The sequence below is a fragment of the Acinetobacter sp. YH12039 genome (assembly GCF_013420015.1).
In the GTDB taxonomy this organism is placed as follows: Bacteria; Pseudomonadota; Gammaproteobacteria; order Pseudomonadales; family Moraxellaceae; genus Acinetobacter; species Acinetobacter amyesii.
The window spans coordinates 1-48,875 of sequence record NZ_VOZA01000026.1 but is presented as its reverse complement, the minus strand read 5'-3'; the positions used below and the strand labels follow the sequence as shown (position 1 = coordinate 48,875).

The 48,875-nt window shown below is 41.3% G+C and carries 47 protein-coding genes; 16 read left to right on the top strand and 31 right to left on the bottom strand.

The features are described 5' to 3' along the window. Positions 1 to 189 precede the first annotated feature (189 nt). Positions 190 to 540 (top strand): hypothetical protein, encoded by a 351-nt coding sequence (locus FTT98_RS11570; RefSeq protein ID WP_180040887.1) that lies wholly within the window; start codon positions 190 to 192, stop codon positions 538 to 540. A 56-nt stretch (positions 541 to 596) separates the two neighbouring features. Here the strand turns inward: FTT98_RS11570 and gspE are convergent, their stop codons facing one another. Next, on the bottom strand, positions 597 to 2,084 hold the full coding sequence (gene gspE, locus FTT98_RS11565; protein WP_180040889.1) for a type II secretion system ATPase GspE: 1,488 nt from the start codon (positions 2,082 to 2,084) through the stop codon (positions 597 to 599). A gap of 100 nt (positions 2,085 to 2,184) precedes the next feature. On the opposite strand from gspE, the gene FTT98_RS11560 reads away from it, so the two are divergent. Continuing rightward, positions 2,185 to 3,006, top strand: a complete 822-nt coding sequence (locus tag FTT98_RS11560; protein ID WP_180005043.1) for a hypothetical protein — start codon at positions 2,185 to 2,187, stop codon at positions 3,004 to 3,006. Positions 3,007 to 3,015: 9 nt separating this feature from the next. Further along, on the top strand, positions 3,016 to 3,939 hold the full coding sequence (locus FTT98_RS11555) for a mechanosensitive ion channel family protein (RefSeq protein WP_180007243.1): 924 nt from the start codon (positions 3,016 to 3,018) through the stop codon (positions 3,937 to 3,939). Between the two features lie 121 nt (positions 3,940 to 4,060). Here FTT98_RS11555 and FTT98_RS11550 read toward each other — a convergent pair whose 3' ends face one another. After that, a complete protein-coding gene (locus tag FTT98_RS11550) occupies positions 4,061 to 6,847 on the bottom strand; it encodes a DUF2339 domain-containing protein (protein WP_180040926.1) in 2,787 nt (928 codons plus the stop codon). 163 nt (positions 6,848 to 7,010) lie between these two features. Between FTT98_RS11550 and polA the strand changes: the two genes are divergently transcribed. Beyond that, the gene (gene polA / locus FTT98_RS11545) at positions 7,011 to 9,776 is read left to right on the top strand and encodes a DNA polymerase I (RefSeq protein ID WP_180040891.1); all 2,766 of its coding nucleotides are present in this window, start codon (positions 7,011 to 7,013) and stop codon (positions 9,774 to 9,776) included. Between the two features lie 160 nt (positions 9,777 to 9,936). Here polA and FTT98_RS11540 read toward each other — a convergent pair whose 3' ends face one another. The 5 genes from FTT98_RS11540 to ppx are packed head-to-tail and all read right to left on the bottom strand — an operon-like array spanning position 9,937 to position 15,046. Further along, positions 9,937 to 10,500, bottom strand: a complete 564-nt coding sequence (locus FTT98_RS11540; RefSeq protein ID WP_078189567.1) for a YggT family protein — start codon at positions 10,498 to 10,500, stop codon at positions 9,937 to 9,939. Between the two features lie 27 nt (positions 10,501 to 10,527). Further along, the gene (gene proC, locus FTT98_RS11535; RefSeq protein ID WP_180040893.1) at positions 10,528 to 11,358 is read right to left on the bottom strand and encodes a pyrroline-5-carboxylate reductase; all 831 of its coding nucleotides are present in this window, start codon (positions 11,356 to 11,358) and stop codon (positions 10,528 to 10,530) included. After that, positions 11,355 to 12,731, bottom strand: coding sequence for a tRNA lysidine(34) synthetase TilS (tilS, locus tag FTT98_RS11530; protein ID WP_180040895.1), 1,377 nt, complete (start codon positions 12,729 to 12,731; stop codon positions 11,355 to 11,357). The genes proC and tilS overlap by 4 nt, the downstream gene beginning before the upstream one ends. After that, positions 12,668 to 13,492, bottom strand: coding sequence for an acetyl-CoA carboxylase carboxyltransferase subunit alpha (locus FTT98_RS11525; RefSeq protein ID WP_078189570.1), 825 nt, complete (start codon positions 13,490 to 13,492; stop codon positions 12,668 to 12,670). The genes tilS and FTT98_RS11525 overlap by 64 nt, the downstream gene beginning before the upstream one ends. 33 nt (positions 13,493 to 13,525) lie before the next feature. Then, positions 13,526 to 15,046: an exopolyphosphatase gene (gene ppx, locus FTT98_RS11520; protein ID WP_168378483.1), complete on the bottom strand. Its 1,521-nt coding sequence runs from the start codon at positions 15,044 to 15,046 to the stop codon at positions 13,526 to 13,528. Between the two features lie 266 nt (positions 15,047 to 15,312). On the opposite strand from ppx, the gene trxA reads away from it, so the two are divergent. The 3 genes from trxA (at position 15,313) to FTT98_RS11505 (ending at position 17,883) form a co-directional block, all read left to right on the top strand. Continuing rightward, positions 15,313 to 15,639 carry a thioredoxin gene (gene trxA / locus FTT98_RS11515; protein ID WP_078192629.1) on the top strand — a complete coding sequence of 109 codons (327 nt, stop codon included), beginning with the start codon at positions 15,313 to 15,315 and terminating at the stop codon, positions 15,637 to 15,639. A gap of 323 nt (positions 15,640 to 15,962) precedes the next feature. Then, positions 15,963 to 17,231: a transcription termination factor Rho gene (gene rho / locus FTT98_RS11510; protein WP_067731074.1), complete on the top strand. Its 1,269-nt coding sequence runs from the start codon at positions 15,963 to 15,965 to the stop codon at positions 17,229 to 17,231. Positions 17,232 to 17,643: 412 nt separating this feature from the next. Next, on the top strand, positions 17,644 to 17,883 hold the full coding sequence (locus FTT98_RS11505) for a hypothetical protein (protein ID WP_168378482.1): 240 nt from the start codon (positions 17,644 to 17,646) through the stop codon (positions 17,881 to 17,883). A gap of 334 nt (positions 17,884 to 18,217) precedes the next feature. Here FTT98_RS11505 and FTT98_RS11500 read toward each other — a convergent pair whose 3' ends face one another. The 3 genes from FTT98_RS11500 to pheS all read right to left on the bottom strand — a co-directional run bounded on the left by FTT98_RS11500 (position 18,218) and on the right by pheS (position 22,003). After that, positions 18,218 to 18,514, bottom strand: a complete 297-nt coding sequence (locus FTT98_RS11500; RefSeq protein WP_004649746.1) for an integration host factor subunit alpha — start codon at positions 18,512 to 18,514, stop codon at positions 18,218 to 18,220. Continuing rightward, the gene (gene pheT / locus FTT98_RS11495) at positions 18,511 to 20,892 is read right to left on the bottom strand and encodes a phenylalanine--tRNA ligase subunit beta (protein WP_180040897.1); all 2,382 of its coding nucleotides are present in this window, start codon (positions 20,890 to 20,892) and stop codon (positions 18,511 to 18,513) included. Before pheT ends, FTT98_RS11500 begins: the two co-directional genes overlap by 4 nt. A gap of 130 nt (positions 20,893 to 21,022) precedes the next feature. Then, positions 21,023 to 22,003, bottom strand: coding sequence for a phenylalanine--tRNA ligase subunit alpha (gene pheS / locus FTT98_RS11490; protein ID WP_078189575.1), 981 nt, complete (start codon positions 22,001 to 22,003; stop codon positions 21,023 to 21,025). Positions 22,004 to 22,162: 159 nt separating this feature from the next. Between pheS and FTT98_RS11485 the strand changes: the two genes are divergently transcribed. Further along, the gene (locus FTT98_RS11485) at positions 22,163 to 23,191 is read left to right on the top strand and encodes a hypothetical protein (RefSeq protein ID WP_180040899.1); all 1,029 of its coding nucleotides are present in this window, start codon (positions 22,163 to 22,165) and stop codon (positions 23,189 to 23,191) included. Between the two features lie 84 nt (positions 23,192 to 23,275). Here the strand turns inward: FTT98_RS11485 and FTT98_RS11480 are convergent, their stop codons facing one another. From FTT98_RS11480 to FTT98_RS11470, 3 genes are all read right to left on the bottom strand, one after another. Next, positions 23,276 to 23,488: a hypothetical protein gene (locus tag FTT98_RS11480; protein ID WP_111884721.1), complete on the bottom strand. Its 213-nt coding sequence runs from the start codon at positions 23,486 to 23,488 to the stop codon at positions 23,276 to 23,278. A 110-nt stretch (positions 23,489 to 23,598) separates the two neighbouring features. Then, on the bottom strand, positions 23,599 to 24,150 hold the full coding sequence (locus tag FTT98_RS11475) for an adenylate kinase (protein WP_180177388.1): 552 nt from the start codon (positions 24,148 to 24,150) through the stop codon (positions 23,599 to 23,601). Between the two features lie 70 nt (positions 24,151 to 24,220). Beyond that, positions 24,221 to 24,601, bottom strand: a complete 381-nt coding sequence (locus FTT98_RS11470) for a hypothetical protein (protein WP_180020967.1) — start codon at positions 24,599 to 24,601, stop codon at positions 24,221 to 24,223. 251 nt (positions 24,602 to 24,852) lie between these two features. Between FTT98_RS11470 and FTT98_RS11465 the strand changes: the two genes are divergently transcribed. Next, positions 24,853 to 25,824, top strand: a complete 972-nt coding sequence (locus FTT98_RS11465) for a hypothetical protein (RefSeq protein WP_180040901.1) — start codon at positions 24,853 to 24,855, stop codon at positions 25,822 to 25,824. 67 nt (positions 25,825 to 25,891) lie between these two features. Here FTT98_RS11465 and rplT read toward each other — a convergent pair whose 3' ends face one another. Both rplT and rpmI read right to left on the bottom strand, forming a co-directional pair. Then, positions 25,892 to 26,251 carry a 50S ribosomal protein L20 gene (rplT, locus tag FTT98_RS11460; RefSeq protein WP_004647525.1) on the bottom strand — a complete coding sequence of 120 codons (360 nt, stop codon included), beginning with the start codon at positions 26,249 to 26,251 and terminating at the stop codon, positions 25,892 to 25,894. Between the two features lie 11 nt (positions 26,252 to 26,262). Next, positions 26,263 to 26,457 carry a 50S ribosomal protein L35 gene (gene rpmI, locus FTT98_RS11455; protein ID WP_065994397.1) on the bottom strand — a complete coding sequence of 65 codons (195 nt, stop codon included), beginning with the start codon at positions 26,455 to 26,457 and terminating at the stop codon, positions 26,263 to 26,265. A gap of 223 nt (positions 26,458 to 26,680) precedes the next feature. On the opposite strand from rpmI, the gene FTT98_RS11450 reads away from it, so the two are divergent. From FTT98_RS11450 to FTT98_RS11440, 3 genes are all read left to right on the top strand, one after another. Then, positions 26,681 to 27,943, top strand: a complete 1,263-nt coding sequence (locus FTT98_RS11450) for an MFS transporter (RefSeq protein WP_180040928.1) — start codon at positions 26,681 to 26,683, stop codon at positions 27,941 to 27,943. 102 nt (positions 27,944 to 28,045) lie between these two features. Then, positions 28,046 to 28,786 carry an energy transducer TonB gene (locus tag FTT98_RS11445; protein WP_180040902.1) on the top strand — a complete coding sequence of 247 codons (741 nt, stop codon included), beginning with the start codon at positions 28,046 to 28,048 and terminating at the stop codon, positions 28,784 to 28,786. Between the two features lie 371 nt (positions 28,787 to 29,157). Next, positions 29,158 to 29,892 carry an energy transducer TonB gene (locus FTT98_RS11440; RefSeq protein WP_180040904.1) on the top strand — a complete coding sequence of 245 codons (735 nt, stop codon included), beginning with the start codon at positions 29,158 to 29,160 and terminating at the stop codon, positions 29,890 to 29,892. 55 nt (positions 29,893 to 29,947) lie between these two features. Here the strand turns inward: FTT98_RS11440 and FTT98_RS11435 are convergent, their stop codons facing one another. Next, on the bottom strand, positions 29,948 to 30,376 hold the full coding sequence (locus FTT98_RS11435) for a YqaA family protein (protein ID WP_078192638.1): 429 nt from the start codon (positions 30,374 to 30,376) through the stop codon (positions 29,948 to 29,950). A 12-nt stretch (positions 30,377 to 30,388) separates the two neighbouring features. Continuing rightward, positions 30,389 to 30,673 (bottom strand): hypothetical protein, encoded by a 285-nt coding sequence (locus FTT98_RS11430; RefSeq protein WP_180040906.1) that lies wholly within the window; start codon positions 30,671 to 30,673, stop codon positions 30,389 to 30,391. 211 nt (positions 30,674 to 30,884) lie between these two features. On the opposite strand from FTT98_RS11430, the gene FTT98_RS11425 reads away from it, so the two are divergent. Next, the gene (locus FTT98_RS11425; protein WP_180124064.1) at positions 30,885 to 31,220 is read left to right on the top strand and encodes an energy transducer TonB; all 336 of its coding nucleotides are present in this window, start codon (positions 30,885 to 30,887) and stop codon (positions 31,218 to 31,220) included. 75 nt (positions 31,221 to 31,295) lie between these two features. On the opposite strand, the gene FTT98_RS11420 is transcribed toward FTT98_RS11425, so the two are convergent. Continuing rightward, on the bottom strand, positions 31,296 to 31,913 hold the full coding sequence (locus FTT98_RS11420; RefSeq protein ID WP_168378472.1) for a glutathione S-transferase N-terminal domain-containing protein: 618 nt from the start codon (positions 31,911 to 31,913) through the stop codon (positions 31,296 to 31,298). Positions 31,914 to 32,228: 315 nt separating this feature from the next. On the opposite strand from FTT98_RS11420, the gene FTT98_RS11415 reads away from it, so the two are divergent. Beyond that, the gene (locus FTT98_RS11415) at positions 32,229 to 32,690 is read left to right on the top strand and encodes an Hsp20 family protein (protein ID WP_168378471.1); all 462 of its coding nucleotides are present in this window, start codon (positions 32,229 to 32,231) and stop codon (positions 32,688 to 32,690) included. A 706-nt stretch (positions 32,691 to 33,396) separates the two neighbouring features. Here the strand turns inward: FTT98_RS11415 and infC are convergent. The 4 genes from infC to FTT98_RS11395 form a co-directional block, all read right to left on the bottom strand. After that, positions 33,397 to 33,945 carry a translation initiation factor IF-3 gene (infC, locus tag FTT98_RS11410; protein ID WP_078192643.1) on the bottom strand — a complete coding sequence of 183 codons (549 nt, stop codon included), beginning with the start codon at positions 33,943 to 33,945 and terminating at the stop codon, positions 33,397 to 33,399. Between the two features lie 5 nt (positions 33,946 to 33,950). Then, positions 33,951 to 35,873, bottom strand: coding sequence for a threonine--tRNA ligase (thrS, locus tag FTT98_RS11405; RefSeq protein WP_180040910.1), 1,923 nt, complete (start codon positions 35,871 to 35,873; stop codon positions 33,951 to 33,953). A gap of 326 nt (positions 35,874 to 36,199) precedes the next feature. Continuing rightward, positions 36,200 to 37,351 carry an alanine racemase gene (locus FTT98_RS11400; protein ID WP_180040912.1) on the bottom strand — a complete coding sequence of 384 codons (1,152 nt, stop codon included), beginning with the start codon at positions 37,349 to 37,351 and terminating at the stop codon, positions 36,200 to 36,202. Positions 37,352 to 37,408: 57 nt separating this feature from the next. Continuing rightward, positions 37,409 to 38,689, bottom strand: a complete 1,281-nt coding sequence (locus FTT98_RS11395; RefSeq protein ID WP_180040930.1) for a D-arabinono-1,4-lactone oxidase — start codon at positions 38,687 to 38,689, stop codon at positions 37,409 to 37,411. Between the two features lie 535 nt (positions 38,690 to 39,224). On the opposite strand from FTT98_RS11395, the gene FTT98_RS11390 reads away from it, so the two are divergent. Then, positions 39,225 to 40,865 (top strand): acyl-CoA synthetase, encoded by a 1,641-nt coding sequence (locus tag FTT98_RS11390; protein ID WP_180040914.1) that lies wholly within the window; start codon positions 39,225 to 39,227, stop codon positions 40,863 to 40,865. Positions 40,866 to 41,040: 175 nt separating this feature from the next. On the opposite strand, the gene yjgA is transcribed toward FTT98_RS11390, so the two are convergent. From yjgA to mazG, 9 genes are all read right to left on the bottom strand, one after another. Continuing rightward, the gene (yjgA, locus tag FTT98_RS11385; RefSeq protein ID WP_078189593.1) at positions 41,041 to 41,574 is read right to left on the bottom strand and encodes a ribosome biogenesis factor YjgA; all 534 of its coding nucleotides are present in this window, start codon (positions 41,572 to 41,574) and stop codon (positions 41,041 to 41,043) included. A 2-nt stretch (positions 41,575 to 41,576) separates the two neighbouring features. Beyond that, positions 41,577 to 41,846 carry an HPr family phosphocarrier protein gene (locus FTT98_RS11380; RefSeq protein WP_067763492.1) on the bottom strand — a complete coding sequence of 90 codons (270 nt, stop codon included), beginning with the start codon at positions 41,844 to 41,846 and terminating at the stop codon, positions 41,577 to 41,579. Next, complete coding sequence (gene rapZ, locus FTT98_RS11375) at positions 41,843 to 42,694, bottom strand: RNase adapter RapZ (RefSeq protein WP_180011688.1); 852 nt, start codon at positions 42,692 to 42,694, stop codon at positions 41,843 to 41,845. Before rapZ ends, FTT98_RS11380 begins: the two co-directional genes overlap by 4 nt. A 22-nt stretch (positions 42,695 to 42,716) precedes the next feature. Further along, positions 42,717 to 43,565 (bottom strand): pantoate--beta-alanine ligase, encoded by an 849-nt coding sequence (gene panC / locus FTT98_RS11370; protein WP_180040916.1) that lies wholly within the window; start codon positions 43,563 to 43,565, stop codon positions 42,717 to 42,719. Between the two features lie 3 nt (positions 43,566 to 43,568). Beyond that, entirely contained in the window at positions 43,569 to 44,378 is an 810-nt protein-coding gene (gene panB / locus FTT98_RS11365) for a 3-methyl-2-oxobutanoate hydroxymethyltransferase (RefSeq protein WP_180040918.1), read from the bottom strand. A gap of 46 nt (positions 44,379 to 44,424) precedes the next feature. Next, entirely contained in the window at positions 44,425 to 44,910 is a 486-nt protein-coding gene (gene folK, locus FTT98_RS11360) for a 2-amino-4-hydroxy-6-hydroxymethyldihydropteridine diphosphokinase (RefSeq protein ID WP_180040920.1), read from the bottom strand. Beyond that, positions 44,907 to 46,376, bottom strand: coding sequence for a polynucleotide adenylyltransferase PcnB (pcnB, locus tag FTT98_RS11355; protein WP_180040922.1), 1,470 nt, complete (start codon positions 46,374 to 46,376; stop codon positions 44,907 to 44,909). The genes folK and pcnB overlap by 4 nt, the downstream gene beginning before the upstream one ends. 134 nt (positions 46,377 to 46,510) lie before the next feature. Then, a complete protein-coding gene (locus tag FTT98_RS11350; protein WP_180034878.1) occupies positions 46,511 to 46,942 on the bottom strand; it encodes a ComEA family DNA-binding protein in 432 nt (143 codons plus the stop codon). Then, complete coding sequence (gene mazG / locus FTT98_RS11345; RefSeq protein WP_180040924.1) at positions 46,920 to 47,714, bottom strand: nucleoside triphosphate pyrophosphohydrolase; 795 nt, start codon at positions 47,712 to 47,714, stop codon at positions 46,920 to 46,922. Before mazG ends, FTT98_RS11350 begins: the two co-directional genes overlap by 23 nt. Before the next feature lie 104 nt (positions 47,715 to 47,818). Between mazG and FTT98_RS11340 the strand changes: the two genes are divergently transcribed. Continuing rightward, the gene (locus FTT98_RS11340) at positions 47,819 to 48,595 is read left to right on the top strand and encodes an SDR family oxidoreductase (RefSeq protein WP_180005383.1); all 777 of its coding nucleotides are present in this window, start codon (positions 47,819 to 47,821) and stop codon (positions 48,593 to 48,595) included. The last annotated feature ends 280 nt before the right edge of the window (positions 48,596 to 48,875 follow it).

The window sequence follows — 48,875 nt, the reverse complement described above, 5'->3', positions numbered from 1 at the left end:
ACTGAGGATCAGAAAGCTTGTTTGAATCGATGTATTTCATCCGCAGATTATGCACGAATGCTAAGAAATCCGGAGTGCAAATATTAACCAAAAAGAAGATCGTTTTTTGATTTATGAAAGAGATCTAATATTCAAACTATAATTAACTATACATCCATAAAAAATTAAAATCATTTTCAGGACTTTACAATGAAAACATACTTTTCGATGCTTTTTCTAAGCTTGGCCTTAGCCGCATGTAGCCAAACACCTGCGCCTGATTTTTCAGGGGAATGGAAACAAACACCTGACACGGAGAGCCTACGCAAACTTTCCATTAGCAAACAAGGCGATGACTACCAAATTAAAGACGAATTTTGGCTCGATAAAAATAATACTGAGCGCACTTCTAGTGCTTCATCCAGTATGGCCGAAGTGAATAATGATGTTTTGAAATATAAAGAGAGCAATAGCATTGAAATGAAACTCAGTGATGCAACTCACCTCACTCTGACAGATAAAGCATACGATGCTGTTATTCATTTTGAAAAGATTAACTAAAGCAAAGCCCCGAGTCCTTGCACAGGCTTCGGGGCTTTTTTTATAATTCACACCGACTATTCAGACGCTTCATTGGTTACACGTAAAACCTCTTCTATCGTGGTTTTACCTGCCAAAACTTTACGCAATCCATCATCACGAATTGAACCCGCATTTGCACGTACATGATTTTCTAACTCAAACTCAGCAGCATTTCCATGAATCAGACGACGTGTTTGCTCATCAATTGGAACGATTTCATAAATTGCGGTACGCCCTGTAAATCCAGTATGCGAGCATTGTTCACAGCCTTTAGGTTGTGGCAATTTTAATTCGGTCGATGTATCGAGATGCTTAAATAAGTCTTTTTCAAAATCATCGGCATCATGCCAAGTCGCACAGTGACGGCACAAGGTTCGAACCAAACGCTGTGCCACCACACCGATCAGTGAGCTTGAAAGTAGAAAAGGTTCAATCCCCATGTCTTTAAGACGGGTCACTGCACCGATTGCTGTATTGGTATGCAGCGTTGAAAGTACTAAATGGCCTGTTAATGATGCCTGTACTGCAATTTCAGCAGTTTCTAAATCACGAATCTCACCGACCATCACCACATCTGGGTCTTGGCGAAGCATAGCTTTTAATGCACGAGCAAAGGTCATATCCACTTTGGTATTGACCTGCGTCTGCCCGATCCCTTCAAGTTGATACTCAATTGGATCTTCCGCAGTCAAAATATTTTTTGAACCATCATTTAGATCAGACAATGCCGCATATAAGGTTGTGGTTTTACCCGAACCCGTTGGTCCCGTAACTAAAATAATGCCATGCGGACGATGTACCAGTTGTTTCAATCGATCATAGTCATGCTGCATCAAGCCCAAATGGGTCATGTTTAAACGCCCAGCTTGTTTATCGAGTAAACGCATCACCACACGTTCACCATAGGAAGATGGTAAGGTTGATACACGAACATCAACTTCTCGGCCCGCCAAACGTAGTGAAATACGACCATCTTGTGGAATTCGCTTTTCTGCAATATCGAGTTTGGCCATGACTTTGATACGTGACACCAACAGTGGTGCTAGTTCACGACGTGGCTGCACAATTTCACGTAACTGACCATCGACACGTAAGCGGACAGACAGCTTTTTTTCAAAAGATTCGATATGAATATCTGAAGCCCCGACACGGATCGCTTCAGACAATAAGGCATTGATTAACCGTACAATCGGCGCATCATCCTCCTGATCCATCAAATCTTCAGCTTCTGGTACAGAGTCCGCAAGGCTAAGTAAATCAGGATGATCTTCCAGACCCGCTGCCACTTGTTGAGACTCACCGGTGTCTCCGGCAAAGCTTGCACTGAGTAATTGATTAAATTCTTGCTCGCTACATAATTGATATTGTGCAGGATGCCCTAAATAGCGACGTGCTTCCTGTAAAGCCAACAGTGGCGTGCTGTCACGACGTACAATAAAAGCTTGATCACCCTCATATCGAAGCAATACGCCATGACGTTTGGCAAAACTATATGGTATTTGTAATTGTTTAAGTACTTGCATCACGCATTATAATGATGAAAAAAGTTGTTTTGAGTGTACTCTAAGCATCTGACAGCGTGAAGTCTGTTTTTAGGATTTATCAGGACAAGGGATATACGCATTGCCATTAGAAAATGATTTAACTGAAAAGGAATCCCCAAAACGTAAATGGTGGGGGGAATATCAATTTGAACTGAATCACCCGCGCAGTTGGCAGTTTGGGTCTTTATTGTTTCGTGTGACGCGCGGCATGCAAGAGTGGCGTATGGAATATCATCGCCCGACCTTTCAGTTTGACTATGAGCAACAATGGCATCCGATACAAGACCCTGAATTTGGTTTTCCACAACCCATTAAAATGGAACGTTATATGTTCCGCCAAACGCATGACAAAATTCAAATCATGCCACGTTTGGCCGATCGTTCTGTGGTGATTAAACCGGTCGATCCGATTTATATTCCTGCGGGACAGCGCGGAACACTGTATATAAGCACACCGCTGTGGATTGCTGGCTTTGTCGAAGGTCTTAGAGAACCCTTGTTTGATATACCTGTTATTCTACCAAAAGATACCTGGTTTGGTCCGAATCATCGAATGGGTGAAATTTGCTATGCCACAGCAGTTGATGGTCGTACAGAACTTAAACAACTCAAACCTCGTGCTTTTCGTGCTGTAACCCCTATTGAGTTTCATAACGTGAGTAATCAACAGATTCGCTTTGACCGTATGAATGTCCCTGTACCGGCTTTGCCATTATTTTATAGTGAAAGTACAGGACGTTTATGGACTTCACAAATTCGGGTCGTGCATGAGGGTCATGACAAACCGCCGCGGGTCAAAATTGAAAACCGTACACCGCCACAAGCCGGTGACGTGACTTATCTGCATCCGCCACGCGAGTCAGCCAATGTACTATTCAATATGTTTGATTCATTTTTCTAACGGTGAGCCATGGCAGATTTAAATATTTCGACAGAAATTACCAGCAGCCTAAAAGGAATGGTCGCCAATCTCAATACCGATCGGCTGACAGAATTATTGGTGGCTGTTTTACTGGCAGTCATCGGCTTTCTGATTGCACGTTTTATCTCAAACACCTTTATCCGCACTGTAGGTATGCGTTTCAATGCCCATCAGCAGTTGGTTTGGCGTCGCGGGATTTTCTATTTCATCTTTTTAATCTTTGTGATGGCAAGTTTAAAAGAAGCCGGCTTTAAACTCAGCGTCTTCTTGGGTGCAGCAGGTATTTTAACGGTCGCACTGGGTTTTGCCTCGCAAACGTCCGCATCTAACCTGATCAGCGGGATGTTCTTGATCGGTGAAGGGTCTTTTGAGGTTGGTGATACCATTCAATTGACACTGATTCGCGGGCATACCATTGAAGGTGAAGTGATCTCGATTGATTTACTGTCGGTCAAATTACTCACGCAAGACAATGTCTATGTCCGTTTGCCGAATGAACAACTGATTCGGGCACCTGTACATAACCTGTCTAAGTTTCCAATACGGCGTATTCCAATTACCCTTGCAATTAACTTTCATGAAGACATCATCAAAGTCCGTGAAGTTCTATTAGATGCCGTTAGTAAATATCCATTGGTCTTGGCCGATCCTAAACCTGCCGTGACCGTCACTGCCTTTCGTGAATCTTCCATTGAGCTGCTTTTTGCTATTTGGTGTCAAAGAGAGAATTTCCTGAAAGTCCGTGATGAAATGCAGGAACGGATTCGTAATGCCTTTGTCGAAAATAAAATTGAAATCCCAGTCCCGAAAATGGGTTTTGTTGACCACCCGCTTTCTACACAAGCAAGCGATGCTAACGTCGATCAATATGCCAATGCGCAAGAGATTCAACGAGAGCCTCAACTCAAATAATGGTCTATCGACTTGATATGAAAGGCTCTGCATATCTTCAAATGTGCAGGGTTTTTTTATCATGTACTTTTATAGCCATCGACCTGTACAGCTTAGTGATCTCGTACCTTTAAGAATTTCATCATGGTTCAACCTTGTCATTCGGCATGGGTGCAATATAGGCAATCAAAAGCATGGCAAAACCTGCCGCCATAAATGAAATCACTCGCATGAGAGTGCCGACATGAGATAAATCCAGCAAGACCAATTTCAAAGTAACCAAGACCAAAATACTGCCACCAAGTAGCCAAACTGAACGTAATTGGCGCTGAGTGGCAAAGCGCATACTCACCAAAGCCAATAACACCCACAGCACGGTAAAACTTAGTTGAATGGTCTCATCGCTCCAAATGTCTAAACTGTTATAAGGCGTATCCAGATACCTATGTAAGGCACGAAGCACGACATAGCTACTTAACCAAAGTAGCCCAAGGACACTCAACACGGCAGCCAAGCTACGATCTAAACCAGCTTTTAACTGTTGATTCAACATCCATAAAAAAGCCGCTAACAACAGCAAACTCACAGCATCAAAAGGATTTAATATGGGCAAGATATATCCCACAAAGGCCTGCTGACTAAATAATTGCGAACTAATGATCCAACTCAAAGCCAAAAACAAACTGCTACGCGCTTGCCAAAACATTTTCCAGACCGGTTGCTGCGCTTGCCAATAACACCATGCACAAAATATCAGCGGCAAAATTACCACACTGATATACGGCATACTGGGTATCAGCGTCAGACTGGTCCACGCCAAGCTACTCAAAATTCCGAGACTGACCCATTCTTTTTCTTCACGCACACCGAGTAATGGTCGTAGCCAAAGCAGCGTCAAGCTCAGCCCAGCGAATGCAAAATAAATCTGCTCCATCGCTGAATGCCAAAGTAACTGACCGTTCTCACTCACTGAAATAACTTGGTACAGCCCCATCACATAAACAGGCACTAGACCCGTCCACTTAATGATGGACCAACTCCACGAAGCTTTTCGTTTTAACAAGCCTTCATTCACCAACAGATAGGCCACACTGACAATCAATAGACTCAAAGCCAATTGATGACTACTCTGCAGCCGATCTAAGAGCAACATGATGAACATAGTAGTTGCTGAGAGCATTTGCACACATTGAAAGGCAATACTCGAACTTGAAAGCTGTTTATGAAATGCAGGAACAGCGTGCGTCACGATAATGGCCGCCAAATAGCTCAAACACACGCCCCAATACATCTGTGCAGGGAAATGTGGCAGTTGAACCAAATAATACAGACTTGAACAACCCGCCATCACCAAGAGCGCCATGCCTAAATAACGGCTGATATTGGACTGCTTGTATAAAGCATATATAAATATCAATGCACCTTCAACTGCCCAACCGACCACACTCCACTGCTCTTTCAATACTATTGGTGGAATCAATGCCAAGAAAATTAAGGTCAAACTCAAATAACTTTGTGCAATCAGTGGGATCACAGCACTACGTTTACTGATGCTATACAGCGCGGCAAATAGCGCCGCAAATAGCAAGCTATACCCCGCCTGCCATACCGTTTCCTCAAAATACATCAAATACAATGCCAGATAAGCAAGCACTGGTGCAGCAAAAATCAGTGCAATATCCAAGGCAGGTTTAAGCTGAAAATGCGCAAGATCCTGTTTCGCCAATAACTGGCTAAAACGAAAACCTAGCCAGATAAAAATCGCAGCGTGGGCTAAAACCAGCACGCTCATCATCTGACGTTCGGTGGTGTATCCGTGGTAAAAAGCATATCCACCACCCATGATTACCGTCATCAAAAATGCTATTTGATTTAGATATTTCCACGGTCTTAAAGTACTCATGACTGCAACAGCCAGATTAATTACAAGATAATAGGCAATAAATTCCGTTGCAGTTGCATCACGAACAGGCAAGGTAAATGGCGCAAGATAGGCGATCAGCATTGCCATAATTGCCAGTTCTACCGACTGTTGTTTCAGACTGAGCCAAATCGTCAATGCCATAAGTGCAGCATATAATAGACAAGCTATGCCAAAGCCCGGAATGACGGCATTGTAATAGGCAAAAAATAAAGTCAAAAACAGCGCTGCAAGACCTAGACCTTCTAGAGCCAAGGCAAAACTGCGATTTTTGGTTTGCAGCCAAAAACCCAGTCCGACAACACCTGCACTGCTCAAACTCACGATCAGCAGTTTCATGGCCAAGCTTAGTTGCCAATGCTCTGTGGCAAATCTAAGTAAGAGCACCACGCCGATCACCAAGACCAATACCGCCACTTTTAACACGGGATTGCCTTGGAAAAGCCATTGCTGAATTTGACTAGATAGATTTGGCGCAGACTTGGATGGTGTATTAGAAGGCATTGAATTGAATGATGCCTGATGTCTAGCTTTACCAACTGCCGTCGCGGGATGTACAGATGGTGTATCGTTAGAATCAAAATTTTCAGGACGGTCTATTGTCGACGCTGATATTGAAGTAGCCGTTTGGCTGGATTGCGAATGAAGCACCTGTCCTTGCAATAGATGCAGTTGACGTTCTAATCGTTTCAGCCAACGCAGAAAAAAATAGACCCACAGGCTAATCCCAATCGCAACCAAGTATCCCAGTTCTGTTAACACTCCAACGACCGTTAATAACGATGCAATATATAACGGAACCTTTGATGCCACTTGAAATGATTGTTTTGATGAGCTCAGTGCATCAGCGCCGTGCTGTAAATCATCGACATAATTCATCACACTGAGCATAAAACCAATGCCGCTGATATAACTCAGGATACGGAGGTCTAAGTACCATGCCCCGATCCCCACCATAATCAGCGACATCAACCAAATCATCTTGATTTCATTATTCTGTTTCAGCATACCTGCTTCGTCATTTTCCTGAATGTTTTGATGATACATGAGCCCGACGGATGGATTAAAACTATTCATCAGTGATTCGGTAAGTTACATATACAATCTAGACTCAGCGTACGGGCAAAAAATCACGTACAATAAAACCGTTTTTAGGATTAGGAAATTATCAATGCCACCATTTGTCTTGGTCGATGGCTCATACTTTTTATTTCGTGCCTACCATGCACTGCCACCATTAACCACTTCAACCGGTTTGCATACCAATGCAATCCGAGGTGCCATTTCTGCCATCCAAAAATTAATGCGTCGTATTCAACCGACGCATATGGCCGTTATTTTCGACACACCTGAACCAACCTTCCGTCATGAATTATCCCCGATTTATAAGGGTGACCGTCCAAGTATGCCTGAAGAATTATCACAACAAATTCCATATCTTCATGCATTAATTCGTGCTCTTGGAATTCCGCTGCATATGTTGCCGGGCGCTGAAGCCGATGACATTATCGGAACTTTGGCCAAACGCGCTGAAGCAGCCGGCCATCAAGTTTTGATCTCCACCGGTGACAAAGACATGGCGCAGCTCGTTACTGAGCGTGTCACTTTAGAAGACAGCTTCAAAGACAAACCGATGGACGTTCAAGGCGTTTTTGAAAAATTTGGGGTGTGGCCGAATCAAATCATTGACTACCTCACGCTGATGGGCGATGCCTCTGACGGCATCCGTGGTGTACCCGGTGTTGGCGCAAAAACAGCAGCGAAACTTTTAACCGAGTACGGCTCGATTGGCGGCATTTTAGAAAATGTCGACAGCATTAAAGGTAAAGTCGGTCAAAACATTAAAGACAATGTTGAAGGAATTGCTCTTGACCATCAACTGGCGAGCATCGTTTGTGACCTCGACATGGGCCTTAAATACGAAGATTTGAAACTTGCCGACCCAAATATTCCAGCACTGCGTGATTTATATACGGAACTAGAATTCCGTAACCAACTGCAGTCTTTAGATCATCCGAACAACCCCAATGGCGCAACCTACAAACAAGCAGCCAAAGCCATCAACACCACGGCGACTGTAGCCAATGCACCTGAAGTTGAAGATCAAGCGAACAAAACCAGTGTTGATGACTTACTTGGTGAAGCACGTTATCACACGGTATTGACTCAAGAAGATTGGGATGTGTTATTTAAACGTCTAAGTACTGAAAAGCGTTTTGCCTTTGATACTGAAACCACCAGCCTCGACTACCGCGTGGCGCAGATTGTAGGTTTCTCGGTGGCTTTAGATGCACATGATGCCTATTACGTGCCGCTTGCGCATGATTATGAAGGTGCGCCGAAACAACTTGATCGCGACACGATCCTGAATCAACTCAAACCTTTACTTGAAGATTATGACGTACAAAAAATTGGTCATCATCTCAAATATGATGCACATGTCTTAGAAAATCATGGCATTCATTTGGCAGGTTGGTATTTCGATACCATGTTGGCCTCTTATGTCCTTAACTCTGTGGCTACACGTCATGGGATGGATGACGTCGCACGTTTGTATTTAAGTCATCTCACTACGACGTTCGAACAAGTGGCGGGCAAAGGTGCAAAACAAAAGACCTTTAACCAAATTGAGCTTGAAACGGCAGCCCATTATGCCGCAGAAGATGCCCATGTGACCTATCGTCTGTATGAAGTACTCGATAAAAAGTTACAAGCCCATCCGGAACTGATCAATATTTTGCACAATATTGAAATGCCTGTTGCCCGTGTTCTAACCTCTATGGAAGAAAACGGCATTGAGCTAGATATGGACTTCCTCGACCAACTCGGTGTGGAATTTGCCAATACCATTCAAAATTTAGAAACAGAAATTACCGATCTTGCGGGTCAAAGCTTCAATGTCAGCTCACCAAAACAAGTCGGCGAGATTCTGTTTGATAAATTAGGTTTAAAAGGCGGTAAGAAAACTTCTACAGGTCAGTACAGTACCAGTGAAAGTGTGTTAGAAAAAATCGATCATCCGATTACTGATTTAATTTTGGAATATCGTGGTCTCTCTAAACTGAAAAGCACCTATACCGATGGTCTGTTAAAGCAAGTGAATAATGACACACATCGTGTGCATACCAGTTACCACCAAGCTTTAACGGCTACAGGTCGTTTGTCATCTACCGATCCAAACTTACAAAACATTCCTGTCCGTGAAGATATTGGACGTCAAATCCGTAAAGCCTTTATTGCACCTGAAGGTCGCATTTTATTGGCAGCCGATTACTCGCAAATCGAATTACGTTTAATGGCGCATTTCTCGCAAGATCATGCCTTGGTCGATGCCTTCAATCATGGGCAAGACGTACATAAACGTACTGCGGCAGAAGTTTTGGGCATTCCACTCGATGAAGTGACCAGCAACCAACGTCGTCAAGCCAAAGCGGTGAACTTCGGTCTGCTCTATGGTATGTCAGAATTCGGTTTGACCCGTCAACTGGGTTTCACTCGAGAAGAGTCGCGTAACTATATTGGTAAATACTTCCAACGCTACCCTGGTGTTTTGGAATATATGGAACGTACTCGCCAAGTCGCACGTGAACAAGGTTTTGTGGAAACCATTTTAGGTCGTCGTCTGTATACACCGGACATTATGGCGAGCAACAAAATGGTGAAACAAGGCGCTGAACGTGCAGCGATCAATGCACCACTACAAGGTTCTGCAGCGGATATTATTAAATTGGCCATGATCGCCGTCGATAAAATCTTACCGAAAGATCAAGCCAAAATGTTACTGCAAGTACACGATGAATTGGTGTTTGAAGTTGATGCTGCAATTGCCGATGAACTCTCTGCCCAACTGGCTGAAGTCATGCAGTCTGTGTTGAAAATTTCCGTTCCACTGATTGTGGAAGTCGGTCAAGGTAATAACTGGGACGAAGCACACTAATTCATTCACGTTCATTCACGCCTTTCTCCCTCTAGGAGGAAGGTTGGATGGAGGTGAGATATTGCTACTAAATAAGAAATTTCTTGTTTTAGACCTCAATTTAAATCCACAAAAAAGGACGCCTCGGCGTCCTTTTTTATTCAACTCGTCTTAGCTCAGATTAAAGACCAGTCAATAATGCAATTGCGACTTGCTTCATAATGGTTTCCGCAACCAACAATGCCAAAATCGCAAAAATTGGCGACAAGTCAATCATCCCCATATTTGGAAGAATACGACGGAATGGCGCAAGTAGCGGTTCTGCCAATTCTTGAACCACTTCAATATAAGGCGAACGTGACTGACTAAACATCACGACCCAACTCAAAATAATCGATGCAAAAATTAAGTAACGACAGAAACGGATTAAATCCTGAATCATGGTCACAAAGGTCATAATGATCAGATGGAATGGACTATTCACCGCCACGCCTGACAAATACATCAAACCAAACATTTTTAACAAATACAGAATCACCACCAACACCAATGCTGCGGTATTCACTCGACCTTTGGCCAAAGTTGGGAAAATTCGGCTAAAGATGTCGACAATTTTTGTTGCTTTTGCTGTTGCCAAAACCACAGGGTTATATGGACTCACGGCAGCAAGCTGCATTAAAAAACGGAAAAATACGAGCAAAATTGCAACGTTAATAATGATTCCAAAAATTTGAGCAGAGCCCATACTTGAACTTTCCTAAATCAAATCGAATTATTTGGTGCTTTCGCTTAACTCTTGTGCCAACTCTTGGCTACGCTTTTGCGCTGCGGCTAAAGCAGCCTGAATATTTTGTGAAATCTGAGCACGATCAAATACTTCAATCGCGGCTTGTGTTGTACCGTTTGGAGAAGTGACATTTTTACGTAACTCCGCAGGACTGTTGGCACTGGTAATCGCCATTTGTGCGGCACCTAATGCAGTTTGCAAGGTTAATGCTGTAGCCACTTTTTCATCCAAGCCCATGTTTTTACCTGCACGGATCATACTTTCCATCATATAGAAAAAGTATGCAGGGCCTGAGCCAGAAACAGCTGTTACTGCGTCAATCTGCGCTTCTGAGTTTACCCAAAGTGTTAAACCCGTTGAAGCCAAAACTTGACTTGCAAGATCACGATCTTCAGCTGAAACCGCTTCACCTGCATACAAACCATGCGCACCGGTTTGAACTAAAGCCGGTGTATTTGGCATGACACGAACAATACGCTCTGTGCCTAATAATTTTGAAATCGTTGTAATTTCTGCACCTGCAACAATTGAAATCACCAACTTCCCTTCTAGCAAACCTTGTAATGGTGCCAAAACTTTTGCCAACACCTGAGGTTTAACTGCAAAAAGAACAATGTCAGCATCTCGAATTGCTGCAACATTATCATCCGTCACATGCAAATCTTTTTCTGCCAAAAGCTCACGTACTTTTTCTACGGGATCTGAAACTGTAATACGTGTAGTCGGGACACCACGTGCAATCAGGCCACCAATTAAAGCCTGTGCCATGTTGCCGCCACCAATGAAACTGATATTACAATTTAGAATTGCGCTCATGATTGAAGATCCGATATTGCAGATTTAGCGTTAAGAGATAATGTTGGTTGCCAGCCAGCTTGAGTACAAAATTCAGACTGCGCCAACCAAAAGCCCTGAGGCGTAAAGACGCCTAGCATAACATTATCTCGGCTTAATATTTGAATAGTATGACGCTGCCATGGAAAAATTTGCGCCTGCTGAATGGCTTTTTTCAACGGCCAACTTCCGACTCGTCCATATAAATGAATTTTTTCACCGCCAAGGCGTGGGCGAATCTGCAGTTGCTGCCCCAATAATTCTGGTGATAAGCCAACCTCTGAGGGTTGAATCACAAAATGTCCTGCAGGCAACTTGAGGGACTGACCTGCAACACAAGTTACAACCTCAACCTCTTGAATGGGTTCAGTTGGCAGATATTCCGCTTTGGCAATCCGATGAAGTTGCTGTTGAAAGCGCAAATAATAAAACCCATTCCAGTGTAATGCCGCTTGCGAGTCTTCGCGTGAGCCAATCACTTCTGAAAATAAACGCTGTACCATTTCAAAACTTGGACGATATTGCCCCTCACCTTTCATCCAGTGCGATAACAACTGACGCTGACGTGCCTGACTGAGCTGTTGTAAAGCCGCCAAAGATAACGCTTGCGATGAACCACAGGCCGCTAAATCTTGTTGCAACACCTCAAGTAAAATTTCATCAGCATCTTGCATCAAGCAACTGGTTCTACTCAAGGCTTGCTGCATTTTAGGAAAACGCTCACTGAGTAGTGGCCACAAAATTTCACGACTCCACGCACGGTCATAGTCGGTATCAAAATTGGTGAGGTCTTGAATATTTTGCACATGCAGCTTTGCTGCCCATTGGCAAATTTGCTCACGTGAAAGATTTAATAGCGGACGCCATAATGTAAAATCTTCACGTACATCGAATTTTTTCATCGCAGCAAGGCCATGGACACCCGCACCTGAAAGTAGTCGCAACATCAGTGTCTCGGCTTGATCTTGCTGATGATGCGCGAGTACCAATATTTCATCTGCTTGTAAATGTTGGGCAAAGGCTTGATAGCGGGCTGAGCGGGCTTGGTTTTCAAGATTACCTTGCGCAACCTGGACTTTCTGTATGATGAAAGGAAGATTCAGCGCTGCACACTGAGCACGTACAAACTCGCCCCAAGCATGGCTACACGCTTGTAGTTGGTGATCAATATAAATCACCCGTATTTTTTCAGGGCACAAAAACGACATAAGATGCAGCAGCAACATGGAATCCATGCCACCACTACATCCTATTAAAAATCGGCTTTGTTCAGGCAGCGCCTGAATTTGACTTAAGCAGTCAGCCCTAAATTGTCGCTGCCAAACTTCATTAAACGCTGATAACGCGCTTCGCATCGTTCGTTTGCATCCATTGGTTGCAGTTCTTCTAAAGCTTGCTTCAAGACCACTTTCAAATCCTGCATGACTTTTTCAGGGTTTAAATGTGCGCCTTCCGCTTCGTCCACCACGTATTCCACAATGCCCATCTTCTGCAATTTATCTGCCGTCAATGCCAATGCTTCACTTGCTTGTTCTGCTTTCTCTGCAGTTTTCCACAAAATAGATGCACAGCCTTCAGGTGAAATCACTGAATAAATACTGTGAGATAGCATAATCACACGGTCAGCCACGCCAATACCGAGCGCACCACCCGAACCACCTTCACCCAATACCGTTGCCACTACAGGCACTTTGAGTGAAGAAAGCTGAGCTAAGCTGGTTGCAATCGCTTCGGCCTGACCACGTTCTTCTGCACCCACACCTGGGTACGCACCCATGGTATCAATAAAGGTAAAGACTGGCAGATTAAAACGCTCGGCCATATCCAATAAACGCTGTGCTTTACGGTAACCTTCGGGGTTACTCATACCAAAATTATGTTGTAATTTTTCACGTGTACTACGACCACGGTGCTGACCTACAATCATCACAGGCTGACCATCTAAACGAGCCAAACCACCAATCATCGCGCCGTCATCACCAAATAGGCGGTCACCATGCAAAGCATCGAACTCTGTAAAAATTTCGCCAACATAATCCAAAAACTGCGGACGTTCAGGATGACGTGCGATCTGAACCGTAGTCCAGGCTTTAGATTGAGCTGCTTTATTTTTCATAGGTCGATCATTATCCCTAACTTAACTGGTCTGTTAATTGATAAATTGTTCCGACTGGATATTCAGTTCAATATCCCAATGCTTAAATTGCACCTGCTCATCATGCAAGTCTGCAACCAACAAAGGCCACTGTTTGGCATCACCAGAAACACTAAGTTGCCATTGTTGCGCATTGTCCACGCTTAATTCAATGGCAGGAAGCATCTCATCGCTGCGACTATGATTTAATAAAACTGCTAAACGAAGCAATAGACATAAGTAAACAAGTTTGTTACCACCGACTTTCATCACATCGACACGTGCATCACTGCGTAACTTACGACGATGATGCGCCACTAAATGCGACAAATGATTTTGATCAATTTGCGAGAAACCCGGAATATCCGAATGTTGCAGTAAATAAGCACCATGACGATGGTATCCACTATGACTGATCGCTAAGCCAATTTCATGCAAATACGCGGCACGACGCAGTAAATCACTGTCATCACTGGTCAAATTCAGTGCGGTCGCCACACCATTAAACAGTTGTTGAGCGGTATTTACCACACGTTCAGCTTGTTTCATATCTGCGTTGTAGCGCCCCATCAACGCATGTACAGAACGGTCACGAACATCTTCATGTTGGAAACGTCCCAATAGGTCGTACATCACGCCTTCACGTAACGCGCCATCAGAATAAACCAATTTATCGATATTCAGCACATCAAAGACTGCATACAAAATGGCAATGCCGGCTGGCAAAACTGCTCGACGGTCTTCTTTTAGACCATCAAATTCCATTTCATTGACATGCTTATATTTAAGCAATTTATCTTTGAGTTTAAATAAACCGTCACGTGTCAGTTCTTCCTGATCGTTGCTCCAGCCCATATTGACACAAATCTGACGACACGCTTTGATCGTGCCACTTGAACCGACAACAGTATCCCAGCCCGCAGCTTTATAAGTGTTGGCAATGCCTGCGATTTCCTTGCGAGCAGCATTTACCGCTTTATCAAAACTTTTCAGGTTAATTTCACCATCAGCAAAAAACGCTTTGGTAAAAGCGACACAGCCCATTTGCACAGATTCTGTATGAATAGGTTCAAACTCTTCACCAATAATCAACTCTGTTGAACCCCCACCGATATCAATCACAAGGCGGCGACCACTATTTGCCATGGTATGTGAAACTCCCAAATAAATGAGACGGGCTTCTTCACGACCAGCAATGATTTCAATGGGTTTCGGTAAAATTTCAGCGGCTTTTTGAATAAATTCATGACCATTTTTTGCTTGGCGCAAGGCATTGGTCGCCACAATACGTAAACGGTTGGCTTGGACAGGATTTAAACGCCCTACAAAACGTGCTAGGCAGGCTAATCCTCGTTGCTGTGCGGCTTCGGTCAAATTTTTATTTTCGTCTAGACCTGCGGCAAGCTGTACTTTTTCTGACATTGATGCAACTTTTTTCACTTCACCATGGTCTACACGTGCGATAGCCAAGTGGAAGCTGTTCGATCCCATATCGATAGCAGCAAGTAATTCTTCATCAATCAAAAAATCAGACATTATTCAAAAAAACCTGTTCAGAATTGTGCTTAGATTAATTCACATACATGCAATTTAAAAGCCATTTATGAGTAGTTCGGGCGGAACTTATCGATTTTTTATCTGAAGCAATGATAGTCATACACGATCATCGGCATCGTGATCATCCATTAGACAAACTGACCATTCAGGTCGAAAATTTACATAACCCCCTACATTGTTATAGTTGGCTATGTAATACTTATAAACATAGAGTCAACTTAAAAATTAATTCCGGAGCAAAATCCATGTCTGGCAATATCGTAAATACAACTGATGAAAACTTCCAAGCCGATGTACTAGAGTCTGATACTCCTGTACTTGTAGATTTTTGGGCAGGTTGGTGTGCTCCTTGTAAAGCCATTGCACCTGTACTTGAAGTACTTTCAACTGAGTTTGAAGGCAAAGTTAAAATCGTTAAAGTAGACGTAACTTCTTGCGAACAAACAGCTGTAAACTACAACATCCGTAACATTCCTGCATTATTAATGTTTAAAAATGGCGAAGTTGTAGCAACCCAAGTCGGCGCAGCACCAAAATCTAAATTGACAGCTTTCATCGAAGAAAACATCTAATATTTTTCCGATAAAAACACTCGAAAATACGCTGTTTTACACAGCGTATTTTTTTGGTTGATAAATTGACAAATGCTGTGTTCTCTCTTATATTGTTTACTCAAGAAATTAAGGATCTCAAATCCTGTCATTTTCTTACAACACAACACATAAAATGCCGCTCGGCAACAGAATTGTTTTTCACATCTCTCTTCATATAACGAATCAGATCTCTGAATTGTTTTGTGCAAACCAATTGCTATCGTTTCTTGCATGATCGCGGCACATTTGTTGCTCCCTTTTCCAACCTGTACCTCAGAATTTTAGATTCTATCTGACCACCTATGAACTTAACCGAACTCAAGAAAAAACCGATTGGCGAACTCATCAAGATTGCCGAGTTTATGGGCCTCGAAGGAATGGCTCGTAACCGTAAGCAAGATATTATTTTTGCCATCTTAAAGCGCCACGCAATGAACGGCGAAGAGATTTTTGGTGATGGCGTTCTAGAAATTCTGTCGGACGGCTTTGGTTTCTTACGCTCTGCAGCGGGTTCTTACCTAGCCGGCCCTGACGATATCTATGTGAGCCCATCACAAATCCGTCGCTTCAACCTTCGTACTGGTGACACTATTACAGGTACGATTCGTCCACCTAAAGAAGGCGAACGTTACTTTGCATTATTAAAAGTTAATCAAATTAACTACGACACACCCGAAAACTCACGTAATAAGATTCTTTTCGAAAACTTAACACCTTTATTTCCAACCGAACAATTGGTAATGGAATTAGGTAATGGTACAACAGAAGACTTAACTGCGCGTGTGGTTGACTTGGTTGCTCCGATTGGTAAAGGTCAACGTTCAATTATCGTTGCACCGCCAAAAGCCGGTAAAACCATGTTGTTACAAAACATCGCACAGTCGATTGTTCGTAACAATCCTGAATGTTTCTTGATTGTCCTTCTGATTGACGAACGTCCTGAAGAAGTAACAGAAATGGAACGTACTGTTCGTGGTGAAGTAGTTGCTTCAACATTCGATGAATCACCAGCTCGTCACGTACAAGTTGCAGAGATGGTGATTGAAAAAGCTAAACGTCTTGTAGAACACAAAAAAGATGTAGTGATTTTACTTGACTCAATTACTCGTTTAGCACGTGCTTACAACACTGTAATCCCTTCATCTGGTAAAGTTCTTACTGGTGGTGTGGATGCCCATGCTTTAGAACGTCCAAAACGTTTCTTCGGTGCAGCACGTAATATCGAAGAAGGTGGTTCACTGACAATTATCTCAACTGCGTTGATTGAAACTGGCAGTAAGATGGATGAAGTGATCTACGAAGAATTCAAAGGTACAGGTAACCAAGAAATTACCCTAGACCGTCGTATTGCTGAAAAACGCGTGTTCCCTGCGATGAACATCAAAAAATCAGGTACACGTCGTGAAGAGCGTTTGATGTCTGAAGATAACCTACGTAAAGTTTGGATTTTACGTAAATTGCTTCATACACAAGACGAACTTGCAGCGATGGAATTCTTGCTTGATCGTATGAAAGAAACCAAAACCAATGATGATTTCTTCGATCAAATGAAACGTAAAGCATCCAACTAAGTTGAATGTTTGACTGAAAAGGCCATCTATAACGATGGCCTTTTTATTTGGTTGACTTTAGTTACACAAAGAAACATTTGATGGATTTCCATGTAAACTTATTTTCAAGCTTCTGATTATAAAAAATATATTTTAAAAAACCCTATTCTTTTTAGTAGTTTATTTGCTATTTCGCCAATATAAAACTTTCTCTTAATTGTTATTTTCTGTTAAAAAATGGTCGTTTTTCACCTATTTTTCACGGTTTTTTCAAAGTCGCTAGTAGCATTTCAAAATACTCAGTGATAGCATACACGCAGACCAGTTAGACTGCTCTATGCATTTTTAATACCTATTCAAATTAGGCATAATAAAAGCACACAACAGACTAACGCAGGTTATTTTTTAATCTCATATTTTAGAGAGTGATGCCATGTTATTCAAAAAAATCGCTATTGCTGCTGCAGTTGCTACTACTTTAGCTTTCGTTGGTTGTGCTAAAAAAACTGAAGAAGCTGCTCCTGCTGCTGCATCTGAAGCTGCTGCTTCTGAAGTAGTTGCTGCGTCTGACGCTGCTGCTGTTGAAGCTGCTGCTTCTGAAGCTACTGCTGCTGCTTCTGAAGCTACTGCTGCTGCATCTGAAGCTACTGCTGCTGCTTCTGAAGCTCAATAATCTAACCGATTATTCAGCACAAAAAGAGAGCCCTTTGGCTCTCTTTTTTATTGCCTGAAACTTTAAACCCTAGTTAATAAAAAATAGCTAATATTCAAAATACTAAACCCATGCTTATTGAAAAATAAAAACTGAAGATTTAGCTCAAAGAAAGCCACAATCAATCTTTACGACAACTCAACTCAACTCAACTCAACTCAACTCAACTCAACTCAACTCAACTCAACTCAACTCAAGTATATCGTCTCATTTTAAAACGAATATTCTTCAACATGACTTGTGCGATAGATGATGAACACTGCGCCTACTAAATCAAAGGCAAAAAAAAAGCAGATCAATCGATCTGCTCATTTCCAACACGTTGACGGAATTTTTGTCCCGCACGGAAGGTCACTACACGACGGGCAGAAATCGGAATTTCTTCACCCGTTTTCGGGTTACGGCCTGGGCGTTGACGTTTATCACGCAACTCGAAGTTACCGAAACCAGAGAGTTTAACTTGTTCCCCAGAGATTAGCGCTTGGCTAATCTCATCGAAGAATAACTCGACCATTTGTTTTGCTTCACGACGGTTTAAACTCGTGAGCTCACTTAAATGATCAGCCATTTCTGCTTTTGTTAATGCTGTCATGAAGCCCTCAATGTCGCCTGGTAAGTGTTTTCCAACACCTGAAGTATGTTATCCATACCGGTTTTGATTTCAGCATCTTCTAATGTACGTGTTGGATGTTGCCATTGAATTGCAAATGCCAATGAGCGCTTGCCTTCTTCGACACCTTGACCAGTGTACACATCGAACAACCAAACTGCGTCTAAAAGTTCACCGCCTGTTTTTTCGATAAGTTGCTGAATTTCACTAACATTAATCTTATCACTAATTAAAAGCGCAATATCACGTCGAACCGACGGAAAACGTGATAATTCTGTAAAATTAGATACATAAGTTTGCAAAACAGCCAATTGATCCAATTCAGCTACCCAAGTAGTCGCCAAATCCAACTCATCTTCTAAAGATGGGTGTAAACGACCGAAGTAACCAATTGATTGACCATTGACTAAGATTTCAGCAGATTGGCCTGGATGCAACCACGTACGTTCTGAACGTACATATTCAACATTTAAACGTGCAGAATTTAAAATCTCTTCTACATCGCCTTTAAAGTCAAAGAAATCCATAGGCTGTGCTTTACCATGCCAAGATTCAGTCGTACGCGAACCTGTTGCAACTAGTGCAAAGGTTGGGATCTGTTTGAGATCATGAATGCTGTTCGCACCTTGATAATCAAAACGTAGACCAAGCTCATAGAAACGCACACGGTTTTGCTGACGGTTCACGTTGTATTGCACACATGGGATCAAACTTGATAATAAGGTTGAACGCATCACTGCAAGGTCGCTAGAAATCGGGTTTGCAAGCGCTAGTGGTTGAACCTGTGGATTCAATTGTTTCTCTAGTTTCGCATCTGCAAAGCTAAAGCTAATCGCTTCTTGATAACCCAAAGCCACTGCAGTTTGACGTAACTGAACCAATTCAAATTGGTCTTGGTATTTCGCTAGTTTGACATCAATCACCGGCAAGCTGATTTGAATATTGTCGTAACCGTGAATACGTGCAACTTCTTCGATGAGGTCTTGATAAATTGCCATGTCAAAACGGTGTGATGGTGGTACAACTGTCCACTCACCTTCTGCTTTCACAGTGACATTACAACCCAAACGCGTTAAAGCATCGGTAATAAATGCAGATTCAACTTTATAACCGAGCAGTTGATCGACTTGCGCTTGGTTCAGTTCAATGGCTTCACGTTTTGGTAATAACTCTACTTTTTCAGCAACAGTAATTGGACCAAACTCACCACCAGCTAAATCAGCAATAAGCTGTGAAGCACGGTGCATTGCCGTCATCGGCAATTCAAAGTCTACGCCACGTTCATAACGCTGAGATGCATCGGTATGCAAACCAAAACTACGCGCACGACCTGCGATATAGAGTTGATCAAAGAACGCCGACTCAAGGAAAATTTCAATGGTGTCATCAGAAACCGCTGAACTTAGGCCACCCATGATTCCTGCAATCGCCAAAGCTTTTTGATCATCCGCAATCACCATCACGTTTTCAGATAATTCAACTTCTTGTTCATTCAACAACGTTAATTTTTCTGCTGCTGTTGCTTGGCGTACACGAACAGAACCTTCAACTTTACCGCCATCGAATGCATGTAGAGGTTGACCCAGCTCCATTAAAACGTAGTTGGTAATATCGACCAAAATACTGTGCTGACGGATGCCCGCACGAGCCAATGCACGCTCCATCCACTCAGGAGTTGGTGCTTTGGTATTGACGTTTTTGATTACACGGCCTAAGTAACGTGGGCAACCATCAGTTTCAACAACAACGTTCTTCTCATCAGTAATTGTTGCAGCAACTTCTTTAATTTCAGGGGCAGTTACAGGAAGTTGATTGATCACACCAATTTCACGTGCAATACCACGAATACTGAAGCAGTCACCACGGTTTGGCGTGATGCTGATATCAATCACATTGTCATCAAGATCTAAATATTCACGCACATTTACACCAACAGGTGCATCGGCAGGAAGCTCTAATAGACCGTCGATTTTATCTTCAAGATCAATTTCAGACGCACCGCACAGCATGCCTTGTGATTCAACACCACGAAGCTTGCCTTTTTTAATTTTGAAATCGCCCGGAAGTACTGCACCAATGGTTGCTACAGGAGCTTTCATGCCTACACGTACGTTTGGAGCACCACAAACGATTTGTAACGGCTCGCCTGAACCGATGTTTACAGTAGTGACACGTAAACGGTCAGCATCGGGATGTTGAACCACTGTTAAAACTTCACCGACTACTACACCAGTAAATGGTTTTGCAGCAGGAGATAAATCATCAACTTCTAAACCTAACATGGTCAGTTGGTCAGAAAGTGTATCGCTATCAATGGCTGGGTTAACCCATGTACGCAACCAATTTTCGCTAATTTTCATTGTATAAAAACCTATTAATTCTAAATTTCTAATCCCCTCTAGCGCCCCTTTAAAGAAAGAGGACGAACCCTAAGTCATGATGGACACCCCCTCTCCTTTTAGGAGAGGTTAGGGAGAGGTATAAAACTGTTTAAGCAAATTGGCGTAAGAAACGCACATCATTTTGGTAGAACATACGCAGGTCATTAATGCCATAACGCAACATTGCAAAACGTTCTACACCTAAACCAAAGGCAAAGCCTTTGTATTTTTCTGGGTCAATGCCAGCGGCTTGTAAAACGTTTGGATGCACCATACCGCAGCCTAAAACTTCCAACCATTTACCACGTTCATCCATGATATCCACTTCCGCACTTGGCTCTGTAAATGGGAAATAAGATGGACGGAAACGTACTTTCAAATCTTTTTCAAAGAATTCATTTAACAAGTTCACCAACAAACCTTTAAGTTCTGCAAAGCTGGTGTTTTCAGCCACATACAGACCTTCGATTTGATGGAACATTGGAGAATGCGTTTGGTCCGAGTCACAGCGATAAACACGACCAGGACACACAATACGGATTGGTGGCTGGCTAGTTTCCATGGTACGAATTTGCACGCCTGAGGTATGCGTACGAAGTAAATGATTCGCATCAAAATAGAAAGTGTCGTGCATCGCACGTGCAGGGTGATGCCCCGGAATGTTCAATGCTTCAAAGTTGTGATAATCATCTTCAACTTCTGGACCGGTCGCAACAGTAAAGCCAGCTTTGGTAAAGAATTGGCAAATACGTTCTTGAACTTGAGTCACAGGGTGAATACTACCCACCGTTTGACCACGGCCGGGTAAAGTAATATCAATCGTTTCGCTAGCAAGCTTTTGTTCTAATGCAGCTTTTTGTAATTCAGCTTGACGAGCAGTCAGTGCGCCAGTAATCGATTCACGAACGGCATGAATTTGAGCACCAAAAACTTTACGTTCTTCTGGGTCCATTTTACCGAGCGACTTCGATTGTTCCGCGAGCTGGCTTTTCTTCCCTGTAAATTGCACTCGCACTTGGTCGAGTGTAGCAAGGTCCTCTGCTGCTGCAATCGCAGCGAGCGCTTCAGTGGTCAGGGCTTCCAGTGACATAGTAACTCTCAAAGCAACAATTTAAAAAAATAATATAAACCCCTTATTCTAACAGTTTTTAGCCGTTATGATGAAGCGCATTCACAAGTTAAAATTGCATTAGCATCAAGTTTTAAAAAAAGTATAAGATAAACACAATATCAATGGGATCCAATCTTTATGGCACTCGATCCAATCTGGAAACAACAGCTCACACTCGTCACTTATGGCAATGAATTTCTCAACCAAGGTTTGAGTTTTCAACGTTGGTTGAATCACCACATTTTTGATCAGCACAGTTTCCATTTTCGTGATTTGCTATCACAGCATTTATTGGCTCAACATTTCCAAATTTGGCTAGAAGGCTTAAAAAAACACGGGGTACAACGCTTAAGCTTACATAGCTCTAGCTTGCTAAATGATGAACAAAATCCGAATGCTAACGTTGAACTTCTTCCCTTTGCCCATTTTATTGTGAGCCACGAACAAAATAAAAAGCAGGCATGGATTTTTGGTAAAGAACTTGCCGAGTGGTATAACGCAGAAAATGACTATGAAGCACCTGTATCCCAACAACTACAAATACGTCGCGAAACTTTTTGGCGCTATGAGCTGAACCATAAACTCATTAAACGCATTGAAGCGGATATGCAGTTACCAAAATGGGATGATATTCATAACTTCACTGAAGCAGAATTATTTTTACAAAAACCTGCGGAAGGTTTTATTGAGCCGGAGGTGTTAGGCACACCTTATTATGGTACGCAGCCCGATCTAAGCAGCGAATCAAATGAATCCGCAAAACTCGCACTCTTGCCAACGGATGCACAAGCAGATTTCGCACATGACAGCTTACATCGCTTAGATGCATTAAACCGCCATATACAGTCTAAAATTCAGCATCCCTATCATGCAGATGGCAGCATCTATACACCTGAAGAACAGTTAAATTTACGCCATTTTGCTCAAAAAACTGAAGATTTAACGGCTAAATTTATTGTAAAAGTCGCCAATCACTATAAAACTGCACGTTTAACTCCTGTGGTCGAAAGCTCTCCTCTGGATGGATTTAAAACTGAGCAAAGAAAATCAAATCCTCAGCATGCACACACGCCAAATCCAACCCATAAACCCGGTGCAGGTGGAGTGATTACCTTAATTATTATTACGGTAGTGATTTGCTTATTGGCTTATTACTTCGGACTTTAACTGTATAAATGTGATCAACACTAAAAAGCCCTTCTCATGGAAGGGCTTTTTTATGAACATGCTTATGTATGAAAGACCTCAAAATTATGAGGTCGTTAAATAATTAAACGGACGAATTTCTAATCGAACGCGATGCTGATCGGCATGTTGATTAATATAATGACTGACAGAGACTACTTCCCCCTCAAGCTCTGCGTCTGCACCATACATGATTTTGACTGCCTCACCTTTGCGGGGAATCATTTCGAGCTCTACAGTAATGCTACCTTGACCCATACCAACTATTTCAGCCAACATTTTATTTTCCTTTTGTTCTTTTCTATCCATACATTAGGCATGTCGCAAAGCGCGGTATAAAGATTATTTCTGTAACTTAACTGCACTTTTTATTGATAAAACATCAAAACTTAAACATCAAAAACATAAGAGTCCAATTGTTCTAAAAATGCATCAACTGCATTTGCAGACTTTAAACGAATCCATTGAATATGTTGATATTCAGGTGCATTCATCATCTGTAGATATTTTTCACGATTCTTTTTATGGGTCTTAATCATCCACCAGACAATGGAATCTCGACCAAACATCCGCCATAAACTTTCCTGATTATTTGAATCTAGCCAAAGATCTTGTTTGGACTTAGCCCGAGAAAATGCGCGCTTTACAGAGCGGTATAAATTGACTGGAAACGGAAGGTCTAACCATATCACCGTATCTATTTCCGACCATTTCACCGGAATCGCCCGAGTATAGTTGCCATCAATAACATAACCATTTTTTGCTTTGGCAATTTCAGCTTCGATACGTGCAAAAAAGATTTCGTCAGGACACTCCTGCCAATCATCCAGCCAAAATAGGTTATCCAGTTCAATATAATGTAACCTTAATTTTTCCGCCAAAGCTCTGGAAAAGGTTGATTTTCCAGTGGCTGATGTACCGACTACGTTTATTCTTTTCATTGTCATGATGATCTACTTGAGTCTGGTGAATCTACTCCAAGATAACAGCATTGGATCTGTAGGTTAACTTTTATTCTTTACGATAATCCAAAAGATCTGCATCGATATTGATAAAATCAGGCTTTGGGGTTTGTTCAAATTGAACGGCTAATATATCTGACTGATTAGAAATGCAGGCTTTCGCGACTCGATGCATCCCATCCATCACTCGACCACTGGCACATAAAATAATGGGATAACTTAAGTCTGCATCATTTACCAATTGCAGATGTTCAATAATTTGCTGTGTGGTCGGTACAGATTTTGGAAACCAATATGCTTCATTTAACTCTTGAATGTCATTTACAGGGATTTGCTGAATCTTAAAATTTTGACTGAGTTTTACTAAACGATGTACATCCCAAATATACGTATCATCACCTACTTGGCGGAAGTGATACTGTTTGCGCACCAGGCCGTTACCTTTTGAATCAAATTCAAGCTAAGATAACTTACAATTGAAAAATAAAAAAATGATTCATTATGCTAGATCATTACGAGCAATTTATTCTTGGTTTGCAATATAACGCTCAACGCTTTTTTAACCAGAAAATTTACTATGACGAGATTTTGCACCCATGGTGCGGCCAAGCTTGCGACATTTTCTTAATTCGCGATTTTAAAACCAATGCATTACTACATGACTCAGTTGATCATTTGATTATGTATATGGCTGAAAAGCGGATTAGAACATGCTCACTTTATCCATTTGATCTTCTTTTTGAGCATGCAAAACTTAATCAACATCCTCATTTTGACTTTGTAAAAACCAACTACCCTCTTGCTGTTTTCCACAACAATTTAAATCAAGCCTTTGCACTGGTTCAAATCCAATCTGAAACGAAAATTTTAGATATCAGCCCTATTGGTGATCCTCGGGAGTTTTGGGGTGCAAGTTCCACACAATTTCATGACGCATTCGGACTGTTTACATTAATTGAGCTCAATCAACAACAGCGGAACGATTGCTTTTGCTTTGATAAAAAATCGAGTTGGAGCAGTTTAGTAAATAGCATTCAACTGGATTTATTTGAACATCCGTTTTCTACCCACATTCAGCCTCAATTTAAACTAATCCATAATTTGTATTATTATGGCCTTCTGGATGACTCACTCCCTCTTTTGGAGAATCCTCAAGCTTCACCTCAAGTTGGATTAAGTCTGCTTGAAATGCTCAATTCAATCGAAGCTGCTATCCAAAATTTAAAACATGTAAAAAACGAAAGCTCACCGATCCATTTATTTACAACCGAAGAATATGCACAACTATTGGATTATGAGTACAAACTGTCAGAACACCATGTAGATGTCACGTGCTATACAGCCAATCATTTCAACCGCGAAAATTTAGTCAATGATGAAGAGAAAGCTTTACTCAAACAACTACAGAAAAAATACCCCAAAGTTAATTATTTCAACGCAACATCCGATCAAGCTCTTTCCGCCACCAACACTTCAACAGATAAAGAGCCTGAAAAACCATGGGTTGCATTTTTTTCTTTAGTTTTAATTTTTGCCATGCTATTCGCTTTACTTTATGGCTTTTATTTACTTTTTAAACAATTTGAGTTTATAAAATTTGCCGCAATCACAATTGGCATCATTGTGTTTTTAGCCATATGGTCGAAAAAATAAGATGTCTAATCAAATTCGTCCATAAAAAAAGACCGCTAAAAGCGGTCCCTTTTTAAGTCATAAAGACTTATGCAGCTAATGCATCTTTAGCTTTAGAAGCTAAAGCAGCAAACGCAACTGCGTCATGCATAGCGATGTCAGCAAGTACGCGACGGTCGATAATCACTTGAGCTTTTTTCAAGCCAGCGATCATACGGCTGTACGACAAACCATTTTGACGAGCACCGGCATTGATACGCGCAATCCATAGAGCACGGAATTGACGTTTCTTTTGACGACGGTCACGGTAAGCATATTGACCTGCTTTGATTACTGCTTGGAACGCTACGCGATATACGCGTGAACGAGCGCCGTAGTAACCTTTAGCACGAGCAAGAATTTTTTTATGACGGCGATGAGCCTGTACACCACGTTTAACACGAGCCATTTATAATCTCCTTAGATGTATGGGCACATACGGCGAACTGAAGCAACGTCACTTACGTGAACCATTACACAGCCGCGTAATTGACGGATACGCTTAGCAGATTTTTTGGTCAAAATGTGTCGTTTGAACGCTTGGTGACGTTTAAAACCGTTTGCAGTTGGCTTGAAGCGTTTAGCTGCACCACGGCGAGTTTTCATCTTAGGCATAAGAACCTCTTTTGAACACCTGTTCGGCACGTCTGCACCATTGCAAAGACGCCCTGCAGGTAAGGGAGCGAGTATTCTAAAGCATCTTTGCTCAAAACAAAAGCGAATCTTTCTACCGAATATCGAACTTAATTAATTTTCTGATATAGATTTTCCGATGATTTTATAAGCGATGCCCAATAAGGCTTATATAATGTCGGCACGCCAACTATTAATGTCCATTATGAAACCTGCACAGGATGCTTTTGCAGCCCTACGTTATCGGGATTTCTCGATTGTTACGCTTAATCAATTTTGTCTGACCTTAGCCATTTTGATTCAAGAAATTATTGTTGCTTACTCACTGTATCAAATCACTAAAGACCCGCTAACACTGGGCTTAATTGGTTTAGCCGAAGCAATTCCTTTTATTGCTCTCTCTTTGTGGGGAGGATACTTTGCAGATCGTTTCAATAAACAGACCATTATGAAAATTTGTCTGTTTTTTTCTGTACCGATGCCACTGATTCTTTGGGGGTTATTTCACCAATACGGTCTCGGCCAAATTGATGTCACCCAACTGTCTTGGGGTATTTATGCGGTCATTTTTGGGCTTGGAACGATCCGTGGTTTCTATAATCCCTCGGCAACGTCGCTTAAACCTTTTTTAATCCCGCGGGAGCTCTATGCCAATGGTGCAACATGGACAACGATTGGTTGGCAAAGTGGGGTGATTATTGGGCCAATGCTTGGCGGTTTTATGTTGGCATTTTTAGGCCGTGAAACCAGTTTGCTCAGTGTTGCAGCACTACTAACGGTCTGCTTCGTCCTCATTAATCTGCTCAGTAAACGCAGTTTCCCTAAAATTGAATCTGACAATTTAAAAGATAGTTTAAGTGAAGGCTTCCGCTTTATTTGGAAAACTAAAATTGTGTTGTGGGCAATTTCACTCGATTTGGTTTCTGTCCTATTTGGTGGTGTGATTGCCCTGCTGCCTATTTTCGCTGAAGATATTTTAAAAGTCGGGCCTGAAGGTTTAGGCTATTTACGTGCAGCGCCGTCGATTGGCGCCCTGATCACCATGATTGCATTGACCAAATTCCCTCCAACTCATCATGCATGGCGTAATATGTTATTGGCTGTAGCAGGTTTTGGTGTATTTACCATTATATTCGCATTTTCAAGCCATCTTTGGTTATCACTCTTTGCACTAGCAATGACCGGGGCATGTGACAGCGTGTCAGTGGTGGTTCGTCAGACCATTTTACAGCTCTACCCGCCGGAAAATATGCGGGGTCGTGTTGCTGCGGTGAATGGCATGTTTGTCTCCAGTAGTAATGAACTTGGTGCATTTGAATCTGGATTGGCTGCAAAATATATGGGCACGATCATGGCGACACTGTTTGGTGGCTGTATGACCATGGCTGTAGTTGCGATCAGTTGGGCAAAAACACATGATTTATTTAAAGTAGATATCACCCAAAGTAATGAAAATTTAAAAAAATAAATTTACCGATCATATTAAGGGCAAATATTCATTTTGCCCTTTTTTTATGGATGATTTACACTCTATTTTTCTCCTTTATTTTAATAATTTAAGATTTATTTTATGAAAATTAAAACATTGATTTTACTGAGCAGTATTTTATGTGGCTATTCCTATGCTGATACTAACCTAAACACCATGCCCAAAGAAGTTAAATTAAAATCTAGTGATGTTAGTTGGCTTAGAACACCAAGAATTGACTTTAATGCAAATGATCTAAAAGGTAAGTCTCGTGAATTTCTTGTACGTTTATATGTAAATGAGACTGGTAAAGTGACTCAAGTCGAAACTCTCAAAAGTACAGGCTTAGATTCTTTGGATCGAAAAATCAGCGTATCCTTAAGATATGCAAGATTTAAGCCTTATATAGAGCATGGTCAAGCCACTTCATTTGTTGCTGACCTACCTATTAAACTAGAAACTATTGAAGAAAATACTGATTCCCCAAGTCGTATTTCACCTCAATGCAAAATAGAACTTCATTCAAATGTTTATGAAGCTCAAGACAAAGGCGCAAAAACCGCATTTAAATATCAACGAACTTTGCAATCTATCTATTTAGATCGAAGTCTGTTCACTAAAACTAGTCCGTCTATCTCCATAACATTCACAATGAAAAAAAATACAGCAACCACTCCAGACATTACACTGATAGAAAGTTCTGGTAATCAATATATCGATGAACAAATCAAACAAATCATTTCCCATACAGCAGTTCAATCTAAAAAATCATGGTTTCCATTTTTTAAAATGACAGCTACAGATCAAATTCGTCTCGATAGCAGTGATTGTGAAAATAATTAAATCATTAAAATTAGCCTATAAAATGTAGCTTGATAAAAATATATCTACCTGCATTTGCTAGAGTGACCATGAATAAAAGTCGCCATTTTTTTCATTTACTATGCCTGCTATAAACCTCATGGGATCGCGAATCATGAGCATCCAGCTCATCGGCAAAGACCAATCTTCCTATGTGGTGGCTGTATGACAATGGCTGTAGTAGCAATCAGTTGGGCGAAAACACGTGATTTATTTGGCGTGGACATTACTCACCAGTCGAAAAAATAAGAGAATATTTTTCATTTACACCTTGCCAGTATTTTCAATACAGGAAATACTGCGCAGCAATATCGACTCAATATCACTCTACGACGTGATGCAAGAATAGACTTATGAAACAATATCTGTGCTTAACCCTTTTGGCCTGCGCTCCATTTTCTACAGCGTTTAGTGCTTCAACCAAAACCCATCAACTTCCGGCACAGAATATTGAAGTTGCTCCTGCGCATTTAACCACGCGTTTAAATTGGTCGGTTTTCCCAAAACCATTATATGCCAATGAAGACCTCAAGCAACGTGACCGCGCGGCCATTATTCGTGTTACAGCAAATGCAAAAGGCACCATTACCGATGCAAGTATTGAAGAAAGTACAGGGGTCGATCAACTCGACCGAATCTTAATTTCTGCTGTCAAAAAAGCTAAAGTCAAGCCACATTTAGAAAATGGTGAATCCAAAGCCATTATTGGCTATCAAGCGTTTAATTTGAGAGTTAAAGGCAATACGCCTGAATGTGATTTCAACTTTGATTCAAAAGTTTGGAATGCACAAAGTGCAAATAAGAAAACGCCATTCCAATATGTATCTCAACCAAAATTAGATCTCACTAGTCATGAGTTGAAACAGCACGATCGTAAAGTCAAATTTAACTTTAAAGTGGACAAACACGGACAAGTGAAAAAGGTCAAGATCAAGCAAGGCTCTGGCATTTATGCACTCGATCAGAAAGTCGTTGAAGCACTAAGAAATAGTCAGATCTCGGTTAAACGTACTGCGAGCACCCTTTGGATCTACAAAAAGTCGAACTTTAAAGATGAAATTCAGTTTCAAGTAAATGGCTGTAAATAAGTAATAGATTCAACATTTCAAGCAGGGATTGAATGTTTCAATGCCCTGTTTTATCTCAGAAGAAACCTAAAAATATAAGATAAATACAGAGATAACGCCCGGTTTTCGCTACGGTCACCATGAACACAAAGCGCCAGAAGTTTTCTTTCATTAAACCCGCAATTAAAGTAATAGGGTCTCCAATCATCGGCAGCCAACTCAGTAGCAAAGACCAATAACCATATTTGTGATAAATACCCTGTGCCTGCTGCATTTTCAGCTCTGACACGGGAAACCATGTTTTATTTTTATAATGTTCTACTTTTAAACCGAGCCACCAATTCACACAAGAACCGAGAATATTACCAATACTGGCCACCACAATCAGCAGCCATGGATTATGTTGACCATAGCTCAACAAGCCGAGCAATACGGCTTCGGACTGTAAAGGAAGTAAGGTCGCAGCCCCAAATGCCGCGAAGAATAAAACTAAAAATGACCACATCGAAACGAATGCTTAAAGACCTAATTTTTTCTTCGACTTCAAATATTCAAAATTTGACCAAAGCACTGCTGCAACAATTACAACGATTCTCGACCATTTATATTGTGAAGAAATCGGTTCAATTGCAGCCCGCATGAAGTTTTGATCTTTGGTATGTAAATCTGCAAGAATATTTTGAACATGCACAATTTCAGCGACAAATAGCACTAAGCAGCCTGCAATACCGAAAATAATACTCCAATAGATTCTTGGGTTATTTTCAACAATACGGGTAAAATTTAAGAAAAAGTCTTTCATCGCAAAATCGTCCAACTAAGCCGTCAACAACGCGTTCTTTTCGGCAGCGCCGCATTCTAACACAGCGTTAGAATTTTCTTCTGTCCTATCTAAAATCTTAAGGGGAGTCTTTCCGCACTTTACTTTTATACATGAGACTTCTAATCTGCCACGCAAATATTGAATAATTTTAACTCACTTTATGAAAAAAATTCTTTGCTTAAGTTTTATCGTGTTATTACAAATTTTGACCGCTTTATATGCACAAAGTCCTTCTGAAGTTGCCAAACAACACGTGATTACACAAGATCAAATGATTTGGCAAAAGCGACCTTTCTTTAACTTCAACAATGACGATCTGGGCAATCAAAATCGTGACCTTAGTTTTAAATTGTATGTTTTAGCCACCGGCGAAGTTCAAAAAGCTGAATTAATCAAAAGCTCTGGACTTACACACATTGATAAGCGGGTTGAGCAGTCACTTTTACGTGCCAAGTTCAAACCTTATATCGAAAATGGTGTAGCCTCCCCTTTGTTGCCTTACAGCCCTTCTCACTCAAGACCCTGAAAGAAAACCAAAGACCTTGGTGGAAAAAGCTTCTATTTATTTCGTAAAAAAAGAGCATGTTTCCATGCTCTTTTTTTAAACGTGTATTGCTAAGGCTTTTTGTACCGCTGGACGGGCCGTCAGTCGATCGATATAGTCTTTCACGTATGGATAATCTTCCAGCTGAATTTGCTGCCATTCATGACGCAGTGCCCAAGGCAGAATAGCCATATCTGCAATCGAATACTCTCCAGCCACAAATTTTTGACCAATCAACTGATGGTTCAAAACTTTATATAAGCGTTTAGATTCATTTACATAACGTTCAGTTGCATACGGAATACGTTCAGGTGCAAAACGACTAAAATGATGATTTTGTCCTAACATGGGCCCAAAACCACCCATTTGCCACATCAACCATTGTTCAACTTCAACGCGCTCAAACTCATCTTCTGGATAAAACAAACCTGTTTTACGTCCAAGATATTGCAGAATCGCACCAGACTCAAAAACTGAAATTGACTCTCCTCGTGGGCCATTCTGATCCACGATTGCAGGGATTTTATTGTTCGGAGAAATTCTCAAAAAGTCTGGCTGAAATTGATCATTTTCCAAGATATTAATCGGAAAAATTTGGTATTCCAAACCCATTTCTTCTAAAGCGATGGTAATTTTATGTCCATTGGGTGTACCCCAATAGTAGAGATCAATCATCTATATTCCTTTTTAATTTTCAGTAAGGCAATCTCATTTTGCTTTATGTATAACATGTTTAACCCAGTGAAAGCTTGTCAGTTTTTCTGAAAAGTAACGTTAAAATGTGAATTATCACTTTGCTTTTAAAATCACTTAAGGTACAAAAATTCAAAAAATATAATTTTTTTATAAAAATCCCTTGAAAAAAATCAGCACAGACCGATATTGATACATGTACAAGGATCAAACGATCTTGTTAGTGAACAGTGGATGCCTAGCATCACTGAACATTTCTTATTGTTACAACTTTGCTTATTAAAGAGAGTTCTAATTATGAGTAGTTTAAATCTTAACCCACTTTTCCGTCGTAGCATTGGTTTTGATCGTTTCAACGATTTATTTGATTATGCCATGCAAAGCGACACACCAAATTACCCGCCATACAATATTGAAAAAACGGCTGAAAATAGCTATCGCATTGTGGTGGCAACCGCAGGTTTTACAGAAGATGAACTTTCGCTAAACTTAGAAAATCAAGTGCTAAGCATTTCAGGTAAACCAACTGAAGCGCAAGATACAACTGTGGAATTCCTGCATAAAGGCATTGCTCGTCGTACATTTAAACTGTCTTTACGCTTAGATGAACATATAGAAGTGCAACAAGCCCTATATGAAAATGGTTTATTGACAGTGGACTTACAGCGTATTATTCCTGAAGAAAAACTACCACGCCAAATTCCAATTGGCAAAAAGGCATTGATAGAAAGTCCTGTCCAAGAAAATAGCGCTGAATAAGCCCTCATCTAAAAAGACCCTTCGGGGTCTTTTTTATATTAAGAAAATTAGTTAGATTCAAAACATGACAAACAAGAATAAAAAATCATGCCATCTCAAGAATATAGTGTCTCGATTGCAAATTTTATGTTCTGATTTTCTATTCCAAACTAAATACTCCCTATAGGTGTTTTTAATGAATCTTTGGTGGGTCTGGCTTACAAGCTGTTCATCCACTCTTTTTCATTTTTGGCGTATCTTGCAAAAAATAATCCTACTCTGTATTACTATCTATTTATATGAAATGTACTTTGTTCTGATTGCTTTTATGACATGGAATATACGACCTAATATTACCAAGATGAAACTCTATTGGAGGGTACTGAAAATTCCTATTTCACAGCCTGTTTTATGTAAATAGATCTCACATAGTTAGCTCAATAAAAAGCTTTGCTCACTTTATACCTACATTAAAACTAAATTAAAGCATTTCAAAACGTCTGAATCGAAACAACGATTGAATATCAATTAAAATATAATCAAATTTGTCTTTCTTAAAGAAACTTACTTAATACCCTCAGACATAAGTTCGCATTCATGAATTTTGCTCTATTTTCCAATCAATACGCAGCAAAAATTATTGGTGCCCTTGAACATCATTGAGATTAAAAAACCAAAATATAGGCAAAAAAAAGCACTGCAAATGCAGTGCTTTTTTAATGGATACTTACTTTTTCTTTTTAGGACCAAGCAGCATACCCATTTGACGGCCTTCCATTTTTGGTGTTTGTTCAACAACACCATAGTCAACCACGTCAGCTTCAATTTTTTGCAATTGAGCCAAACCTAACTGTTGGTGTGCCATTTCACGACCACGGAAACGAAGCGTGATTTTTACCTTATTGCCTTCTTCAAGGAACTTGATAATGGCACGTAGTTTAACGTTGTAGTCACCAACATCAGTACCAGGGCGTAGCTTGATTTCTTTCACCTGTACTTGATGTTGTTTTTTCTTCGCTTCTTTTTGCTTTTGTTTTAGATCAAACAAATGCTTGTTAAAATCCATGATTTTGCAGACTGGTGGCTCAGCATTAGCAACAATCTCAACAAGGTCAAGATCTACTGCTTCTGCAGCACGCAAAGCGTCAGCAAGAGATACAATCCCTTTTTGCTCGCCATTTTCGTCTACTAGACGGACTTCTTTTGCACGAATTTCATCATTCAAGGCAGGACGGTTTGATTTTCCGCCCTGTTGATTACGGTCAGGCTGTTTAATCGCTTTTACTCCACAATGTACCGGCCGCGTTCGGCTACGGCTGCTTTTACTAGGTCAACGAATGCATCAATTGACATAGTACCCAAATTTTTTCCAGAGCGAGTACGGACGTTTACAGTACCTTCCTCAACTTCACGGTCTCCAAGAACCAATAAGTAAGGAATACGCTCTAAAGTACGTTCACGAATCTTAAAGCCGATTTTCTCATTTCTCAAGTCTGAAATCGCGCGGATACCGCTTTCTTTAAGTTTAGCGACGACTGACTCACATGCTTCAGCTTGTGAATCGGTAATGTTCATCACACATGCTTGAATTGGAGACAACCAAGGTGGCATGAAACCAGCATAGTGTTCAATAAGTATACCAATAAAACGCTCGAAACTGCCAAGAATTGCACGGTGCAACATTACAGGCTGATCACGGTCGTTATCTTCAGTCACATAAGATGCGTCAAGACGTTCTGGTAAGTTAAAGTCACATTGAATTGTACCGCACTGCCATACACGACCTAAGCAGTCTTTCAATGAGAATTCAATTTTCGGACCGTAGAATGCACCTTCACCCGGTTGAAGTTCCCACTCTAGGCCTGCAGCATCTAAAGCATCTGCTAAAGATTTTTCTGCCATGTCCCAAAGTTTGTCATCACCTACACGTTTTTCTGGACGTGTCGACAACTTCATTTGTACTTCTTCAAAGCCAAAGTCTTTATAAACATCTAAAGTCAATTTAATGAAGTCTGCAACTTCAGTACCGATTTGTTCTTTGGTACAGAAGATATGCGCATCATCTTGTGTAAAGCCACGTACACGCATAATGCCGTGTAATGAACCCGATGGTTCGTTACGGTGACATGAACCAAACTCAGCTAAACGGATTGGCAGGTCACGGTAAGATTTTAAACCTTGGTTGAACACTTGCACGTGACATGGGCAGTTCATTGGTTTTACTGCATAATTACGGTTCTCTGAGTGAGTCGTAAACATGTTTTCAGCATAGTTAGCTGCGTGCCCTGATTTTTCCCAAAGCGTGAAATCAACCACTTGCGGTGTACGAATTTCTTGGTAACCATTAGCTTGTTGAACTTTACGCATGTATTGTTCAAGCACTTGGTAAATCGTCCAGCCGTTCGGATGCCAGAACACCATACCTGGTGCTTCTTCTTGCATATGGAACAAGTCTAACGCTTTACCAATTTTACGGTGATCGCGTTTTTCAGCTTCTTCAATACGTTTGATATACGCAGCTAACTGTTTTTTGTCAGCCCAAGCTGTACCGTAAATACGTTGCAGCTGTTCGTTTTTCGCATCACCGCGCCAGTAAGCACCAGAGATTTTAGTCAGTTTGAACGATTTTAGGAATTTAGTATTTGGAACGTGCGGACCACGACACATATCCAAGTAGTCTTGATGATAGTACAAGCCCATTTGTGTCTCGTTAGGCATGTCTTCAATCAAGCGTAATTTGTAGTCTTCGCCACGTTTGGTGAATTCTGCAATCACTTCGTCACGTGGTGTCATTTTTTTGATGACATCGTAATCTTGATCGATGAGCTTTTTCATGCGCTCTTCGATTGCTGCCATGTCGTCTAAAGTAAAGGGACGTGGCATCCAGATGTCATAGTAGAAACCTTCTTCAATGACAGGACCAATGACCATCTTTGCTTCTGGGAACAATTGCTTAACTGCATGACCCACCAAGTGCGCACAAGAGTGACGAATGATGTGAATACCATCTTCATCTTTAGGCGTGATAATTTGTAGGCTAGCATCTTCTGTAATTAAATCAGACGCATCAACTAAACGATCGTTTACACGACCCGCAACTGTATTTTTTGCTAGACCAGGACCGATGCTTTGAGCAACTTCCATCACAGACACGGCATGATCAAATTGTTTTTGATCGCCATTTGGCAAAGTGATAATTGGCATATAAAAATCCTTAAGGAGTGATGCCCCGTACAATGGAGCATGTCACCGCGAGATTATGATCGAGGGAGACCCTCAAAAGATAAAAACGGTGGATAAATAAAATTCGACCTAAATTTTACACGCCCTGCCAACTTTAATAAACCTCTAATCCCATGGAAGTTGATTTTTCTACCGCCTTTTACAAGACTCCTGATAATTCAAGCAGATTTCAACTGAAATGCGCTTTATGCTGTCAACATAATAATCACGTTCTCATTTATAACTGATGTTACGCACGTAAAAAAAAATTGCGAAACAATTGAACCAAAGAACGTAAGGACGCTTTTTTATTCTCTGAATGTCTCTAAGGCGATCAATTGATCTGATTGATACAACCAAAGCTGTGCAAATTGAGGGATGATCATTTCACTTTGCGCAGGGCGTAAAAAAATATAATCATCTATGTCTATGCTACTTGTCTGCGGAATTTGCACAAGTTCCTGATTACTACTTCGACCATATAATGCATGGGGCTGACTGCCTTGAGGATAAACATAGTCCCCTCGCCAATAGCCTCCATAAATAAACACAGCCTGAGATTTTGCCCAACGACTGAGCCATTCTAACTGTGGTAATTCAGTCCGCGGCAACACTTTTAACACTGGTGTGGCGAGCCACAAGGCACTTTGGAAAGCTTGTAAATTTTTCAGTTCAAAATCTGCGGGTTTTAATAACATCGAGCCAAACGAGACTTCGTTACAGACGCTCTGCTGATAATGAAAACTAAAACTAGGACTACCACCACCATTCCAACAGGTGTGTTCATCACATAAAGTTGGATAGCGCTGTTGTACATAAGCTTTGAATTGTTGATAACTTTTCTGGGACTGTTGATAAGTCTGTTCAGCAGATTGGATCAGCCGTGGAATCTTCGCCACATGTGCGTCATAGCCCATTAATCCTGAAAATTTTAAATGTTGGGGATGTTGAACGATTACATCCAAAACAGCCTTTAGCTCATCGATCGTTTTCAGACCACCGCGGTGTAAACCCACATCGATTTCAATATTGATGCGTAGACACAGTTGATGCTGCTCAGCAAATTTGAGGTATTGGGCTAAACGCTGTTCACTATCAATCAGCCATTGCACTTGCGATTGCGTGGCCTGCAAAACTGCCTTGTCTGCATGCTTCAAGGCCTGAATTGGCATCGGTTTTCCAAACAACACATCGGCTTGTGGCATCGACTCGAAAAGTGTTTTCAGATGTGCAAAATGAAATAGCATGAAACGCTGTGTCTTGAGCTGTGTAGCACAGTGTTGAAGCAATGCCATGCACGCCAAGGATTTCACTACCAAGCGCGGATGCAGACTATGTGGTATTTGCTGCTGAGTGATCACCAAGTTGTGATTTAATGCATCAACATCCACGATTAACTGGGGCATCCCCGTCCCGTTTTGCTTTAACAGCGTATTCAACTGTTGAAAATATGCATCCATGCCATCCCCTTTTTCATATCGTTCAATTGGTCTTCAGTGTTTAACCTTCCACGACGCTTATTCAATCAGTAATTGCTGTAGCTCTGGACTGAGCCACTTTTGCTGAGGATCTAATTCTTGTCGAATATTCAAAAAATCTTGCCACTTGGGGTACACATTTTGAAGCTGCCGCGCATTTAGGCTATGCAATTTCCCCCAATGCGGACGCCCGCCATATTTTAAAAAAATCGGCTCCACGAGCTTAAAGATGACTTGATAATCTTGCTTATAGAACTGATGCACCGAAATTGAGGCCGAATCTTGCTGATAAAACGGACTGAGCCAAATATCATCCCCACGTACAAGTCGATATTCTAGCGGGAAAAACATCGGAACCTTATGTCGTCGAAGGGTATGCAAAATTTCTTCTAAACAATTCATCCCGTGTTGCAGCGGAATCTGGTATTCCATCTCATTAAATTTGGTACTTCGAGCAGAAGGAAAAATTCGACTTGACCAGTCTACGTTGATCGAAGGTTTGACAAAAACACCTAATAATTTTTGTAGCCATGGATTCAGTGGTGGAAAAATTCGCGTCAATTCTGCACAAAGTTTGAGTAATACGTCGTCATCTAAGCACTGTTCTTTTCGAGGTTGAAGGTTATCTTCCGTCTCATCTAAGGTTTTTAAAATAACCTGATCGGCATGACTAAATGCCCAGAACTCAATATGTCGATGTTCATATTGCCATTGCTGCATATTCTGCATGACATCGTTCAGTGGACATAATCGCGTCTGTTCTTTGAGTTTATACATCGGTCGATTTTGCAGCTGTACATGCGTCAGCACGCCTAAACTCCCGAGTGAAACACGCCCTGCTTGGAAAATTTCGCTGTTCTGTTCAGCACTGCATTGTAGTAACTCGCCCTGCGCGGTTAATAACTCAAACCCCTTAACCAGTGCCGATAAACACGGCAATTCGAGTCCTGTGCCATGTGTCCCTGTTGCGATAGCTCCAGCCAAACTTTGACGATCAATATCTCCTTGATTGATCAGTGCCTGATCAAAAGACGCGAGCTTCTCGCCCAAATCAAATAATCGTGTGCCAGCTTGGACGGTACTTTGGCAGCGTTCAGCATCGATATCTAGAATACCTTTGAGATGATCTAAACTTACTAAGGTATCTGTAGTTTTTGCCAAAGGGCTAAAAGAGTGCCCTGCGCCAACCATACGAATCTTAGGTTGGGATTGAACCACCTCCATTAACTGCTCAAGATTTTTCGGTTGTATAAATGACTTCGGGATCGACTTCTGAGCACCTGACCAATTTTCCCATGCAATGTCGTGTTGAATTGTCATATTCATCCTTATCGCCATACTTTTTATTGTATTCAGCCGTATTGTTTTATTTTTGATTTCCGCTTTTGCAATGTTGATGCACAAGCCATCTTGATTTTTTACTTAGATTATACGAAGTTCAGCATCTACTCAAATTTAAGTTTATTGTTATAAAACAGTAAATAAGCCACGATTGATTAAAGAAAAAACCATTCGTTTATATGCACATACAGACTGTTCAAAGTGCTCTATATTATTCGACAAGCATCATTCAAACCAGATCAATAAAAAGGATCACGCATGAAAACATCGGTAAAATCAGCATAAAAAACCAACAACACTTGTATATTTTTCAGCTAAATTATTTATGCTAAAAAATCAATTTTGAGAACCACAGGGTTCATTTTCGTCACTTTATTGTTTTTATTTTATTCATTTTCAATCACTTAAAAATTTAGTGTAAATACTCGACTAAAGCATAAATGCAGAGAAGCTACGGACTGAATTATTGTTAAGTCAGATTTAAAACAAATATACATGGACTTGGAGTACCACGATGGTTAGCGCATACGATGAATTGCCACGGACCCCGGCAAATTTTGTGGCACTTTCGCCTCTACGTTATTTAGAGCGTGCAGCCTATATTTATCCTGATCAGGATGCCATTATCCACGGCAATCGTCATATTTCATGGCGCCAAACGTATAACCGCTGTCGTCAATTTGCGCATCAGTTGCAACAATTAGGCATTGGCAAAAACGACACCGTGTCTGTGTTATTACCAAACGTTCCTGCTATGGTTGAAGCACACTTTGCCGTACCAATGGCGGGTGCGGTACTGAATACGCTAAATACACGCCTTGATGCGAAAACTATTGCCTTCATGCTGGAACATGCAGAAACCAAAGTCCTGTTGGTTGATCCTGAATTCACTCAAGTAGCCACAGAAGCTTTAGCTTTGATCGATCAAGAGATTTATGTCATTGATGTTGCAGATGCAGAGTTTGAAGGCACAGCACAACCGATTGGACAAATCGAATTTGAAGACTGGTTGGCGCAAGGCGATGCGAACTTTGAATGGCACTTACCTCAAGATGAATGGGATGCGATTAGTTTAAGCTATACCTCGGGTACCACAGGGAATCCAAAAGGCGTGGTGTATCATCACCGCGGCGCATATATCAATGCAGCGAGTAACATCATTGCTTGCGGCATGACGCCACGTGCAACGTATCTGTGGACGCTTCCTCTATTCCACTGTAATGGCTGGTGCTTTGCTTGGACAATGGCAGCCAATGGCGGAACCAATATTTGTCTACGTAAAATTGACCCTGAACTGATTTTCAAATTGATTGCAGAACACAAAGTAGATTATTTCTGCGGTGCGCCAATCGTACTTTCAATGTTGATCAATACGCCTGAAGAGAAAAAAGTGCAATTTGACCATCGCGTTGAAGTGATGGTTGCTGGTGCAGCGCCACCTGCAGCGATTATTGAAGGGATGCGTAATATTGGTATTAATGTCACACATGTCTATGGTTTGACTGAAACATATGGTCCATCGGCACTTTGCGCATCGCAAGCAGGTTGGTCTGATCTTTCCATTCAAGAACAAGCACAGTTGCATTCTCGCCAAGGTGTGCCATACCCGCTTCAAGATGGTATGAAAGTCATTGATCCTGAAACCATGTTACCTGTTCCGCATGATGGCCAGACCATGGGTGAAATCATGTTCCGTGGCAACATCGTAATGAAAGGTTATTTGAAAAACCCAGAAGCAACGGCTGAAGCCTTTGCCGGTGGCTGGTTCCATACAGGTGACTTAGCGGTCTGCCAACCCGACGGTTATGCCAAAATTACTGACCGCTCTAAAGATGTAATCATTTCAGGGGGTGAAAACATTTCATCGCTCGAAGTGGAAGAAATTCTGTATCAACACCCTGCTGTACTGACCGCTGCAGTGGTTGCAAAGCCTGACCCTCGTTGGCAAGAAGTGCCTTGTGCCTTCATTGAATTGAAAACAGGCAAAGAGGCAACACCTGAAGAACTGATCGAATTCTGTAAACAACATCTTGCACGTTTCAAAGTGCCAAAAGATGTGGTGATTACCGAAATTCCAAAAACCTCGACAGGTAAACTTCAAAAGTTTGTTTTACGTGAATGGGCTAAAGAGCGCGCTGTTGGTGAATTTGGTTAATATTAAAACTCAAAAGCCAAGCTTGAATTTTTCACCATTCAAGCAAAAAAAAAGCGACCTGATCAGGTCGCTTTTTAATGTAAAGTCTACATCTTCACGCTTTGCTTTAATGATCAGATCATGTTGAATTATCTGATCATTGAGCTATCTAAGCACTTGGCTATCTAATAATGCATTAGTTATCAGATAATAAAGCCACTTGTTGAATGTAGTTAAACAATTTCAACTTCGATGCAGTCAGTTCTTCTTCGCTTACATTTTTGGCTATATCACGTTGAATACGCAAAATATGCTGACGAATAGGATGATGTTCAGCAGCATTATGTGCTTTCATGAACTCTTTAATGACTGGATCACCTTGGGCAATCATACGTTCAGTCCAGCGTTGAAGCTGCGCTGTTTTTTTCGCACCTTGCTGTGGGGTTAAATAAGATAAAATCATGGTTTCATCTTCATTACGCAGCAATTTACCTACACGTTGAAACTGACGGCGTCGTGCTTCATGTGAAGTAATTGTTTGTGCATCTAGTAGTGCTTCGATCAGACGCTCTTCAACAGGAAGATTTTTAATCTGTTTAGGATTCAGTTTTGCAAGTTCCTCGCCCAAAGCAGCCATACGTTGTACAGCTTTCTTTTGCTCAGTTTTACTTGCACGTCCTTCTAAGGATTCAAAGTCTTCTTCGGTATAGCGGTTCGGTCGACGTGCCACGTTTAATCTGCCTCGTAAAATTTTGCTGCAAACAGTGCTTGAATTTCAGACAAAGCTTTTTCTTCATCTGCACCTTCAATCACTAAGCGTAAAGTTGTGCCCTTGCCTGCGCCAAGCATCAGCAAAGACATAATATTTTTGGCATCTACTAATTTTCCACCCTTACCAATTTGAATCGACGAGCGAAATTTGGTCGTGACTTCGATTAGCTTGCCAGATGCACGCGCATGTAAACCCAGTTTATTAATTACGTCAACAGTTGTGTCGATCATGACCAGTGCTTCATTTCTCTATGTAGAACCTGAATAGACCATTTTGCCTCAAGTGCTTTTTTTAGTCTATCTACGATATATACCGAACGGTGTTGCCCACCTGTACAACCGATCGACACCGTCATGTAATGACGATGCCCTTCGGCAAATGCCGGCAGCCATTTATCCAAGAAATGATAAATATCTTGGAACATTTCATTGGTTTGTTCACTTTGCTGTAAAAATTGACGAACTGGCTCATCTAATCCTGAATACTTACGTAATTCCATATCCCAGTGCGGATTGGGCAAATGACGGACGTCAAAAACATAATCTGCATCGAGTGGAATACCATGCTTATAGCCAAAAGACTGTAAGATCAAAATTAAATTATCTGCCTGTCCAAGTTTAGACAGCAAGGTATGTTTTAAATCATGTACACTCTTATCTGTAGTATCAATATGTACTGTCGAGCGTAATTGAATCGGCAACAGTAAAGATTTTTCTTCCTGTATGCACTCATTTAAACTTTTGAAACGACTTGCCAACGGATGGGGACGTCGAGATGAACTGAATCGCGCAATCAATTCCTGATCACGCGTGGTCAAATAAATAATATCGACTGAGCCATGGCGTTGTAGCTGTTGAAAAACCAAATCGAACTCTTGTAAATCTGCACGTGTACTGCGGACATCCACACCCAGTGCCAATTGTTCAAGATTATTTTCTGAATCGAGTTTTTCAACAATTTCGGGGAGTAAGGCCAATGGCAAATTATCGATACAGTAATAGCCCAAATCCTCAAGTATCTGTAATGCAGATGACTTTCCAGATCCAGATTGTCCTGTAACAATTAAAATGCGCTTCATCGCTTGCTACCCCATAGCCGTTTTAAACTGCAGTATATTTAACCTGCATATTATCAATAAGACGTGTTGCGCCTAATTTAGCCGCAATAAACAACACCACGTCTTGATCAAATTCTTCAATTTTCTGTAATTCAGGTGTACGTGCTTCAACATAGTCCACAACAAAACCCGCTGCTGTCAATATTGCTTTAATATTCGCTAACACATCTGCCAGTTGAGTTCCAGCATGTAATTCTGCCTCAGCCGTTTTCAAGCTTTGGTAAATCGTTGGTGCAATCGCACGATTTTCCGCACTTAAATAACCATTACGTGAGCTCAATGCTAAACCATCTTCGGCACGAGTAATCGGCACACCAATCACTTCTAGTGGAATATTTAAGTCACGTACAAACTGACGAATCACTGCAAGTTGCTGGTAATCTTTTTGCCCAAAGAATGCAAAATTCGGTTGAACAATATTAAAGAGTTTTGTCACAACAACAGCAACACCGTCAAAATGACCCGGACGCTGTTCGCCACACAAATCATTGGTAATGCCGCCCACGCTAATATTAGTTAAGCGCGGTTTGTTGCCATACATTTGTTCAACAGTCGGCGCAAACACGATGTCACAACCCACTTCAGCCAATAAGTGCTGATCTTGTTCCAAAGTACGTGGATAGTTGTCAAAGTCTTCATTTGGACCAAACTGAATTGGGTTAACGAAAATACTCACCACCACGACATCACACAGTTTACGTGCTTCACGAACTAAATTAAGGTGACCTTCATGCAAGTTCCCCATCGTTGGTACAAAACCAATGATTTTGCGCGCAGCACGTGCTGGATTTAGCGATGCACTTAAACCTTGAATCGTTGTTTCAGTTTTCATGTCTTACAGCTCAATTTGGAATGTATGTTCTTTGGCAGGGAAGCTACCATGTAATACGGCAGCATGATACGCCTTAAACGCATCCACAATTGCCGTTTCCCCTGCTTGCTCTTTCATAAAGTTGCGAACAAATTTCGCCACGTGACTAAACGTCAGTCCCAACATATCTTGTTGAACCAAGACTTGAGCATCCGTTTCTGCACCGGCACCGATCCCAATCACAGGTGTATTTGGGAATAATTCACTAATTTCTTTACCCACTTGGGCAGGAACACATTCCAAAAGTAAAATTGCTGCACCTGCATCAACCACAGCTTTACAATCTGCAATGAGTTGATCCGCGGTTTCGCGTGTACGTGCTTGCACTTTATAACCGCCAAACACATGAACCGATTGCGGAGTTAACCCTAAATGCACACACACTGGAATACCATTACGGGTCAATACTTCAACTGTTTCTGACAACCATGCGCCACCTTCCAATTTGACCATCTGCGCGCCTGCTTGCATCACGATCTTTGAGTTCACTAAAGCGTCATTCAAAGTGGCATAGGTCATAAATGGCAAATCAGTCAAAATAAACGCATGTTTATTGCCACGACGCACTGCAGCAGTGTGATATACCATATCTTCAACAGTGACAGGCAAAGTTGAGTCATTCCCTTGAATGGTCATCCCCAATGAATCACCAATCAGAATACTATCGACTTCAGCAACTTCCATTGCTTTTGCCATGCTCGCATCATAGCAAGTCAGGCAGGAGAATTTGCGGCCTTCCGCTTTAAATTTTTTCAAGTCACTTAGACTAATCATTTCAATATTCCTCAGATGACGGCTTTCTCAAGTGGTCATACAAAAATTAAAGATGGGCCCAGTTTCCTGCATCCAATACAGTTAAATTTGGATTATTCAAAATAGGTAAATCTTTTAATGTTTGTCCTTTAATCTGTAGATTCTCATCTAAATCCAACAAAGGTTTCAACACAAAATCACGTTCTAAAACACCAACATGAGGCACCGTCAAACGTTCATTTTGAATGTGCTGTTCACCATAAATCAGTAAATCTAAATCCAGTGTACGCTCCCCCCAATGACGTAGGCGTACACGCCCCGACTCTTGTTCAAAGCGTTGCAATTCATCCAACAAGGCCAAAGGCGCTAGATCCGTTTCTAATGCAACCGCTGCATTTAAATAATTCGGCTGATCTTGTGGCCCCATTGGCGGGCTTTGATACAGTTTTGAGACTTTCACTTTTCCGAGTGTTGCAAGTTTATGCACCGCTTCACTAAGGATCTGTAGAGAATCACCTAAATTACTGCCTAAACCAATATATGTCAGCGTCATTGTGTTGGCCCAAAAATAACCTGAGTCAAATCTCGTTTCACACGTTTACGTTTTAAAATCGGATGATCTGCACCGATTTCACCACTGGCTGACGCTGCAACGATTGACACTGTCTCTAGACTATTGGCATGTGATTTAGGCTTACGTTGACGGCGACTTCTGCTTTCTGGTTCATTCACCAGCGGTTCAATTTCAACTTGCTGATGAGTAGAAGTTTTGGCTTCCACATCTTCATGCGCCGCTTTACGACGACTCTTGGCACGCTGACGATTGTATTGGCTAATTGCTCGTTCTTTTTCGTCAGTGCTCATCTGCTGATAAGCATCCCACCACTGGCCCATACCTTGCGTGCTTGTATCGCCCGATTTTTCACGCAGAAGCAAGAAGTCAAAGCCTGCACGGAAACGCGCATGACCTGATAGTGCTTCAATTTGCTGTGGTTTTGGATTCAGCAAACGGGTTTGCATTTCCCAAACTTCACGAATAAATGTTTCGGCAAAGCGTGGAATAATGGTTCGTGTAGCCTGACGTTTCAATACATCTAAACCAGCTTGAGCACGTGCTTCAGCAGGAACTACACCTTTGTTTAGATAGAACGTACAACGTTCTTGGAACGGAATCCACAATAACACGGCATAGAAAAATGCAGGGTTAATGGTTTTCCCAATCGAAATACGTTGATCGGTATTTTTTGCAGCCAACTCAATAAATGGCGTTACAACCGGTTTGATATCTGCAAATAATTGATACCAAATACCAAAATCGATCAGCATCGGTAAGACGCGATTGAGATGCCCCATGGTAAAAAGCTTTTGTGACTCATCGTATAAACGATGTGGAGACACATCACGCAGCAATTGAGTAAGTTCTGGAGTAAAGACATCCAGAATTTTTTGATCAATATTAAAGTTTAATTTGGCTGCAAAACGTAAAGTCCGAAGCATCCGCACAGGATCTTCTTCAAAACGGAGTTGTGGATCACCCAATAAACGCAACGTTTTATGTTTTATGTCATCTACTGCATGACAAAAATCTAACACTTCGCCTTTGCGTGGTTGGTAATACATCGCATTGATCGAGAAGTCACGGCGTGCAAAGTCTTGCTCAATCGTACCCCAATTATTATCACGTAAAATCATGCCCGCAGCAGAAGTCACGGCTTTTTTAGGCGGCGCACGGAAGGTCGCAACTTCGATCAGTTCACGTCCTGAGTAGACATGCGCCAGCTCAAAACGACGACCAATAATTCGGCAACGTCGCCCGAAGACCTCTTTCACCTGAGCTGGTGTCGCATTAGTTACGGCATCAAAATCTTTAGGTGCATGACCCAACATTAGGTCGCGGACACTGCCACCCACGATATAAGCTTCATAGCCTGCCTTAGTTAAGGCATCAATCACATCTAAAATGGAAGAAGGTAATTGTGCGGTTGATAAACCACATTTGGACGCGCGCAAAGTTTGCAAAAGACGCTGTCTCCTACGTCTGAACGTAAAATTCTTAAGATGTCGCTAATGATATCTCTAACACAATCAAAGGGCAATTTGATTATCTCGATGCTCAAGCTGAGCTTAACCTAATTCTTTTTTTTACACTTCACTTAAAGTGCCAATTTTGCTTTATTTTTAGCAAACAGCGCAGGACCGATTCCCTTAACTTGTTGAATATCATCAATGCTTTTAAATAAGCCATTACTTTTGCGATATTGCACAATTGCTTCTGCTTTTTTCTGACCAATTCCATGCAATGTCTGCAGTTCATCGACTGAGGCTGTATTTAAACGTACCTGATCTGTTCGACTATTTTGTTGGGTGCTGGGTCGTGACAAATAATAGTTGGCATTGCTCGGTGCAGTTGCCACTTTGGACTTCGAGGCCTCAGATTGCTTTTTTAATTGCTGATCTTGAGCTTGCTGCATGGCTTTCCATTCCGCGTAGCCCGAAGGGCTTTGAGCAAAAGTTAAATCTGCCATTAAACCCAAAACCAAGACAAGTAGTTGCGTAAAGTATTTATTCTTTAGGATGTGGTACATATTTAGCCTGTTGTTTTAATTGTTGTTTTGCCTGTTCCCACAACTGATCCATTTCAGTCAGAGACAGGTCTTCTACATGTTTTTGTTGTAATGTGGCCTGTGCTTCAATATAAGCAAAGCGGCTTCTAAATTTATGAATGGTACTTAACAGTGCCATCTCACTTGAGATGCCAATCTTACGTCCAACATTCACAAGAGAAAATATGCAATCACCAAATTCATCAAATATTTCGTCGGATTTTTTGCCTGCTAAGGCCTCTTTTAATTCCCCCAGCTCTTCCTCAAGCTTGCCATAAGCCCCTTCAATATCTGGAAAATCAAAGCCAATTTTCGCCACATTTTTTTGAATTTCATCTGCTTGGCTTAATGCAGGTGCATGTTTAACTTCATCTAATCTTGATGCTGATTTCCCTGCTTTTTCTTGTTGTTTAATCTGTTTCCATAGTGTTGCCACATCATTCGCATTAAGTGCTGAGAATTGCTCTGCCTGAAACACATGGGGATGACGGCGAATTAATTTATCTGTAATCGCTTGCACCACATCTTGAAAATCAAATGCGCCTTGTTCGCTATACATCTGCGACTGAAAAACCACTTGCAGCAACAAATCCCCCAGTTCATCTCGCACATCGTCAATCTGACCTGAACGAACCGCCGCTTCAACTTCATAGGCCTCTTCTATAGCATAACGAGTCAGACTTTCTGGGGTTTGCTTTTGATCCCATGGACATTTTTCACGTAATTCTTTCATCACTGCTAATAATTGTTCCATGTGAACTCCAGCTATTTACTCATCAGTACATTGTTTCGCTTACAGAATTTGATATGCTCAAAATTCACTCAGGGAATGAGCAACTCAATTCAGGGAAGCATAACATGCAAAGTATTTTTATTAGCGGTGCAGGACAAGGGATTGGCGCAGCAATTGCACGACTGTTCATACAACAAGGCTATAAAGTTGGGCTCTACGACATTAACCAATCTCAAGTCACCTCATTAGCTGCTGAACTCGGTAGCCATGCCAAAGCTGGGCTTTTAGATGTGACACAACCAGAGCAATGGCAAAGCGCTTTAGCTGAATTTGTTGCTTGGGCAGGTCAGCTGAATATCTTAGTCAATAATGCCGGAATTCTGTATTCAGGCAGCTTTGAACATACGGAACTGTCTGCACACCACCGAACGATTGATATCAATGTCAAAGGGGTGATAAACGGTTGCTATGCGGCATTCCCCTATTTACAACAAAGCAATTTTGCTCGTGTGATTAACCTCTCTTCGGCTTCAGCTATTTATGGACAAGCAGATTTAGCCAGCTATGCCACATCTAAATTTGCTGTACGTGGGCTCACTGAAAGCTTAGATATTGAATGGCAAAAATACAATATTCGCGTTTTAGATGTGATGCCTTTATTTGTTCAAACCGCGATGGTGCAAGACATGGATGCCCAAAGCATTAAGAAAATGGGCGTCAATCTTCAACCGAGCGATGTCGCTCAGCAAATTTATACCTTGGTACAAAAAAAGGATACGGTCTTAATGGCCACACATACACCTGTGGGGATGAAAGCTAAATTTTTATTTAATTTATCGAAGTTTAGCCCGCAATTTGTCAACCGCTTAAGTAATATTTGGATTGCACAAAAACCCAAATAGTAACGTGTTACTAATCATTTAATTTTGCAATCATATTTGTACGAAAATTACACAAAGTTACACAATTGTCACATTTTAACAGGACAAAATTCCTTTTTTTGAATAATATTCACCCGCCCATTACTTTCGGGTGTTTATTCTCTAACAATAAAATAGGACTTACGCATTGACGGATTCAAAAAAGTATTAAAATACTTTATAAAGTATCTGTGATCAGACGAATTAAAAATGCTTCTACAGCAACTTGTACTCTACCCATTTATATGGGCTTTCTCATGAC

Excerpts from the sequence above, each read along its gene's own strand:
- rpmI (WP_065994397.1), bottom strand. The coding sequence starts at position 26,457 with ATGCCTAAGATGAAAACTCGCCGTGGTGCAGCTAAACGCTTCAAGCCA.
- FTT98_RS11540 (WP_078189567.1), bottom strand. The coding sequence starts at position 10,500 with ATGGGCTCTGCTCAAATTTTTGGAATCATTATTAACGTTGCAATTTTG.
- FTT98_RS11480 (WP_111884721.1), bottom strand. The coding sequence starts at position 23,488 with ATGTTGGCTGAAATAGTTGGTATGGGTCAAGGTAGCATTACTGTAGAG.
- pheT (WP_180040897.1), bottom strand. The coding sequence starts at position 20,892 with ATGAAAATTAGCGAAAATTGGTTGCGTACATGGGTTAACCCAGCCATT.
- rplT (WP_004647525.1), bottom strand. The coding sequence starts at position 26,251 with ATGGCTCGTGTTAAACGTGGTGTACAGGCTCATCGCCGTCATAAAAAA.
- FTT98_RS11350 (WP_180034878.1), bottom strand. The coding sequence starts at position 46,942 with ATGTACCACATCCTAAAGAATAAATACTTTACGCAACTACTTGTCTTG.
- FTT98_RS11440 (WP_180040904.1), top strand. The coding sequence starts at position 29,158 with ATGAAACAATATCTGTGCTTAACCCTTTTGGCCTGCGCTCCATTTTCT.
- trxA (WP_078192629.1), top strand. The coding sequence starts at position 15,313 with ATGTCTGGCAATATCGTAAATACAACTGATGAAAACTTCCAAGCCGAT.
- tilS (WP_180040895.1), bottom strand. The coding sequence starts at position 12,731 with ATGCGAAGCGCGTTATCAGCGTTTAATGAAGTTTGGCAGCGACAATTT.
- FTT98_RS11465 (WP_180040901.1), top strand. The coding sequence starts at position 24,853 with ATGTATATGGCTGAAAAGCGGATTAGAACATGCTCACTTTATCCATTT.
- polA (WP_180040891.1), top strand. The coding sequence starts at position 7,011 with ATGCCACCATTTGTCTTGGTCGATGGCTCATACTTTTTATTTCGTGCC.
- FTT98_RS11420 (WP_168378472.1), bottom strand. The coding sequence starts at position 31,913 with ATGATTGATCTCTACTATTGGGGTACACCCAATGGACATAAAATTACC.
- panC (WP_180040916.1), bottom strand. The coding sequence starts at position 43,565 with ATGAAAACTGAAACAACGATTCAAGGTTTAAGTGCATCGCTAAATCCA.
- thrS (WP_180040910.1), bottom strand. The coding sequence starts at position 35,873 with ATGCCAATTATCACTTTGCCAAATGGCGATCAAAAACAATTTGATCAT.
- rho (WP_067731074.1), top strand. The coding sequence starts at position 15,963 with ATGAACTTAACCGAACTCAAGAAAAAACCGATTGGCGAACTCATCAAG.
- FTT98_RS11550 (WP_180040926.1), bottom strand. The coding sequence starts at position 6,847 with ATGCTGAAACAGAATAATGAAATCAAGATGATTTGGTTGATGTCGCTG.
- mazG (WP_180040924.1), bottom strand. The coding sequence starts at position 47,714 with ATGGAACAATTATTAGCAGTGATGAAAGAATTACGTGAAAAATGTCCA.
- FTT98_RS11525 (WP_078189570.1), bottom strand. The coding sequence starts at position 13,492 with ATGAAAAATAAAGCAGCTCAATCTAAAGCCTGGACTACGGTTCAGATC.
- FTT98_RS11380 (WP_067763492.1), bottom strand. The coding sequence starts at position 41,846 with ATGATCGACACAACTGTTGACGTAATTAATAAACTGGGTTTACATGCG.
- FTT98_RS11435 (WP_078192638.1), bottom strand. The coding sequence starts at position 30,376 with ATGTGGTCATTTTTAGTTTTATTCTTCGCGGCATTTGGGGCTGCGACC.
- FTT98_RS11400 (WP_180040912.1), bottom strand. The coding sequence starts at position 37,351 with ATGGATGCATATTTTCAACAGTTGAATACGCTGTTAAAGCAAAACGGG.
- FTT98_RS11500 (WP_004649746.1), bottom strand. The coding sequence starts at position 18,514 with ATGACAGCATTAACAAAAGCAGAAATGGCTGATCATTTAAGTGAGCTC.
- FTT98_RS11395 (WP_180040930.1), bottom strand. The coding sequence starts at position 38,689 with ATGACAATTCAACACGACATTGCATGGGAAAATTGGTCAGGTGCTCAG.
- FTT98_RS11415 (WP_168378471.1), top strand. The coding sequence starts at position 32,229 with ATGAGTAGTTTAAATCTTAACCCACTTTTCCGTCGTAGCATTGGTTTT.
- proC (WP_180040893.1), bottom strand. The coding sequence starts at position 11,358 with ATGAGCGCAATTCTAAATTGTAATATCAGTTTCATTGGTGGCGGCAAC.
- FTT98_RS11390 (WP_180040914.1), top strand. The coding sequence starts at position 39,225 with ATGGTTAGCGCATACGATGAATTGCCACGGACCCCGGCAAATTTTGTG.
- ppx (WP_168378483.1), bottom strand. The coding sequence starts at position 15,046 with ATGTCTGATTTTTTGATTGATGAAGAATTACTTGCTGCTATCGATATG.
- FTT98_RS11555 (WP_180007243.1), top strand. The coding sequence starts at position 3,016 with ATGGCAGATTTAAATATTTCGACAGAAATTACCAGCAGCCTAAAAGGA.
- pheS (WP_078189575.1), bottom strand. The coding sequence starts at position 22,003 with ATGTCACTGGAAGCCCTGACCACTGAAGCGCTCGCTGCGATTGCAGCA.
- gspE (WP_180040889.1), bottom strand. The coding sequence starts at position 2,084 with ATGCAAGTACTTAAACAATTACAAATACCATATAGTTTTGCCAAACGT.
- rapZ (WP_180011688.1), bottom strand. The coding sequence starts at position 42,694 with ATGAAGCGCATTTTAATTGTTACAGGACAATCTGGATCTGGAAAGTCA.
- panB (WP_180040918.1), bottom strand. The coding sequence starts at position 44,378 with ATGATTAGTCTAAGTGACTTGAAAAAATTTAAAGCGGAAGGCCGCAAA.
- FTT98_RS11445 (WP_180040902.1), top strand. The coding sequence starts at position 28,046 with ATGAAAATTAAAACATTGATTTTACTGAGCAGTATTTTATGTGGCTAT.
- FTT98_RS11505 (WP_168378482.1), top strand. The coding sequence starts at position 17,644 with ATGTTATTCAAAAAAATCGCTATTGCTGCTGCAGTTGCTACTACTTTA.
- FTT98_RS11475 (WP_180177388.1), bottom strand. The coding sequence starts at position 24,150 with ATGAAAAGAATAAACGTAGTCGGTACATCAGCCACTGGAAAATCAACC.
- folK (WP_180040920.1), bottom strand. The coding sequence starts at position 44,910 with ATGACGCTGACATATATTGGTTTAGGCAGTAATTTAGGTGATTCTCTA.
- FTT98_RS11450 (WP_180040928.1), top strand. The coding sequence starts at position 26,681 with ATGAAACCTGCACAGGATGCTTTTGCAGCCCTACGTTATCGGGATTTC.
- FTT98_RS11340 (WP_180005383.1), top strand. The coding sequence starts at position 47,819 with ATGCAAAGTATTTTTATTAGCGGTGCAGGACAAGGGATTGGCGCAGCA.
- FTT98_RS11430 (WP_180040906.1), bottom strand. The coding sequence starts at position 30,673 with ATGAAAGACTTTTTCTTAAATTTTACCCGTATTGTTGAAAATAACCCA.
- FTT98_RS11485 (WP_180040899.1), top strand. The coding sequence starts at position 22,163 with ATGGCACTCGATCCAATCTGGAAACAACAGCTCACACTCGTCACTTAT.
- FTT98_RS11570 (WP_180040887.1), top strand. The coding sequence starts at position 190 with ATGAAAACATACTTTTCGATGCTTTTTCTAAGCTTGGCCTTAGCCGCA.